This is a genomic window from Ralstonia sp. 25mfcol4.1, from assembly GCF_900104095.1.
Classification (GTDB): Bacteria; Pseudomonadota; Gammaproteobacteria; order Burkholderiales; family Burkholderiaceae; genus Cupriavidus.
In genome coordinates this window covers 114,105-171,775 of the sequence record NZ_FNJO01000005.1, presented here as the reverse complement: position 1 = coordinate 171,775, position 57,671 = coordinate 114,105, and the positions used below count along the sequence as shown (strand labels likewise).

General features: G+C 66.9%; 43 protein-coding genes (2 of these 43 cut by a window edge). 21 read left to right on the top strand and 22 right to left on the bottom strand.

Annotation, left to right across the window (positions count from 1 at the left end):
• The 4 genes from BLQ58_RS11105 to BLQ58_RS11090 form a co-directional block, all read left to right on the top strand.
• A protein-coding gene (locus BLQ58_RS11105) for an alpha/beta fold hydrolase (protein WP_092597700.1) crosses the window boundary here: on the top strand, positions 1–3 show its final stretch. 747 nt of this gene lie to the left of the window's left edge; only the last 3 of its 750 coding nucleotides appear in the window; the start codon falls outside the window, past its left edge; the stop codon is at positions 1–3.
• Between the two features lie 295 nt (positions 4–298).
• Positions 299–1,879, top strand: coding sequence for an isocitrate lyase (locus BLQ58_RS11100; RefSeq protein ID WP_092597697.1), 1,581 nt, complete (start codon positions 299–301; stop codon positions 1,877–1,879).
• Positions 1,880–2,054: 175 nt separating this feature from the next.
• Positions 2,055–2,717: a dihydrofolate reductase family protein gene (locus BLQ58_RS11095; protein ID WP_092597694.1), complete on the top strand. Its 663-nt coding sequence runs from the start codon at positions 2,055–2,057 to the stop codon at positions 2,715–2,717.
• 216 nt (positions 2,718–2,933) lie between these two features.
• A complete protein-coding gene (locus BLQ58_RS11090) occupies positions 2,934–3,866 on the top strand; it encodes an MBL fold metallo-hydrolase (RefSeq protein ID WP_092597691.1) in 933 nt (310 codons plus the stop codon).
• A 122-nt stretch (positions 3,867–3,988) separates the two neighbouring features.
• Here BLQ58_RS11090 and BLQ58_RS11085 read toward each other — a convergent pair whose 3' ends face one another.
• A complete protein-coding gene (locus BLQ58_RS11085) occupies positions 3,989–4,603 on the bottom strand; it encodes a TetR/AcrR family transcriptional regulator (RefSeq protein WP_092597688.1) in 615 nt (204 codons plus the stop codon).
• Positions 4,604–4,873: 270 nt separating this feature from the next.
• Entirely contained in the window at positions 4,874–5,377 is a 504-nt protein-coding gene (locus BLQ58_RS11080) for a copper resistance protein CopQ (RefSeq protein WP_092597685.1), read from the bottom strand.
• A 465-nt stretch (positions 5,378–5,842) separates the two neighbouring features.
• Between BLQ58_RS11080 and BLQ58_RS11075 the strand changes: the two genes are divergently transcribed.
• On the top strand, positions 5,843–6,727 hold the full coding sequence (locus BLQ58_RS11075) for an alpha/beta hydrolase (RefSeq protein ID WP_092597682.1): 885 nt from the start codon (positions 5,843–5,845) through the stop codon (positions 6,725–6,727).
• 25 nt (positions 6,728–6,752) lie between these two features.
• On the opposite strand, the gene BLQ58_RS11070 is transcribed toward BLQ58_RS11075, so the two are convergent.
• From BLQ58_RS11070 to BLQ58_RS11045, 6 genes are all read right to left on the bottom strand, one after another.
• Complete coding sequence (locus BLQ58_RS11070; protein WP_092597679.1) at positions 6,753–7,826, bottom strand: methyl-accepting chemotaxis protein; 1,074 nt, start codon at positions 7,824–7,826, stop codon at positions 6,753–6,755.
• A 99-nt stretch (positions 7,827–7,925) separates the two neighbouring features.
• Positions 7,926–8,459, bottom strand: coding sequence for a vWA domain-containing protein (locus BLQ58_RS11065; RefSeq protein WP_092597676.1), 534 nt, complete (start codon positions 8,457–8,459; stop codon positions 7,926–7,928).
• A gap of 146 nt (positions 8,460–8,605) precedes the next feature.
• A complete protein-coding gene (locus tag BLQ58_RS11060; protein WP_092597673.1) occupies positions 8,606–9,637 on the bottom strand; it encodes a magnesium chelatase ATPase subunit I in 1,032 nt (343 codons plus the stop codon).
• Positions 9,634–13,416, bottom strand: coding sequence for a cobaltochelatase subunit CobN (gene cobN, locus BLQ58_RS11055; protein ID WP_092597670.1), 3,783 nt, complete (start codon positions 13,414–13,416; stop codon positions 9,634–9,636). Before cobN ends, BLQ58_RS11060 begins: the two co-directional genes overlap by 4 nt.
• Positions 13,417–13,446: 30 nt before the next feature.
• Positions 13,447–14,511 (bottom strand): cobalamin biosynthesis protein CobW, encoded by a 1,065-nt coding sequence (gene cobW, locus BLQ58_RS11050; protein WP_092597667.1) that lies wholly within the window; start codon positions 14,509–14,511, stop codon positions 13,447–13,449.
• Between the two features lie 144 nt (positions 14,512–14,655).
• Positions 14,656–18,654, bottom strand: a complete 3,999-nt coding sequence (locus BLQ58_RS11045; RefSeq protein ID WP_092597663.1) for a cobaltochelatase subunit CobN — start codon at positions 18,652–18,654, stop codon at positions 14,656–14,658.
• Positions 18,655–19,148: 494 nt separating this feature from the next.
• Here BLQ58_RS11045 and BLQ58_RS11040 point away from each other — a divergent pair, with 494 nt between their 5' ends.
• The 4 genes from BLQ58_RS11040 (at position 19,149) to BLQ58_RS11025 (ending at position 21,928) form a co-directional block, all read left to right on the top strand.
• Positions 19,149–19,448, top strand: coding sequence for a hypothetical protein (locus BLQ58_RS11040; protein ID WP_092597660.1), 300 nt, complete (start codon positions 19,149–19,151; stop codon positions 19,446–19,448).
• An 87-nt stretch (positions 19,449–19,535) separates the two neighbouring features.
• Positions 19,536–20,207 (top strand): alpha/beta hydrolase, encoded by a 672-nt coding sequence (locus tag BLQ58_RS11035; protein WP_092597657.1) that lies wholly within the window; start codon positions 19,536–19,538, stop codon positions 20,205–20,207.
• A gap of 82 nt (positions 20,208–20,289) precedes the next feature.
• Positions 20,290–20,661: a hypothetical protein gene (locus tag BLQ58_RS11030; RefSeq protein WP_092597654.1), complete on the top strand. Its 372-nt coding sequence runs from the start codon at positions 20,290–20,292 to the stop codon at positions 20,659–20,661.
• Between the two features lie 100 nt (positions 20,662–20,761).
• A complete protein-coding gene (locus tag BLQ58_RS11025) occupies positions 20,762–21,928 on the top strand; it encodes an ATP-binding protein (protein WP_092597651.1) in 1,167 nt (388 codons plus the stop codon).
• A gap of 16 nt (positions 21,929–21,944) precedes the next feature.
• On the opposite strand, the gene mdtD is transcribed toward BLQ58_RS11025, so the two are convergent.
• Positions 21,945–23,357 carry a multidrug transporter subunit MdtD gene (gene mdtD, locus BLQ58_RS11020; protein ID WP_092597648.1) on the bottom strand — a complete coding sequence of 471 codons (1,413 nt, stop codon included), beginning with the start codon at positions 23,355–23,357 and terminating at the stop codon, positions 21,945–21,947.
• Between the two features lie 132 nt (positions 23,358–23,489).
• Here mdtD and BLQ58_RS11015 point away from each other — a divergent pair, with 132 nt between their 5' ends.
• Entirely contained in the window at positions 23,490–24,344 is an 855-nt protein-coding gene (locus tag BLQ58_RS11015; protein ID WP_092598093.1) for a LysR family transcriptional regulator, read from the top strand.
• Positions 24,345–24,380: 36 nt separating this feature from the next.
• Here the strand turns inward: BLQ58_RS11015 and BLQ58_RS11010 are convergent, their stop codons facing one another.
• Positions 24,381–25,502, bottom strand: a complete 1,122-nt coding sequence (locus BLQ58_RS11010; protein WP_092597645.1) for an AGE family epimerase/isomerase — start codon at positions 25,500–25,502, stop codon at positions 24,381–24,383.
• A 200-nt stretch (positions 25,503–25,702) separates the two neighbouring features.
• On the opposite strand from BLQ58_RS11010, the gene BLQ58_RS11005 reads away from it, so the two are divergent.
• From BLQ58_RS11005 to BLQ58_RS10990, 4 genes are all read left to right on the top strand, one after another.
• Positions 25,703–25,957 (top strand): hypothetical protein, encoded by a 255-nt coding sequence (locus tag BLQ58_RS11005; protein ID WP_092597642.1) that lies wholly within the window; start codon positions 25,703–25,705, stop codon positions 25,955–25,957.
• Positions 25,958–26,097: 140 nt separating this feature from the next.
• Positions 26,098–26,373 (top strand): hypothetical protein, encoded by a 276-nt coding sequence (locus tag BLQ58_RS11000; protein ID WP_092597639.1) that lies wholly within the window; start codon positions 26,098–26,100, stop codon positions 26,371–26,373.
• 337 nt (positions 26,374–26,710) lie between these two features.
• The gene (locus BLQ58_RS10995; RefSeq protein WP_175459894.1) at positions 26,711–27,571 is read left to right on the top strand and encodes a ferritin-like domain-containing protein; all 861 of its coding nucleotides are present in this window, start codon (positions 26,711–26,713) and stop codon (positions 27,569–27,571) included.
• Between the two features lie 5 nt (positions 27,572–27,576).
• Entirely contained in the window at positions 27,577–28,722 is a 1,146-nt protein-coding gene (locus BLQ58_RS10990) for a glycosyltransferase (RefSeq protein WP_175459885.1), read from the top strand.
• 36 nt (positions 28,723–28,758) lie between these two features.
• Here BLQ58_RS10990 and hpnA read toward each other — a convergent pair whose 3' ends face one another.
• On the bottom strand, positions 28,759–29,751 hold the full coding sequence (hpnA, locus tag BLQ58_RS10985; protein WP_092597633.1) for a hopanoid-associated sugar epimerase: 993 nt from the start codon (positions 29,749–29,751) through the stop codon (positions 28,759–28,761).
• Between the two features lie 226 nt (positions 29,752–29,977).
• Between hpnA and ispH the strand changes: the two genes are divergently transcribed.
• Both ispH and hpnH read left to right on the top strand, forming a co-directional pair.
• Positions 29,978–30,976: a 4-hydroxy-3-methylbut-2-enyl diphosphate reductase gene (gene ispH / locus BLQ58_RS10980; protein ID WP_092597630.1), complete on the top strand. Its 999-nt coding sequence runs from the start codon at positions 29,978–29,980 to the stop codon at positions 30,974–30,976.
• A 33-nt stretch (positions 30,977–31,009) separates the two neighbouring features.
• Positions 31,010–32,176, top strand: coding sequence for an adenosyl-hopene transferase HpnH (gene hpnH, locus BLQ58_RS10975; protein WP_092597627.1), 1,167 nt, complete (start codon positions 31,010–31,012; stop codon positions 32,174–32,176).
• A gap of 109 nt (positions 32,177–32,285) precedes the next feature.
• On the opposite strand, the gene BLQ58_RS10970 is transcribed toward hpnH, so the two are convergent.
• The gene (locus BLQ58_RS10970; protein WP_092597624.1) at positions 32,286–32,915 is read right to left on the bottom strand and encodes an MlaC/ttg2D family ABC transporter substrate-binding protein; all 630 of its coding nucleotides are present in this window, start codon (positions 32,913–32,915) and stop codon (positions 32,286–32,288) included.
• Between the two features lie 178 nt (positions 32,916–33,093).
• Here BLQ58_RS10970 and BLQ58_RS10965 point away from each other — a divergent pair, with 178 nt between their 5' ends.
• Together BLQ58_RS10965 and BLQ58_RS10960 are read left to right on the top strand one after the other, a co-directional pair.
• Positions 33,094–35,820, top strand: a complete 2,727-nt coding sequence (locus BLQ58_RS10965; protein WP_092597621.1) for a hopanoid transporter HpnN — start codon at positions 33,094–33,096, stop codon at positions 35,818–35,820.
• A 96-nt stretch (positions 35,821–35,916) separates the two neighbouring features.
• Entirely contained in the window at positions 35,917–36,795 is an 879-nt protein-coding gene (locus tag BLQ58_RS10960) for an MlaA family lipoprotein (RefSeq protein WP_092597618.1), read from the top strand.
• 189 nt (positions 36,796–36,984) lie between these two features.
• On the opposite strand, the gene BLQ58_RS10955 is transcribed toward BLQ58_RS10960, so the two are convergent.
• From BLQ58_RS10955 to BLQ58_RS10910, 10 genes are all read right to left on the bottom strand, one after another.
• Positions 36,985–39,414, bottom strand: a complete 2,430-nt coding sequence (locus BLQ58_RS10955; protein WP_254775897.1) for a CHASE2 and HATPase_c domain-containing protein — start codon at positions 39,412–39,414, stop codon at positions 36,985–36,987.
• Positions 39,404–41,077 carry a FecR family protein gene (locus BLQ58_RS10950; protein WP_092597612.1) on the bottom strand — a complete coding sequence of 558 codons (1,674 nt, stop codon included), beginning with the start codon at positions 41,075–41,077 and terminating at the stop codon, positions 39,404–39,406. Before BLQ58_RS10950 ends, BLQ58_RS10955 begins: the two co-directional genes overlap by 11 nt.
• The gene (locus tag BLQ58_RS10945) at positions 41,070–41,771 is read right to left on the bottom strand and encodes a response regulator transcription factor (protein WP_092597609.1); all 702 of its coding nucleotides are present in this window, start codon (positions 41,769–41,771) and stop codon (positions 41,070–41,072) included. The genes BLQ58_RS10950 and BLQ58_RS10945 overlap by 8 nt, the downstream gene beginning before the upstream one ends.
• A gap of 242 nt (positions 41,772–42,013) precedes the next feature.
• Positions 42,014–43,384, bottom strand: a complete 1,371-nt coding sequence (gene pelG, locus BLQ58_RS10940) for an exopolysaccharide Pel transporter PelG (protein ID WP_092597606.1) — start codon at positions 43,382–43,384, stop codon at positions 42,014–42,016.
• A 1-nt stretch (position 43,385) separates the two neighbouring features.
• On the bottom strand, positions 43,386–44,987 hold the full coding sequence (gene pelF / locus BLQ58_RS10935) for a GT4 family glycosyltransferase PelF (protein ID WP_092597603.1): 1,602 nt from the start codon (positions 44,985–44,987) through the stop codon (positions 43,386–43,388).
• On the bottom strand, positions 44,984–45,970 hold the full coding sequence (locus tag BLQ58_RS10930; protein ID WP_092597600.1) for a tetratricopeptide repeat protein: 987 nt from the start codon (positions 45,968–45,970) through the stop codon (positions 44,984–44,986). The genes pelF and BLQ58_RS10930 overlap by 4 nt, the downstream gene beginning before the upstream one ends.
• Before the next feature lie 3 nt (positions 45,971–45,973).
• The gene (locus BLQ58_RS10925; protein ID WP_092597597.1) at positions 45,974–47,467 is read right to left on the bottom strand and encodes a PelD GGDEF domain-containing protein; all 1,494 of its coding nucleotides are present in this window, start codon (positions 47,465–47,467) and stop codon (positions 45,974–45,976) included.
• Between the two features lie 26 nt (positions 47,468–47,493).
• On the bottom strand, positions 47,494–48,042 hold the full coding sequence (locus BLQ58_RS10920) for a penicillin-binding protein activator LpoB (RefSeq protein WP_092597594.1): 549 nt from the start codon (positions 48,040–48,042) through the stop codon (positions 47,494–47,496).
• 42 nt (positions 48,043–48,084) lie between these two features.
• The gene (locus BLQ58_RS10915; protein ID WP_092597591.1) at positions 48,085–52,269 is read right to left on the bottom strand and encodes a tetratricopeptide repeat protein; all 4,185 of its coding nucleotides are present in this window, start codon (positions 52,267–52,269) and stop codon (positions 48,085–48,087) included.
• Entirely contained in the window at positions 52,232–55,153 is a 2,922-nt protein-coding gene (locus BLQ58_RS10910; RefSeq protein WP_029051149.1) for a bifunctional glycoside hydrolase/polysaccharide deacetylase family protein, read from the bottom strand. The genes BLQ58_RS10915 and BLQ58_RS10910 overlap by 38 nt, the downstream gene beginning before the upstream one ends.
• 943 nt (positions 55,154–56,096) lie before the next feature.
• On the opposite strand from BLQ58_RS10910, the gene BLQ58_RS10905 reads away from it, so the two are divergent.
• From BLQ58_RS10905 to hpnD, 3 genes are all read left to right on the top strand, one after another.
• Positions 56,097–56,300, top strand: a complete 204-nt coding sequence (locus BLQ58_RS10905) for a cold-shock protein (protein WP_008650922.1) — start codon at positions 56,097–56,099, stop codon at positions 56,298–56,300.
• A gap of 134 nt (positions 56,301–56,434) precedes the next feature.
• Complete coding sequence (locus BLQ58_RS10900; protein ID WP_029051335.1) at positions 56,435–56,965, top strand: BON domain-containing protein; 531 nt, start codon at positions 56,435–56,437, stop codon at positions 56,963–56,965.
• Positions 56,966–57,051: 86 nt separating this feature from the next.
• On the top strand, positions 57,052–57,671 hold the 5' portion of the coding sequence (gene hpnD / locus BLQ58_RS10895; RefSeq protein ID WP_029051334.1) for a presqualene diphosphate synthase HpnD. The gene runs 229 nt beyond the window's last position; 620 of the gene's 849 nt are visible here — the first part of the coding sequence; it begins with the start codon at positions 57,052–57,054; its stop codon lies off the right edge, out of view.

The window sequence follows — 57,671 nt, the reverse complement described above, 5'->3', positions numbered from 1 at the left end:
TGAGTCAGCCGCCCGCCCCCGTCGAATCCGACACCTGAAAGCACCTTTCACATTGCGAAATTCGCACCGGGCCAGCCCCGACGTGGCGGTTTCGTTGTGAGAAAACGCTTCCCACATCCCGAAATTCGCACTCTATCTCATTGAAAAATAAGGATAAACAAAGTCTTATGTCTTATATAAGAGTTGGTTGCTGCGCAGCAAAACCGCCATACAATTATTTCCACGCTGCTCGGCTTCGAGACACCCGGCGGCACCCGCAACCCTTCACTCAAACACGCTTACTTCCCAGGAAATCGACATGGCCCAGTATCAAGACGACATCAAGGCAATTGCAGCGCTGAAGGCAAGCCACGGCAGCGCGTGGGACGCCATCAACCCCGAGTATGCCGCCCGCATGCGTGCCCAGAACAAGTTCAAGACGGGCCTGGACATTGCGCGATACACCGCAAAGATCATGCGCGCCGACATGGCCGCCTACGACGCCGACCCGGCCAAGTACACGCAGTCGCTGGGTTGCTGGCACGGCTTCATCGGCCAGCAGAAGATGATTTCCATCAAGAAGCACTTCAAGAGCACCGAGCGCCGCTACCTGTACCTGTCGGGCTGGATGGTCGCCGCGCTGCGCTCCGAGTTCGGCCCCCTGCCGGACCAGTCGATGCACGAGAAGACCTCTGTCAGCGCGCTGATCCGCGAGCTGTATACGTTCCTGCGCCAGGCCGATGCCCGTGAACTGGGCGGCCTGTTCCGCGAACTCGATGCCGCCACCGGCGCCGCCAAGGCTGCCATCCAGGAGAAGATCGACAATCACGTGACCCACGTGGTGCCCATCATCGCCGACATCGACGCCGGCTTCGGCAACGCAGAAGCCACGTACCTGCTGGCCAAGCAGTTCATCGAAGCGGGCGCCTGCTGCATCCAGATCGAAAACCAGGTGTCCGACGAGAAGCAATGCGGCCACCAGGACGGCAAGGTCACCGTGCCGCACGAAGACTTCCTGGCCAAGGTCCGCGCCATCCGCTACGCGTTCCTGGAACTCGGCGTGGACGACGGCATCATCGTGACCCGCACCGACTCGCTGGGCGCCGGCCTGACCAAGCAGATCGCCGTGACCCACACGCCGGGCGACTTGGGCGACCAATACAACTCGTTCCTGGATTGCGAGGAAATCTCGGCCGACTCGCTGGGCAACGGTGACGTGGTGATCAAGCAGAATGGCAAGCTGATGCGCCCCAAGCGCCTGCCGAGCAACCTGTTCCAGTTCCGCGCCGGCACGGGCGAAGCGCGCTGCGTGCTGGACAGCATCACGTCGCTGCAGAACGGCGCCGACCTGCTGTGGATCGAAACCGAAAAGCCGCATATCGAGCAGATCGCCGGCATGGTCCGCGAGATCCGCAAGGTCATCCCGAACGCCAAGCTGGTGTACAACAACAGCCCGTCGTTCAACTGGACGCTGAACTTCCGCCAGCAGGCCTACGACGCGATGAAGGCCGCGGGCAAGGACGTGTCGGCCTACGAGCGCGGCCAACTCATGAGCGCGGAGTACGACGATTCCGAACTGGCCCAGCTTGCCGACGAGAAGATCCGCACGTTCCAGGCCGATGCCTCGCGTGAAGCCGGCATCTTCCACCACCTGATCACGCTGCCGACGTACCACACCGCCGCGCTGTCGACCGACAACCTGGCCAAGGAATACTTCGGCGACCAGGGCATGCTGGGCTACGTGGCCGGCGTGCAGCGCAAGGAGATCCGCCAGGGTATCGCCTGCGTCAAGCACCAGAACATGTCGGGCTCGGACATCGGCGACGATCACAAGGAATACTTCAGCGGCGAAGCCGCCCTGAAGGCGGCCGGCAAGGACAACACCATGAACCAGTTCTGATTTTCTGGAGCCATGGCCGAAACGCCAACCCATCACGGGTTGGCGTTTTTCTTTGCTCCGCAGCGACACGTTATCCGAAAGGGTCGTGCGCGGCGCTCACTCGCTGCCTTCAGGTTGCCAATCCGCTTTCGGTATCCGGTACATTAGCCGTCGAGCACCAAAAACGGAGACAACCATGACACGCATTCGCGTTGAAGGCTTCACCATCTCGCTCGACGGTTACGGCGCAGGCCCGGACCAGGACATCGACAATCCGCTCGGCCTGGGCGGCACGGATCTTCACCAGTGGCTGCTTCCCACGCGCACGTTCCAGCAAACCCTGTTCGGCAAGGACGGCGGCACCACCGGTATTGACGATGATTTCGCGGCCCGGGGCTTTCAGAATGTCGGCGCCTGGATTCTCGGGCGAAACATGTTCGGACCCATTCGTGGCGAATGGCCGGACACAAGCTGGAAAGGCTGGTGGGGAGACAATCCGCCGTATCACGTTCCAGCCTTTGTCCTGACGCACCACCCGCGTCCCGCCATCGCAATGGAAGGCGGCACGACGTTCCATTTCGTCACAGGCGGCATTCAGGAAGCGCTCGACCGCGCACGCGAGGCGGCTGCCGGCAAGGACGTGCGGATCGGCGGGGGCGCGGATACCATCCGGCAATATCTCCGCCGGGGTCTCATCGACGAACTGCACATTGCCATCGCGCCGGTCCTGCTCGGCCGGGGAGAACCGCTGTTCGAAGGGATCGACCTGCGGGCCCTTGGATATGAATGCGTGGAATTCGTGGCGACGGAAAAAGCCACGCATACCGTCCTGCGCCGCCGGGGAACAGCCGCCAGTTGAGAACCTGCAGCACGGGCCTTGCCACAGATTGTTGTCGAGCGATCAACATACTGAAGGCTTTCGCGACCCTACTGCCATTCGTCCGCGCTACCTAGAATCCGTCGCAACGATGGTTGCACAAGCCGTGCGACGGTCGAGGAGGATGTCCGCCCGGTGAAGCGGATCGCGCGTGCCGCCCAGAGCGGCCTACCCACTCAATTGACAGGACGAATGAAAATGAGCGAAACAATCCGCAACGTGCAGCCGGTGATTGCCAACCTTGGCAGGGATGGTCCCGGCGAACTCGTGCCTTCGCGCTATGCCGTGCGCGTGGGGGATGTCGATGTGGTGCTGATCAGCGACGGCATTCTGCCGCTGCCGACTTCCACCATGTCCACCAATGTGAGCGCGGCGGACCGCAACGAATGGTTTGATGGCCGCTTTCTGCAGCGCGACATGTTCGACTGGGCGCTGAATATCGCGCTGGTTCGCAGCGGCGACCGCCTGATCCTGATCGACTCGGGCGTGGGCGATGGCTTCGAGTACTTCACGCGCGCCGGCCGGTCGGTCATGCGCCTGGAAACGGCCGGCATCGACCTGGCTGCGATCACCGACATCGTCATCACGCACATGCATATGGATCACGTGGGCGGCCTGAACGTCGATGGCGTAAAGGCCAGGCTGCGCCCGGACGTGCGCATCCACGTGGCCGCCGCCGAAGTCGAGTTCTGGAAGAACCCCGACTTCAGCAAGACCGTGATGCCGGAAACGGTACCTCCCGCGCTGCGCAAGGCGGCGGCCAGGTTCGTCGAGCTCTACAGCGAGCAAATCGTGCAGTTCGACCAGGCCGTTCACGTTGCGGCAGGCGTAACGGCGCGCGTTACGGGCGGGCACACACCGGGGCACTGCGTGGTGGACGTCGCATCTAATGGCGAAAAACTGACGTTCGTGGGCGACGCAATTTTCGAAGTCGGCTTCGATCATCCGGAATGGCAAAACGGCTTCGAGCACGAGCCTGAAGTGGCGACGAACGTGCGCATCGCGCTGCTCAACGAGGCCGCCGAAACGGGCGCCATGCTGGCCGCCGCGCATATCGCCTTCCCGTCCATCGGCCATATCGCGAAGAACGGCAACGGCTTCCGGTTCGTGCCGGTACAGTGGGACTACTGATGGATACCGATGCCGGCGCTGCCAGCCCTACCTGAAGGGCGGGTGTCGCCGGGCCATAAAAAAACCGCCCGGTGGCGTTATGCCATCGGGCGGTTTTCCATTCGGCAATCCAAGGCAGGCGCTTACAACGATCCGCAGGTCACCTGGGAGTCCAGCAAGGCCTTTGCCCGCTGGTTGCACAGGGCGCCCAGCAAGGTCTCGGCGGCGGCATCCAGACGTTCGTGGGTGCCAAACAGACGCGCGGCGATCAGGCCGCTTTGCAGTGAACCGTAGATCACCTGGGCGAGCATCGCGGGCGGCACCGGATACGGCGTCTCGCGCTCGCGCTGGCCGCGCTCCAGCAGCTTGGTCAGCCACCCTTCGTTGATGTGATAGAACTCCTTGAGCACATGGTGCACCGACTCGGGCAGGCTCAGGATTTCGGTCGACAGCATGCCGGCCAGGCAGATCTGCCCCGAGCCGCAGGTCTGGCGCAGCGGGTCCAGATACTGACGCGCCTGTTCCAGCACCGGCAGGCTCGAATCGATGCCGGCCAGCCGCTCGGAAATGCGCCGGCTGTACTCCTTCACCGCTTCCAGGACCAGATCGTCCTTCGACGGAAAGTAGTAGTGAATGCTGGAAGTCTTGACCCCCACCAGCTCGGCCAGGTCGCGATAGCTGAATCCATTGAAACCGCGGCTGCGGATCAGGACCAGCGTATGTTCGAGCAGTTGCTCGCGGACAGGTTGCGTTTTCATGGCTGGAACTTTATCTACACGAAGATAGATACTCAACCGGGATTTTCCCGGAGTCAACCGTCGGGCGGTTCAGGCCAGCGCCTGCACCACCACTGTGATGGCTGCACCACTGACGGCGCAGAGCGCCAGCCATCCGCCCAACACCAGGGCGTCGCGTCGGATCGCTTCCATGGTAGTTCGCCTGCAAAAAAGCAGACGGACACCCTTGTGGGGCGCCGTCTGCGTCGGGTTATCGCCAGATCATGGCGAGATTCGGGGTGTCAGCCTCGATCAGGCCAGGGCGCCGTCGGTATAGACGTCGGCCGCGCGGGCACCGTCGAAGTACGGGTTGCGCGGGCCATTGCCGCGGGCGCCGTCCAGGTACGGATCCACCTTGCGGGCCGGGCTGGCGGAAACGCCCTTTGTGTCCAGGCCGGCGACGAAGCGCGCACCGTCCAGGTACGGATCGGCCGTGCGGGCACCGTCGGTAAAGCCGTCGCGGTTTGTGATGCGGGCGCCATCGGTGTAGACATCGCGCTTGCCGATGCTGGCCACCAGGCCATCGCGGTTGGTTACGCGGGCACCGTCGGTAAAGGCGTCGCGGTTACCGATGCGGGCCCCATCGGTGAAGGCGTCCCGGTTACCGATGCGGGCACCGTCGGTGAAGGCGCTGCGTTGGTCGTTCACACGATACGTATAACCGTAGGCTTCGCCGCTCGGTTGCGCGGCCTGGGCGGCGCCCGTCACGAAAGCGGCTGCGAGGGTGGCGGCGGTCAGGATGGTCTTGGCGTTCATGGTGCTCTCCTTGCTATGCCCGGCGATCTGGTTCGTTGGTCGATCGCGCGGCAATGGGTCTGTGCTGCAATTTCAGCGGCCTTCTTTTTGGTCCTCACTGCATCTGCTATCTACTGCTAGATAGAGGACCAGGGCTAAAAAAAAGACCGCCTCCGGTTACTGAAACTGCCTGGTGTTGCTTGGACCGTTTCGCGTTGCCTTGCCGTCTTGCCTTTCGGTTTGGGCGCTGCGTCGCTGTCCATGGGCTGAATACTATCTACCTGTAGATAGATAAGCAAGAAGAAATTCGGAGTCAGGGTTAAAAACATTTCTATCGCCACGATTGAAGGCGTTAATTCAGCGGCTATCCCATTGAATTTTAACTATTTAGGTGGCATCCGAAGCCACCGATTCCACGACACCCGCTTCCCATTGGCATCACAAGTGCTAGGGTTATCACACCTGCCCGCCTTTTCTCATCGTCATATGCCGCCCGTCCCGACCGCGCAATCTGCTCCTCTCAACTACCGGCGATGGTTTGCGGGCGCACTTGGCCTGGCGAGCCTGGCCGTAATGGCGGGCGTCGGCCGCCTGCTGCTGTACCGCGCCATCGAACGCGAGGCGTTCGTGCCCGGCCAGGTCGGCACGCTGCAGCCCGATGACCTGGGCGTGACGTCGCGGCAATTCACGTTCGAGAGCGGCGATCGGACGCTGCATGCCTCCTGGGTGGCGGCCGCCAATCCGACCGCGCCGGCGTTGGCGGTCTTCCATGGCGACGAGGAATGCCTGGCCGACTGGGCGCCCGTGCAGGCGTTGCTGCACGCGGCAGACATCAGCTCATTCGTGTTCGATTACAGCGGATACGGCACCAGCACCGGCACGCCAAGCGTGAGCCACCTGCGCGAAGATGCACTGGCCGCCTTCGCACAGTTCCGCGCTGTCACCCCTCTCGCGGCGCGGCACTATGTCATCGGATATTCGCTAGGCAGCGGCGTGTTGCTCGATGTACTGAACGATCTGCGACCATTGCCCGACGGGCTGGTGATCGGCGCGGGCTTCTGCTCGGCCCGGGCGGCGGCCGTGGCCACCGGGCTGGTCCCACGCTGGCTGGCCTGGGCGCTGCCGAACCCGTGGGACAACATCGCCCGGCTGCGGGTGTCAAAACTGCCCGTGATGCTGATTCACAGCCGGCGCGACGAGACCATCCCGTTCCGCCAGGCCGAGCACCTGGCCCGCGCGGCACATGGCCCGAGCCGGCTGGTAGTCTTTGAAGACCTGCCGCACAACGCCGCCATCGAGACGCCCTTCATGAAGACGTTCTGGGCGCCCGTCATTGCGTGGCTCCAGGGCGGCCCGCTCCAGGACAATTGAGCCCGAGGCGCGGCCGGGCCGGCGGCTACAGCTTGAACTCGCCCACCACCTTCTGCAGTTCCTGCGCCTGTTCGGCCAGTGCCGCCGATGCGGCAGCGGCCTGCTCCACCAGCGCGGCGTTCTGCTGCGTCACGTCATCCATCTGCGTGACAGCCACATTCACCTGTTCGATGCCTTCGCTCTGATGCTCCGACGCCACGGCGATCTCGCCCAGGATCTGGGTCACACGCCGCACGGCCTGGACGATTTCCTCCATGGTCTGCCCGGCCTGGCCCACCAGCGCCGAGCCATTTTCCACCTGGCGCGCCGAATCGCTGATCAGCACATTGATTTCCTTGGCCGCCGCCGCGCTGCGCTGCGCCAGCGTGCGCACCTCGCCCGCCACCACGGCGAAGCCACGGCCCTGCTCGCCGGCGCGCGCCGCTTCCACCGCCGCGTTCAGCGCCAGGATGTTGGTCTGGAATGCAATGCCCTCGATCACGGCGATGATGTCGGTCACTTTGCGCGAACTGACGCTGATCGCGTCCATCGTCTGCACCACGTTGCTGACGATGGAGCCGCCGCGTTCGGCGATGCCCGACGCGGACGCCGCCAGACCGTTGGCCGTGCGCGCGCGTTCGGTGTTCTGCTTCACCATGGCGGTCAGTTCGCCCATGCTCGACGCGGTTTCCTCCAGCGTGGCCGCCTGCTCCTCGGTACGCTGCGACAGATCCGTATTGCCCGCCGCGATCTGCTGCGAGGCCGACGAGATCGAATCACTGGCACCCTTGATGCGCGTCACCAGCTCGGTGAGCATGTCCTCCATCTCGCCGAGGCCGCCCAGCAGCCGGCCGAAGTCGCCGCCGCGCTCGGTCTCGAAATCCTTGCTCAGGTCACCCGCGGCGACAGTTTCGGCGATGAATTCGGCTTCCCTGAGCGGCGCCTCGATCGCGCTGGCCAGCCGGAACCAGCAGATCACGCTGAAGACCAGCACGACAATGGCCAGCGTCCACAGCCAGCTGCGCGTGGTGCCATCGGCCACCTGGCCCAGCGCCAGCACCAGCATGGCCGCCACCAGCAGCACGATGACGCCAAATGCCGCACCCAACCGGGTGCGCATACTCAAGTTGTCCCAGGCCATGATCGGTTCCGCTCCTCGATGATTTCCCCAAGTTATCCGGGGCTATCGATGGACTAACGGCCGATCCGGGACAAAACTTTAGGGCCGCATCTGCAGCGAAGCGGCAGTCTGGAGATCGGCGCCCCAGGCTTGCGCCAGTTGCCGGCAGCGCCCCAGCGGCAGCGCCTGCCGCTCGACATCGACCACGACCACGTGGTCGGCCCAGGCCGGACGCGCCGGGGATTCGGTGCTGCGGCCATCGGTCAGCAGCCACAGCCACCGTTGCTGGACAGGCCGGCGGCGGGCCTGCCACGCCAGCAACTGGTCGGCCCGCGCCGTTCCCAGCGACAGTGGCGTGCCGCCACCGCCCGCAATCGGCCGGATCCAGTCGTCATTCCACGGACGGGCGCGTGCCGGCGCCAGCCGCACTTCCGCGTGCTGCCCCGCAAAGCAGACCAGCGCCACATCGGCGCGCGCCTGATAGGCCCGCTCGACCAGCCGCGCCAGCACGCCCTTGGCCACGGCCAGCGGCTCGCCGTGGGCCATCGAGCCGGAACAGTCGAGCACGAAACAGTGCAGCACCCCGGCGCGCGCATCGGTGCGCCGGAAGCGCAGGTGCGCGGCATCCAGCATCGCGCGGCGCTTGGCGGCCAGCGTGCGCGGCCAGTGAATACGCGCACCGGGCGTGCCACCGTGCGCGGTTTGCCCTGGCGATGACGGACGGATCGATTGCCACCGATGACCGCCGGTCCGGGCGGGGCCGGACGGCCGCCGGTGGCTCAGGCTTTTTTTGGCGGTAGCGTCCCGAACGGCTTCAACGGCTTGACCTCGGCCATGCCAGCGGCTTGCGGCGGCGGCAACGCGCCCCAGGGGTCGGCGGCCGCACCGGCCTGCGGCTCCGGAGTCGGGGCCGGCGCGCGGCCCGATTGCGGCGGGGCACCGGCATGGCGGCGGTGATGGAGCACCAGCTCGGCCACGGCGTCCACATGGGTGGTGCCGATGTCAGCCGCGCCCTGCCATGCGGCCAGTGCGCGAGCCGCCCGGAGCATCACCAGGTCCGCGCGCACGCCGTCCACGGCAGCCGCCAGGCACAGCGCGCTGACGCGGTCATGCACGGCGTCGCCGAATGGCAGCGCGCCAAGCGCCGCGCGGGCGCGCACGACCTGGCTGGCCAGCACCTGCTGGCGCTGCGCCACCCTGGCGCGGAAGGCATCGGGATCGGTATCGAACGCCAGCCGGGCGCGCACGATCGCCTGGCGCGCGGCCGGGTCCTCGTAGTTCGACAGGGCCAGCGCCAGCCCAAAGCGGTCCAGCAGTTGCGGCCGCAGTTCGCCCTCCTCGGGATTCATCGTGCCGACCAGCACGAAACGCGCCGGATGCTGGTGCGAGACGCCATCGCGCTCCACCACGTTGACGCCGCTGGCCGCCACGTCGAGCAACTGGTCCACCAGCGGATCGGGCAGCAGGTTCACCTCGTCGACGTACAGCACGCCGTCGTGCGCCCGTGCCAGCAGGCCGGGCTGGAACCGCACCTCGCCCTGCTGCAGCACGTGGCCCAGGTCCAGCGTGCCGGTCAGCTGCTCTTCGCTGGCGCCCAGCGGCAGCGTCACGAACTGGCCCGTGGGCAGCAATTCGGCCAGCGCCCGCGCCGCGGTGGACTTGGCGGTGCCGCGCGGACCCGTGACCAGCACGCCGCCGATGCCGGGGTCAACGGCGGCCAGCAGCAGTGCCTGTTGCAGGGCTTCCTGCCCCACCAGGGCGCTGAACGGAAAGATCGGGCGCAGGGTCGCGCCATGGGCGGTGTGGGTCATTGCATCCCTTCCAGACGCTGTTCGTTGCCGAGCAGATGATGGGCGATGCGCTCGCGCTGGTCGCCCGGTTCCTGCCAAAGTCCGCGCTCCATGGCTTCCAGCAGGCGCTCACATATGCCCTGCAGGGCGCGCGGATTGTGCCGCGCCAGGAAATCGCGCGTGGCATCGTCGTGCACGTAGGCATCGGCCACCAGCGCGTACTGGTGATCGCCCACCACGCGGGCCGTGGCATCGTAGCCGAACAGGTAGTCCACCGTGGCCGCCATTTCGAACGCACCCTTGTAGCCGTGCCGCTTTACGCCATCGATCCACTTCGGATTGACCACGCGCGTGCGGATCACGCGGGCGATCTCCTCGCCCAGCGTCCGCACGCGCGGGGCCGCCGGGTTGGCGTGGTCGCCGTGATAGATGGCCGGCTGCGCGCCGCCCAGGTGGCGCACGGCTGCCACCATGCCGCCCTGGAACTGGTAGTAATCGTTGGCGTCCAGGATGTCGTGCTCGCGGTTGTCCTGGTTCTGCAGCACCACGTCGATCTCTGCCAGCCGGGTGGCAAACGTGTCGCGGGCCTCGACGCCATCGGCCTGCTGGCCGTACGCGTAACCGCCGGCGTGCAGGTAGGCATGGGCCAGGTCGCCATCGGTCTGCCAGTGCCGCCCGTCGATCAGGGCCTGCAGGCCCGTGCCATAGTCGCCCGGCCGCGCGCCGAATACGCGCCAGCTGGCGCGTTCCAGCGCAGCGTCGGCGTCCATGCCCTGCTGCGCCAGCGCATGCTGTTCGGCCAGCACGCGGGCGCGGATCGGGTTGACGTCCTCGGGTTCGTCCAGCGCCGCCACCGCCCGCACGGCGGCATCGAAAATCGCCACCAGGTTGGCGAATGCATCGCGGAAGAAGCCGGACACCCGCAGCGTCACGTCCACGCGCGGGCGGTCGAAGATGGCCATCGGCAGGATCTCGAAATCGACCACGCGATGGCTGCCATGCGCCCATTTGGGCCGAACCCCCAGCAACGCCATGGCCTGCGCGATATCGTCGCCGCCCGTGCGCATGGTGGCCGTGCCCCAGACCGACAGCCCCACGGCACGCGGGTACTCGCCGTGCTCCTGCAGGTGCCGCTCGATCAGCTGGTCGGCCGCGCGCAGGCCCAGCGTCCAGGCCGTGCGCGTGGGCACGGCGCGCGTGTCGACCGAATAAAAGTTGCGCCCGGTGGGCAGCACGTCGGGGCGGCCGCGCGATGGCGCGCCGCTTGGCCCGGCGGGCACGAAGCATCCCCGCAGCCCGCGCTCCAGTTGCAGCAGCTCCTGCGGGCCGCAAGCATCCAGACGCGGCGCCACGTGTTCGCGCAGGCGTGCCAGCACGGCGGCCGACTGCGGCCCGGCCGGCGCGTCTTCATCCAGCAGGCGCAGTGCCAGCACTTCCAGCCGCTCGCGCGTATCACCATGATGGCGCCACGGCGCGTCATCCACGGCGGCCAGCGCCTCGGGGCGGGGTCCAGTCCAGGGCGCGGCCCAGTCCGCGTCGAGCGGATCGAAGCCATCGCCCAGCGACAGGTCTTGCGCCAGCGCACCCAGCAGGCTGCCCCGCCCGTCGAGCCCATCGCCCACCGGAAAGCGCGCCAGCGCGGCCAGCGTATCGCGGCGCTGGCGACCCTGCGGCGACTGGCCGAACACATGCAGGCCGTCCCGGATCTGGGACTCCTTCAGTTCGCACAGCCAGGCATCGGTACGGTTCAGCAGCGCGTCTTCCTCGTCGCCACTGGACGGGGCGTCGATACCCAGTTCGCGGTGCAACTGCTGGCCGACGATCGATTTCAGGATCTCGCGGCGCAGCAGCTTCGCGCGGCGCGGGTCCACGGTCAACGCCTCGTAGTATTCGTCCACCTGGCGCTCCAGGTCCTGCAGCGGCCCGTAGTTCTCCGCGCGCGTGAGCGGCGGCATCAGGTGATCGATGATCACGGCCTGGGCACGCCGTTTGGCCTGCGCGCCCTCGCCGGGGTCGTTGACGATAAACGGATACAGGTGCGGCAGCGGGCCCAGGATCGCGTCGGGCCAGCAGGCATCCGACAGCGCCACGCTCTTGCCCGGCAGCCATTCCAGGTTGCCATGCTTGCCGACATGCACCACGGCATCGATGCCGAAGGTGTGCCGCAGCCAGAAATAGAACGCCAGGTAGCCGTGCGGCGGCACCAGTTCGGCATCGTGATAGCTGGCGTAGTCGTCCACGCCATACGCTCGGGCGGGCTGGATACCGACGAACACATTGCCGGTGCGCACGCCGGCAATCATGAAGCGGCCATCGCGCACCATCGGATCGGCGTCCGGGCTGCCCCACCGGGCGGTGATGGCGTCCTGGTTGGCCTGCGGCAGTTGCGCGAGCCACTCGCAGTAGTCGGCCATCGCCACGCTCTGGAACGCGGGCCGCCACGCATGCTGCGCCAGATCGTTGGTCACGCCGCGCGTCAGGCCCTGCATCAACGCATCGCCATCGGCAGGCAGCGGTCCCACGGTATAGCCGGCGTCCTTCAGCATGGCCAGGATCCGCACCACCGACGCCGGCGTGTCGAGCCCGACACCATTGCCGATGCGCCCTTCGCTGGCCGGGTAGTTGGCAAGGATCAGCGCCAGGCGCTTTTTGGCGGCCGGCAGCGTGCGCAGCCGGCACCAGCGGCGCGCCAGTTCGGCCACGAAACCCACTCGCCCGGCGTCGGGCCGATAGCGCACCACATCGACCTCGGTATGCGGGCACCGATACGCCAGCCCCTTGAAGCTCACCGCGCGCGTGATGATGCGGCCGTCCACCTCGGGCATCGCCACGTGCATGGCCACGTCGCGCGTGCCCAGGCCCTGGCTGTCGGCCAGCCAGTCCTCGCGATTGCCGCCACTCAGGATCACCTGCAGCACCGGGGCGTCGTTGGCCAGCGGACTATCGGCTTCGCCCGCCGTGTCGAGCGACGCCACCGAGAACGCCGTGGTATTGAGCACCAGCGAGACGCCGTGGGCGTCGCACAGCCGCTGCAGCACCTCGCGGCAGATCGGCTCCTTGAGCGAACTGACGGCCAGCGGCAGCGGACACAGGCCTGCGTCGAGCAGCGCGTCGGCCATCGCGTCGAACACATCGGTATTGCCGGCCTGCAGGTGCGACCGGTAGAACAGCAGCGCCACCACGGGCGCGCCATCGAGCCCGCGCGCCGCCCATTCGCGCTGCCAGTCGTGCACCGTGGCCACGCCATGATCGCGATGGTAAAGCGCGGCCTGCGGCAGCACCTGCGCCGGAAGCACCGGCACCGTGTGGCCATAGGCATGCTGGCCCAGGCAGCGGAAGAACTGCTCGGCATTGGCCGCCCCGCCCTCGCGCAGATAGCGCCAGAGCTGGTGCGACAGCGCCGGTGGCGCGCTGCCAAGCCGCCCGATGTTGTCGTCTTCTTCCAGGTCGCCCGAGAACATCACCAGCAACTGCCCACGGGCGCGCGCCAGTTCGGGCAGCCGCTCCAGCCCGTAGGCCCAGTCACTGGCCCCGCCCAGGTGGTCCACCACCACCACCCGCGCGTACTGCAGGACGTCGTCGATATAGAGATCGAGCGACGCCGGCTGGCGCAGGTACATCTGGTTGGCCAGCCGCACGCTCGGGTAGTCGGCGCCCAGCCTGGGCACGGCGGCGGCCAGCAGCGATAGCGTGGTGTCGGCCGCGCTCAGGATGACGATGTCGCCCGGCGTCTGCGCAATGCGCAGCACCACGGCGCTGTCTTCGACAAAGCCGCCGGGCCGGGTGGACAGCAGATGCATCGCCTGGGTCGCTTTCGACTGTGTCAGCGGTCAGCGCGCCAGCGCGGCATCCAGCGATGCCTGCAACACGGCGCCGTCGAGTTCCTGGCCGATCAGCACCACGCGCGTGCCCTGGGGCTCGCCGGCACGCCACGCGCGATCGAAATAGCTGTCGAAACGCTGCCCCACGCCATGCAGCACCAGCCGCATGGCCTTGCCCGGCAGCGTGGCGAAGCCCTTCACGCGATAGATCGTGTGCTCGGCCACCAGCTTCTGCAGCGCAGCCACCAGCGCATCGCGGTCCACCGTGCCGGCCCGGACCACCACCGATTCGAACTCGTCGTGATGGTGATCGGCGTGCTCGGGGTCGTCGGCGCTGCCATGATGGTCGGGGCGCAGGTGAATCGTGTCTTCCGACGCACGCTGCAGGCCCAGCAGCATGCCCACGTCGAGCGTGCCTGCCTGCGCCGGCACGATCTTGACCTCGGCCGGGATCTCGGGCCGAACCAGGGCTTCCACGCTGGCGATCTGCGCGGCGTCCATCAGGTCGGTCTTGTTCAGGATCACCAGGTCCGCGCTAGCCAGCTGGTCTTCGAACAGTTCATGCAGCGGCGACTCATGGTCGAGGTTCGGATCGGCGCGGCGCTGCGCGTCCACCGCCACCGGATTGGCGGCGAACTGGCCGGCCGCCGCGGCGGGCCCATCGACCACGGTGACCACCGAATCTACCGTGAAGGCATTGCGGATGGTGGGCCAGTGGAAGGCCTGCACCAGCGGCTTGGGCAGCGCCAGGCCCGACGTTTCGATCAGCACGTGGTCGATCTGGTCGCGGCGCTCCAGCAGCTGCTCCATCACGGGGAAGAATTCCTCCTGCACCGTGCAGCACAGGCAGCCGTTGGCCAGTTCGTAAAGCTGGCCGGTGGGCTCGCCCGCGTCGTCGCAGCCGATACCGCACCCCTTGAGGATCTCGCCGTCGATGCCCAGTTCGCCAAATTCGTTGACGATCACCGCGATGCGGCGGCCGTTGGCGTTATCGAGAATATGGCGCAGCAGCGTGGTCTTGCCGCTGCCAAGGAAGCCCGTGACGATGGTGGCCGGAATCTTGGAGGTTTGCATGGAGGCTCGGGCGGAATTTGCGAAGGCGATCAGGATACGGAGATCGGCAGGGGCTGTCTATTTGCATGTGAGGACGGGATGTCCCGCTGCCGCGCGGGCGATGCAATCCACGACGGGTCGCGACTTGGTACGCATCGGCGGCCGCTAACGCCTGCCTCTGCGCCACGCGGCAATGGCACCGGCGCCGATCGTCAGCGCCGCCAGCATCAGCGCAAGCGCCAGGTGGCGCCCGCGTTCGGCGGGGGCGGCCGACGCCGGTACGGCCTGTGGCGCCAGCCGCTGGCCGGCCACGCGTTCCGTATCCGCCTGCGCGATGGCCGGCGCGGCAGGCACGGCAGCGGCCGCAGGCACCGGATGCACCGGCGCGGCCTTCGTCTGCGAGGGCGAAGGCCGCGCCTTTGCGCCCTGCCCCGCCGGCCCAACCACCGCATCGGCCAGTTCACGGCCCAGCGCCTTCATGTCGATACGCGCGGCCTTGCCCTGGCGTGCGACATGGGCCATCAGCACCGGGTTGCCGCAGGTATTGGCCGTGCATGACAGCCCGTCGCGTTGCACGCTTTCCGCGTACTGGCGCAGCAGTTCGCGGCGCTCGGCATCGGTGAAGCGGTAGCTGCCCTGGCGATCCACTTCCAGCAGGCGCGCCAGGATGCCCTGCCGCGCATGCGGATTGGCTGCGCGGAAGAACGCGTCCATGCCCATGCCGAGCTTGTCGGCCACATAGACGTCGTAGGTCTGCTGCCAGAATGCGCCCGGCATCTGCTCGGGCACCGTCGCCTGGAAGCCGTACAGGTGCTCCACTTCCTTGTACATCTCGCGAGCCCCCGCGTAGCCCGACCGCTGCATCGCGGCAATCCACTTCGGATTCCACTGGCGCGCGTTCAACTCGGTGGCCAGCCACGTGCGCGCATCGACGGTCCGGGTCTGCCCCTCCCGGCGCAGATTGTGCAGCCACAGCGGGGGTGCCGCGCCACTGACAGCCCGCGTGGCGGCCGTCAGCCCGCCCGCGTACTGGTAGGTATCGTCGTTGTCCAGCGCCCCGTATAGCGTGCTGGTGCGCGAGAACAGTACCGCCTGGTTCGATTTCAGATGGCTGGCCAGCGCAGCGGGCGCCGATTCGCCCCAGCCGTCGGCCGAATACGCAAAGTTCATATAGCGCAGGTACTGGCGGGCCAGGACATCGGGCGGCCCCTGGGCGTCGCGGCTTTGCTCCACCATCTGCTGCACGCCGATCGCGTAGTTGCCCGGCCTGGCCGCGAATACGCGGGCCCGCGCCAACCTGCCGGCCTGTTCCGGCCCCACGCCCTGCCGGGCCAACTCCGCGGCGACGTCCCGATCATGGCGGCTAATTGCATTATTTCCGGCAGCAGCGGCCAGCCGGGCGGCCTTGTCCAGCAGGGCGATCTTGTCGCCAAACCCGTCGCGGTAGATGCCGGACGTGGTCAGCAGCACGTTCACGCGCGGCCGGCCCAGATCGGCATCGGGAATCAGCCGCACGTCCTCGACATGGCCGCGCGCGTTCCACACCGGCTCCACGCCCATCAGGAACAGCGCCTCGGCTTCCATTGCGCCCTGATGGCGTTCGGTCTCGCCATACCAGAGCACCATCGACACCGTTTCGGGCCAATTGCCATGTTCGCGGCGGAAGCGTTCCAGCGTCTGCCCCGCCATCGCCTTGCCCAGCGCCCAGGCGGCGCGCGTGGGAATCCGGGCGCCGTCGAAAGCGTGCAGGTTGCGGCCCGTTGGCAGGCTGTCGGTCACGCGCACGGGATCGCCCAATGGCCCGCTGGGCAGATAGCGGCCCGCCAGCACCGTGATCAGCCCATCCAGCTCGGCCTGCGGCGATGCACGCAGATCCGCCAGCCATTGCCGGCCGGCCTCCAGTGCACGGCGCGCATCGTCGCCGACATCCTCGCCCAAGGCCGGTTGGCGGCCTGCCACCAGATCGGCGGCCCAGGCGTGCAAACGCGCCGGATCGGTCCCGGTGCGGGCGCCCAGCATCATCGCCAGCGCGTCGGCCTGATCGGCGGGCGCCGGCATCTGACCCAGCACGTGGATGCCCAGCGGCATCGGCTCGGCCTCCACCTTGTGCAGGAAGGCATGCACGACCGGCTCGATGGTGTCCCACGGCGCGCTCGCGTCCAGCGCCAGTTGCCGGTCCAGCTTCAGTGTCCGGATCTGTTCGAGCGCCTGCTGCCGGTACTGCGCCGACAGATCTGGCGCGCTGTCTCGCGTGGCATCGGCCTGTTCGATGGCTTCGTCCAGCGATGCCAGCACCGGCGGCTGTCCGGCCGCAGCCAGCAGCGGCGCCAGATGGCTCACCAGTACCGCCGCACTGCGGCGCCGGGCCTGGATGGCCTCGCCCCCGCCATCCTGGATATAGATATAGGCATTCGGCAGGTCGCCCAGCAGGACTTCGGACGCATCGTCGCCAGACTGTCCCACCTGCTTGCCGGGCAGCCATTCCAGCGTGCCATGACGCCCGACATGCACGACGGCGTCGGTGCCAAACGCATGGCGGTACCACAGGTAGGCCGCCACATACGAATGCGGCGGGGGCGTGATGGTGTCGTGCGCGGCGTCCATTGCCCTGTCGAAGGTGGAACGCAGCGGTTGCGGGCCGACGAACACATTGCCGAAGAACAGCCCTGGCACCACGAAGGCCGGCGCGCCGCTGGCATCTCGCGCGCGCATCAACGGATTGCGTTCGGGCGGTCCCCAGGCGCGCAGCACCGAATCACGGAACGTCGCCGGCAAGGCATCGAACCAGCGGCGGTATTGCGCCAGCGGCACCAGCTTGACGTGGCCGGCGCGCACCATGCGGTCCAGCTCGCCGGGCGACCAGGTCTCCACATTGCGGCCGTTGGCCTCCAGCAGTGCGGTCAGCGTGGCGGTGTCGGGCATGTCGCGACCGGTGTCGTAGCCGGCGGCATGCAACTGCCGCAGGATCTGCGCGAGCGTGGGCAGCGTCGCCAGATAGCTGGCGCCAATGTTGCCGCGTCCCGGTGGATTGTTGTAGTACAGCACTGCCACATGCTTGCGGGCCGCCGGCTTGTCCTGCAGCGCGATCCAGCGCCGCACCCGCGCGACCACCGCGTCCACGCGCTCGGGCACGGCGGCGCTCGCCTTCGCGCCGTCGCGGTCTTCCTGCGTGGCGAACAGCACCGGCTCGGTGGCGCCGCTGCGTTCGGGCGCGCCCAGCAGCAGCGGCAGCCGCTCGCCGGCAATGCCGCGCACGTCGCCATGCCAGGCCGCGGCGCTGTCGCGCGTGGCAATCAGGTTGATGGTATGCAGGCCGTGACGCGCCAGCCAGTCCTTGTCTTCGGCGCGCGGGATCGTCAGGTTCAGGGCCAGCAGCGCGCGCAACGGCGTCGTGCCGTCCTGCGTCAGCAAGGCATCGAGACTCGACACCGGCCACCCGAACACCGGCACGGCGCCGATGCCCTGCCGTTCCAGCGCATCGACCAATGTATCGACGTGCGCCAGGTCGCGCTGGCGGTAGTTCGTGGCATAGAACGAAATGCCGACCAGCGGTGCATCGTCGCGCACATGCCCCGTCGACCGATACCAGTGCAGGTATGCGGCCAGCGACGCGAACGGCTGCGGTGCGCGCGGGTGGTAGATGCCGGAGGCCGGCGCGGGCTTGACCGGCGGCACGGCGATCGGCGTCACACCGGCGGCGCGCTGGCGCGCAGCGACAGCTGCCGCAAGCGCCGCAGCCAGATTGTCGGCACCGCCCGCGTCCCAATAGGGTTGGACGGCCGCATTCAGCGTGGCATCGGTGTGGATGCGCCAGGCGGCTTCGGCCACGTCGCCTGGCGCGGCCGACACCAGCGCACCCCGCGCCTGCGCCCGCCGCACGCCGGGCGCCATCTGGCGCAGCACCGCCGCCGGCACGAACCACGTCTGGATGACGTCCGCCTGCGCGAGGGTGCCGGCATCAGGTGCGGTCGCCGTGAAGGTGAAGTCGGCGACGGCGTTGCCATGCACGGCACGGAAGGCCTCGGCGGCGGCCGGCAGCAGGTGCGTTTGCGAGGCCACCACCAGCACGCGCACCGGCGCGCCCCATGCCAGCACTGGCAGGATCAGGCACAGGCCAAGAAGGTATGGCAGCAGGCGCCGGCAGGCGGCAGGAATCGCGGACACGTCGGAATCGGACTGAGGCGTGGAGAGGGGCGTGAGGGAGCGGCGCAAAAAAGGGACGCCGGCGCGGCATTCTAACCGCCAGGCAGGCCTGCCCGTCATACTGCTGTGACGTATCCGACCTCGGCACTGCGTCGCTTCGCCCCGCGCTGTTGCAGGCGATTAACGGTATGTGGTTTTTTTACCGACGACAGATTTTAGCCATGCCGGGCGCCGATAACGCTTTCAAACGGCAGCTTTCGCCACAATCGGCAAGTTCGCTGCAAGGTCCGATGTAAAAAAGACAAAGCCGGGACGTGCCCCAAGGCTGTTCCCGGCTGATGGGCGGTAAATCTACCCCACCATCGGGGTGACGGCAATCATTCTTGTGGGGGAGCCCACATGGTCCATGGTGACCCATCGTGTACCTTGCGCCGGATCGTCTATATTTGACCGCATGGCGCGCACACAACCGAAACGACTCACCAGCCGTACGACAGCCCCGGGAGGTAACTGCCATGCGTTCGCTTGCAAACTTGTTCAGTCCGCCGACGCCAGAGAAAATCGCCGAGAAGGAACTGCAAGACATGAGGCTGACGCTTTTCCAGGCAGAACGTCGCCTGCTTGAAGCGCAGATGCAAGTCGATTACTACCGCAACATGATCGCCTTCCTCGAAGAGGTACACGCCACTGGCGTGGAAGGCGTGGCTGACCGGCGCTTTGCGTCGGCTCCGCCTGAAGCACCCCAACTGCAGGCCGCCCCGGCACGCAGCACCCCTGGCCTGGCCACGATCCCGATCGTTCCCACGGCCGCCTGACCCCGCCTGGAAGCCTGACAAGCCGTCGCACGGACGCCCCGGCGCCCGTGCGATACTGGCCGCTTTCCCGCATCCACAGGAACGGCCATGAGCTTGCTGCCCGCCATTGAAATCGACACCGCACCGAATCCGACCCACGCCGTGATCTGGATGCATGGGCTTGGCGCGGACGGCAGCGACTTCGTGCCCGTGGTGCCCGAGCTGGGCCTGCCCGATACGCTGGCCGTGCGCTTTGTCTTTCCGCATGCCCCGGCCATTCCGGTCACCTGCAATGGCGGCTACGTCATGCCCGCGTGGTACGACATCTATTCGCTCGACGAAGCCGGCCGCAAGGCCGACGTGGCAGGCATCGAACAGTCGCGCGACGCCATCCGTGCCCTGATCGACCGCGAAAACGGGCGCGGCATTCCGGCCGCGAACATCGTGCTGGCCGGATTCTCGCAAGGCGGCGCCATCGCCTACACCACGGCCCTGACCCACCCGCAGGCACTGGCCGGCGTGATCGCGCTGTCCACCTACATTCCGTCGCCCGAACTGATCGCCGCCGAAGCCACGCCGGCCAACGCCAACACGCCGATCTTCGCCGCCCATGGCACCGCCGACGATGTGGTGCCCCTGACCCTGGGCACCCGCGCCCGCGATTTCCTCACCGAACGCGGCCAGCCGGTGACGTGGCATGCGTACGGCAACATGCCCCATTCGGTCTGCCTGGAAGAAATCGCCGATATCGGCACATGGCTGCAGGCGCGCTTGGGCTGACAAGCCAGTCTGGAGACTGCGCGGCCGGATGCGTGACCGGTTGCGTTACCATCACGCGCCCCGCCATTCAGAATCTTCGCCAATGATCCCTGCCTCGCCGCCGCCCCGCATCGATTTCAACACCCGCAAGGCGCTGATGTTTGCGCTGATGGCCGAACGGCTATCCGCGTTTTACGAACACGGCCAATGGATGACCGAGGCCCAGGGCGCCACGCTGGCCGGCAACTGGCTGTCGCGCTCGAAGCTGCAGCTGGCGCTGTCCGAGCGGCGCCTGTTGTCTGACCTGAGCGACCAGCTGGCCCGCCAACTGGCCGCCACGCTGTCCCGCGAAGCCGGGCTGTACGCATCGCACGAGATGATGGAAGCCCTGGACCCGAACTACCAGTCAGCCTTCGCCCACGACATGCTGGACGAATGCGAACGGATGCTGCGGGAGCATGGCGTGGCGGATTGATGTCGATTTAACATCACTTTCGATGCGGTCGAGGCGTGATTATTGACTTTTATCCCCGCCTCAATAAATTATCCAACTCTGGATAATTCAAGATAAACGGATGCGCTACTTCAGCAGACCGGAGCTTGCCTCGGAGCTCGCCGCCCAGTTGCAGGGCCTTGCGGTATTTGGCGACGCGCAGAACGGGCTGTTTCTCGCGGCACCCCGACGCACCGGAAAATCGATGTTCTTGCAGTACGACTTGCGCCCGGCTCTTGAAAAGGCAGACGTACTGGTGATCTACGTCGATCTCTGGTCAGACCAGCGGAAGGACCCCGGCGAGCTGATTGCGGAAGGGATCGCGCACGCACTGGCCGAGAATCAGGGCGTGGTGGCCCGCACTGCCCGCAAGGCGCGCCTGGAAAGCGTCACCATCGCGGGCGCGCTGAAGATAGACACCTCCCGGGTGGGCAGTATCGACGGCGCGACGTTGCCGCAGACCCTCCAGGGGCTGCACAAAAAAACGGGCAAGCCCATCGCGTTGCTGATCGACGAAGCCCAGCATGCACTGACCAGCGAATCTGGCGAAACCGCCATGGCCGCGCTGAAGTCCGCGCGCGATCAGATGAACACGCCCGAGGCTATCGCGCTAATGCTTGTCATGTCCGGCTCGGACCGCGACAAACTGTTACGGCTGGTCAACTCCACCAGCGCCCCCTTCTACGGCTCGTCCATCCACGAGATGCCCACCTTGGGCAAAAGCTATGTGGCGCACGTCGCGGCACTGATCGAGCAGCAACGCAGCGAGCTGCGGCCAGTCGATCAGCCAGCGCTGCTCGAAGCGTTTCAGCTTTTCGGATATCGGCCACAGTTCTTCCATGCTGCCATCGGCGAATCGTTGAACCCGCTCGAAGCCGACAACGGCGAGCGGTTCGAACTGCGCGTACTTGCCGCCGCCCGCAGACGGCAGGCACAGGACACGGCACAGATGAAGTCCGACTACCTGGGCCTCAAGCCGCTTGAGCAGGCAGTGCTGGCGCGGATGCTGTCGATCGGCAGCAAGTTTCGGCCTTACGACGCAGAATCGCTGGCGTTCTACCGCCAGCACTGCCCCGGCATGACCGTTTCGCCGCAAAAAGTCCAGGCGGCGCTGGAAAGCCTGCGTGACCGATCGCCGGCTCTGGTATGGAAATCGGCCCGCGGCGAATATTCCGTGCAGGATTCCACCATGCACGAATGGTTCCAGGAACTCAGCCAGCGTGACGGCTGGCCGCCGTCCGAAGGCTGAGGCCCCGTCCAGTTGTCTACGGCGCCTGTACCGCCGCCCGTTTCACGCTTTTGGGATTCAGCCGTTCGGCATCGAGCCGGCGGAACACCAGGGCGGAGAACAGCGTGATGATGCCCACCGACAGGAAGGCCAGCCGGTAGGCCGGCGCCGCGACACCGAGTTTCACCGAGAACAGGCTGACGAGGCCGCCGCCGATGGTGACGCCCAGGCCGATGGCCAGCATCTGGACCATCGAGAACAGGCTGTTGCCGCTACCGGCGTCCTCGCGGGTCAGGCCCTTCAGCGTCACGCTGTTCATCGCCGCAAACTGCATCGAATTGGCAGCGCCGAACGTGGCCAGCTGCACGATCGACATGGCCAGCGGCCAGCCCGGCGAGATGGCCGAGAACGACGCGATGGATGCGCCGACGATCACGGTATTGACCAGCAGGAACGTGTCGTAGCCAAAGCGGTTCACCAGCGGCACGATCCAGCGTTTCGAGATCGTGCCGGCAATGGCCACCGGCAGCAGCATCATGCCGGAGTGCAGCGGCGAATAGCCCAGCTGCAGCTGGAACAGCAGCGGCAGCAGGAACGGCACCGCGCCCGAACCGATCCGGCAGACCAGGTTGCCGATCAGGCCCACGCTGAAGTTGGGCTCGCGGAACAGCGCCAGCCGGAACAGCGGCGTGGCATGCCGGCGCGCATGCGGAATATAGAGCAGCGCGCTGCTGATGCTGATGGCAGCCAGCAAGGCACTCCACGGGCTATGCGCGCCGTTTTCGAGCGCCAGCGAGAACGTGACCATGCATAGCGACAACAGGCCGCAGCCAATCCAGTCGAACGGCGGCGCCACACCGGCTTCGCCCGCCGGCAGGTAGCGGCGCACCGCGAAAAGGCCTACCAGCCCGACCGGCACGTTGATCAGGAAGATCCAGTGCCACGACGCGCTCTGGACCAGCCAGCCGCCCAGCACCGGCCCGAAGATCGGCCCGACCTGCCCGGCAATCGACACGAACGCCAGCGCGGCGATGTACTGCTCGCCCGGGATATTGCGCAGCACGGCCAGCCGGCCGACGGGCAGCAGCATCGAGCCGCCCACGCCCTGCAGCACCCGCGCAACGACCAGTTGCGTGAGCGTATGCGCCGTGGCGCAGAACACCGAACCCAGCACGAAGATCAGGATGGCGCTGAAGTAGACGCGGCGCGTGCCGAACTTGTCGGCCAGCCAGCCCGATGCCGGGGTCAACATCGCCATGGTCAGCGTATAGGCCACCACCACGGGTTTCAGGTCCAGCGGCTTTTCGCCCAGGCTGTGCGCCATCGAGGGCAGCGCGGTATTGACGATCGTGGTGTCCAGCGTCTGCATGAAAAAGCCGGCGAAGACGATCCACAGCATGGCCTTCTGGGAAAAGGCCTGGGGGGCGGCGGGGGCGGAGGCGGTATTCATTCGGGGAAATCCAGCTGTATTGCCGGTCCGGGGAAACCCGGACTCGTGCAAGCATGGTACGCACCCGGCACCCCATCGGGAACCCCTTTGACTTTATTGACTGCCATCGGCAAATCCGATGACAATGCGCCGATGCTCAATCCCGTCTGGATCCGTACCTTCGCCACGGTGGCCACCGCCCACAGCTTTACCGATGCCGGCCGCCAGCTTGGCCTGTCGCAATCGTCGGTCAGCGACCACATCCGCCGGCTGGAACAGAGCGTCAACCGGCGCCTGTTCGTGCGCGATACCCATTCGCTGGCGCTGACGCCCGATGGCGAAGCCCTGCTGGTACATGCCCGCCTGATCCTGGAATCGCTGGCCCGCGCCGAGCAGCAGTTCAGCGCGCCGCGCCTGCAGGGTCGCGTCCGGCTCGGTTGTTCCGAAGACCTGGCGCAAGGGCCGCTGCCCAACGTGCTGGCGGCCTTCCGCGCCACGCATCCCGACGTGGAACTGGAAATCACGATCGGCATGACCAGCAAGCTCTATGAATGGATCGAGGCCGGCACGCTGGACCTGATCATCGGCAAACGGCGGGAAGGAGAGCGGCGCGGCGTGCCGCTGTTTCGGGGCCAGCTCGAATGGCTGGCGCGGCCGGGCACCGTGGTCGATGTAGGCCAGCCGCTGCCGCTGATCCTGGTCAACGAGCCGAGCGTCACACGATCGGTGGTGCTCGACACCCTGGCCACGGCGGGCTGGCGCTGGCGCGTGGTCTGTACCAGCAGCAGTCACTCGGGCTGCATTGCCGCGGCGCGCGGTGGCCTTGGCATCACGGTACGGGCGCAGAACCTGACCGGCGGCGGGCTGGTGCCGCCCGTCAATGTCGATGCCCTGCCGGCGTTGCCCGACGTCGAATTCATCACGCTGGCCGCGCGGCGCCTGTCGCGCCCCGCCGACACCCTGCTGCAGCTGATCCGCAAGAGCGACCTGCGGGCACGCATGGACTGACCCGGCGGCCGGCCAGCCGGGCCAAACGCCGGTCGGTCAGGCCGGCGGCAGCAGCGTGCGCAGCGCCTGCCAGGCCGTCAGCAGGTGGTACGGCGTGGTTGACGGCATTTCGGCCCGGATGACGGCGCCGTCCGGCGCCAGGCACTCGTGCCAGCCGCGCGCATGAAGGAAGCGTGCACGGAACCGGTCGATCCAGGTTTCCAGTTCGGTCAGCGCCGCCGCGTCCCGTTCGACCGATGCCTTGACCATCAACGCCCGGGCGAATTCGGTCTGCGCCCAGATCCGCTCGGTGGGGTCCTGCAACGCGCCGCGGCCGTCCAGCGCGGCGCACACGCCCAACGTGCCATCCGCCACGCCATGGCGGCGGGCGAACGCAAACGCCCGCGGCAGCGATGCGGCCAGCGGCCCATCGGCAAACAGCGCCGGGGCCGTCATGACCAGCGAATACCACTCGAATTGATGACCCGGCTCGATGCGGTTGCCCGGCGTGCCCTGCGGCAGTTCGGCAACGCAACCGTCTGCCGGGTCGACAAACCTGCCGTGGACGGCATCGGCCAGCGTCTTCAGCCGCTGTGCCATCCAGGCATCGCCGGTGATATCCAGCGCCGCCAGGTAGGCCTCGGTCAGGTGCATGATCGGGTTCTGCTGCACACCGCTTTCGTTGGGCCCGAAGTTCTGCGCCAATGCCGCGTGATAGAGCCCGTTGCCGTCGGCAAAGCGCGCCTCGATCACGGCGATGGTGCGCTGCATGGTCTCCAGCGCCGCTGCATCGCCACTGGCCCGGTAGTAATGCGCGCAGGCGAACACCACGAACGCGTAGGTATACAGATCGCGCGTGGCATCCAGCGGCGCACCCTGCGCGTCGATGCTGTAGATCCAGCCCCCGGCACCATCGCCAAAATGGCGAACCAGCGAGTTGAACAGCGTGGCGGCGTGCGTCAGGTTGCCCATCGTCGCAAAGACATAGAGTTGGCGCGCGCAGGCCATGGCGCGATAACGCTTGTCGGGCAAAGGCTGGCCGGACACAGCGTCCAGCGCCTCGTGCGCGAGCGCCATCGACGGATTCCAGCCCGGCCCGGTCCAGGACGGCAGGACGGCGGTATCGAAATGCGCCAGCAGCGCGGCAATGCGGTCGGTAAGGGTCGTGGAAACAGGCATGGTAGAGGTCCGGTCTTCCGTCCCCGGGCGCGGCATGGCCCCCAGGAACCCAAGGCCGCACACGATATCAGGACCGATGTCCCCAGCATAGGCCGCGGACGCCGCACCGCGTCATTTCCTGCTGGAAATGCCGCCCTGCGGTGCTATGTTGAAAGTCCACCGGGGCCACCTGCCCGGTGGAGAATCAAGGGAGTACCGTTATGCAGACCCATCCGATGTCCCTGTCCGACCAGCGCCGCACCCTGGTCATGCATGTCATGGAAGACCCGCCAGGACGCTACACCTGGCGCATCGTCGTCGAGGAAAAATGTGGCGGCGCCGACTGCGACAGCACCATTGAGGCACAAACCGACTATCCCTCGCACGCTGAAGCCGAAGCCGCCTGCTGGGTCGCCGGTAATGGCATGCTCGACGGCCTCCGCACGACGGACGAAGTCACCGGCCTGCGGCACTAGCCGGCCAGAAGGTCGTTGCAATGATCGAATATGCGTGACATTACGTGACGATGCGACCCAATAGGCGCTTAAAGCACCGCTGAACCCCTTGAACACGGCCGGTGCCCGCCATAGGCTGGAAACCCGTAGGGAGAAAAGCGATGGACAAGCCGACCGTTAGCCCCAACCGCTTTGTCGAAATCCTGAACGAGCGGCTGACGCAGCATCCCCTGTATCGAGAGGGAATGCACGTGTACGCCATTCCGGCCCATTCGGACACCCCGCGCAGCCTGGTCTGCGTGGGGCCACGCGGCACCGAGGGGATTTGCGCCACGATCGAGAACATCGTTCGCGGCGAGTGCGACGTCTTCCCCGACATCGCACAGGAATGGCATCGCCAACCACCGGGGCCGCACCGCGCGCACCACGCACGCTGAGCGGCACTGTCATGCAATGACTGGCCATGGCCGGCGTATTGACGCGTATTGCGCCGGCCCGCCACGCACCGTTTGCTGCCCCACACCGACCACGCCAGCTGGCTGGCCGGCTCGACTGTCTTTTTCGACACAATCCTGCACCAACCGCTCCGGCTGGATACAATGACTGCCGCTATCCCTGCCCGGAGCGCCGATGAAGAAAGCATTCGAAATCGAAGGCGAGGTAGACGGCTTGCCCGTTACCCGCGCCACGTCGATCCCGGAAACCAGTGAGGCCCGCGCCGCTGCCGTGGCCGCCACCGTGGCCCGCGCGGCCATCGACCAGGCGGACCACGCCATGCGCAACTGGACCGACCCGCTGAACGGGCCGGTGCGTATCGGCTCGGCCGAACACCTGCGCATGTTCTGCAACATGTTGCTGCAGACCCACAACCCGTATAAGCCGTCGGTCATCGACTGGCCGAAACTGCCGCCCGACGCGCTCAGGCGCGTGACCTCGCTGCCGATCTGGGATATCGCCGTACAGACCGAAGGGCGCGCCTCGGTACGCGTGCACAGCTTTGCCGCCCGCCAGAAGGATGCCCTGCTGCGCAGCGCGCTGGAAATGGATGCCGACGAGGAGGCCCGGCACAAGGTCGTGCTCTCGAAACTGGTACAGGCATACGGCATCACGCTGGCACCCGAACCCGAATACCTGCCGCCCGCCGACGCCGAATGGGGCTGGCTGGTCACCGGCTACAGCGAGTGCATCGACAGCTTCGCCGCGTTCGGCCTGTTTGCGGCAGCCAAGGATTCGGGCTTCTTTCCGGCCGAGCTGGTGGAGACTTTCGAGCCGGTGATCCAGGAAGAAGGCCGCCATATCCTGTTTTTTGCGAACTGGGTGGCGTGGTATCGCGCGAGTCTGCCGTGGTGGCGCCGCCCGGCCTTCGCGTTCAAGGTCGCACGGGTCTGGTTGTTCCTGATCCGCGAGCGCATTGGCCTGGCCAAGGGCATCGACGTCAAGGCGGACGGCACGGCGCAGGATGCCAACTTTCCGATGAACGCCGCCGGATCGCTGGGGCAGACGCTGTCGGCCGGCGCCATGATCGATCTGTGCCTGGCCGAGAACGAGCGGCGCATGGCGGGGTATGATGCGCGCCTTGTCCGGCCAACCACCGTGCCCAGGCTGGCCCGCCTGGCGCGGCGATTCATCAAATAAGACCCATGCTGCTGTTTGGATTGTCCCTGCTGACCCTGGTGGTCTGGTGCGTACTGGTATTCGCCCGCGCCGGATTCTGGCGCGTGCGCAAACCCGCCCCCTCCCCTCAACCAGCCGACTGGCCGCCCGTGATCGGCGTGATTCCGGCCCGCAACGAAGCCGACGTGATTGCCCGCGCTGTAACCGGGGTCCTGAGCCAGCAATATCCTGGCCGGCTGCAACTGGTGGTGGTAGACGACCACAGCACCGACGGCACGGCCGATATCGCCCGGGCCGCGGCCGTTTCCATCGGCAAGGGCGACGCGCTGGCCGTGATCGCCGCCCGAGACCTGCCGGCCGGCTGGAGCGGCAAGGTCTGGGCGCAGTCCGAAGGGCTGGCGGCTGCCGACCTGCGCATGCCCGATGCCGGGTTCGTGTTTCTGACCGATGCCGATATCTGGCACGGCCCCCAAACCGTCCGCGAACTTGTTGCCCGTGCCGAGCACGAGCAGCGGGATCTCACATCGCTGATGGTCCGGCTGCGCTGCGAATCGTGGTGGGAACGCATGATCGTGCCGGCTTTTGTCTTCTACTTCGCCAAACTTTACCCGTTCAAGAGCGTGGCCGACCCGCGCAGCAAGGTGGCCGGCGCGGCCGGCGGCTGCATGCTGGCGCGCCGGTCGGCGCTGGCTCGTATCGGCGGGTTCGCGGCGATTCGGGGTGAGCTGATCGACGACTGCAGCCTCGCGGCGAAGATCAAGGCCGGCGGTTCCATTCGGCTCGACCTCGCCGACGACAGCGTGTCGCTGCGCCCGTATGACGACTGGCAAAGCCTCTGGAACATGATTGCGCGCAGTGCCTATACGCAGCTGCACTATTCGCCGCTGCTGCTGGCGGGTGCCACGCTGGGCATGATCCTGACCTACCTGGCGCCGCCCGCGCTGGCGCTTGCCGGCGGCGCGTCGGCCTGGCCGGCCTGGCTGGCCTGGATCCTGATGTCGGTCAGCTACCGGCCAATGCTGCGCGAGTACCGGCAGCCCGCATGGCTGGCACCGCTGCTGCCGCTGACGGCGCTGTTCTATCTGGGTGCCACGCTCGATTCGGCACGGCGTTTCTACCTGCGCCGGGGCGGCCAGTGGAAGGGCCGCAACCAGGCGCCCGTCCGTTCCTGAGCACTCTCGCCTTCGGGCCGCGTTGGGCCCGTCCGGTTACTTCAGGTAGCCGTTATCGCGGAACCAGTTCAGCGCATCGCGTAGCGCCTCCTGGTACGGGCGCGCCGTGTACCCCAGCTCGCGCTCGGCCTTGGCCGAAGTGAAGAACATCCGGTATTGCGACATCTTCAGGCCGTCAACGGTCACGAACGGCTCCTTTTTCGTGAACTGGGCAATGGCTTCGGCCACCCGGGCAATGGGGTACAGCGGCCAGCGCGGCAGTTCGACGGTCGGCGGCTTGCGCCCGGCCATGCCGGCGATGTCCGCCAGCATCTGGCGCAGCAGCACGTCCTGGCCGCCAAGAATGTAGCGTTCGCCGATGCGGCCTTTGTCCAGCGCCAGGAAATGACCGTTCGCCACGTCGTCGACGTGGGCCAGGTTCAGGCCGGTATCGACGAATGCCGGGATTTTTCCGGTGGCTGCCTCGACGATGATCCGGCCAGTCGGTGTGGGGCGTACGTCACGTGGGCCGATCGGGGTGGACGGATTGACGATCACGGCGGGCAGCCCTTCGGCCACCAGCCGCTCGACCTCCCGCTCGGCCAGCACCTTGCTGCGCTTGTAGGCGCCAATGGCCTCGTGGCCCGCCATGGCGGCGGTCTCGTCCACCGGCCCCGTGGCACCGGCCACCCGCAGCGTGGCCACGCTGCTCGTATAGACAATGCGCTCGACGCCGGCATCGCGGGCCGCGTTCATCGTGGTGACCGTGCCGTCTACGTTGGAACGGACGATTTCCTCGGGATCGGGCGCCCACAGGCGGTAGTCGGCCGCCACATGGAACAGGTAGCGGACGCCGGCCATGGCGCGCGCCATGGACGCGGGATCGCGCATGTCGCCTTCCACGATCTCGACCGGAAGCCCGGCCAGGTTCGCACGCGGGCTGGTGGCACGGACCAGCACCCGCACCTGGAAGCCGCGCTCCAGCGCCTGGCGCATGACCGAAGAACCCAGGAAGCCCGAAGCCCCTGTCACGAGAATGCAATTGTGAATTTCAAATCCCCTATGGGCGTTGCGGACGCGTTGAACGAGAATCCGCCGTTATACCAAGACGCAGGGCCGCATTTTCACCGGAATGACCCTGTTGGCAACAGCCAACGCGGCGGCATGAAAATCCGACCCGGTATATAGTACCTACCGTGAACCGGAAAAGTGATGCCGGAATACCAAAATAACTGATGTCTTCGAATCTTCACAAGAGGGTCGGGGGGCCGTCTCCATGCAGGTGATCCTTGCCCAACCTAGAGGTTTCTGTGCTGGCGTAGTCCGCGCAATCGAGATCGTCGACCGTGCCCTGATCAAGCACGGCGCCCCCGTATATGTCCGCCACGAGATCGTCCACAACAAGCATGTCGTGGAATCGTTGCGAAAAAAGGGCGCGCGCTTTGTCGAGGAACTCGATGAGGTGCCGGGTGATGCGGTCACCATATTCAGTGCCCACGGCGTGTCGCGCAGTGTGATCGCCGAGGCACAGCGCCGCGAGCTACACGCGATCGACGCCACGTGCCCGCTGGTGATCAAGGTCCATAACCAGGGCCGCCAGTACGCCGCCGCCGGTCGTCATGTGATCCTGATCGGCCACGCTGGCCACCCCGAGGTGGAAGGCACGATGGGCCAGATCCCGGGCAAGGTGCTGCTGGTCCAGGACGAGGCCGAAGTGGCGCAGCTCGACCTGCCGGCCGACGCACCTGTGGCATATATCACCCAGACCACGTTGTCCGTGGACGACACCCGTAATATCATTGCGGCGCTCCACCGGCGTTTTTCCAATCTGGTGGGGCCCAGCACGCGCGATATCTGCTATGCCACGCAAAATCGGCAAAGTGCGGTAAGGGAATTATCCGGGCGCGTGGATGTCATTCTCGTGATCGGGGCCACCAACAGTTCGAATTCGAACCGGCTGCGCGAAATCGGCACGGAAAGTGGCGTGCCGAGTTACCTGATTGCCGACGGCAGCGAACTGGACCCGGCCTGGGTCCGCAACGCAGACGTGGTTGGCATTACCGCGGGTGCTTCGGCACCCGAAGACATGGTGGAAGACGTCATTGCCGCCCTGCGACGCCTTGGTCCGGTCAACGTATCGGTCATGGAAGGCATCGAGGAACATGCCGAATTCCGCCTGCCGGCTGAACTAGCCGATGCAACGCTGGCCCCAGGGGCCAGAAGAACAACTGATATCAGTGACGCCCAGCTTGCCGGCCAGACGGCGGCCGGCTGAACCGACACACTGAACCTGACAGGAAGCACCCCCTTGGCCATTCCGTTTCTCCAGGTCGCCCGCGTAGGCGCCTACATCGCACGCAAGCATCTGTCCGGGCAAAAGCGTTATCCGCTGGCCCTGATGCTCGAACCCCTGTTCCGCTGCAACCTGGCCTGCTCGGGCTGCGGCAAGATCGACTATCCGGACCCCATCCTGAACCAGCGCCTGTCGGTGCAGGAATGCCTGGAAGCGGTCGACGAATGCGGCGCGCCCGTGGTGTCGATCGCCGGCGGCGAGCCGCTGCTCCACAAGGACATGCCGGAAATCGTGCGTGGCATCATCGCCCGCAAGCGTTTCGTCTACCTGTGCACCAACGCCCTGCTGCTGGAAAAGAAGATTGACCAGTACCAGCCGAGCCCGTATTTCGTGTGGTCGATCCACTTGGACGGCGACCGCGAGATGCACGACCACTCGGTGAACCAGGAAGGCGTGTACGACCGCTGCGTCGAAGCCATCCGCATGGCCAAGGAACGTGGCTTCCGCGTGAACATCAACTGCACGCTGTTCAACGATGCCAAGCCGGACCGCGTGGCCCAGTTCTTCGACTCGGTCAAGGCGATGGGCGTGGACGGCATCACGGTGTCGCCGGGCTATGCCTACGAGCGCGCGCCGGACCAGCAGCACTTCCTGCACCGCGGCAAGACCAAGCAACTGTTCCGCGACATCCTGGCGCGCGGCAACGCCGGCAAGAAGTGGGCGTTCAGCCAGTCGACGATGTTCCTGGACTTCCTGGCCGGCAACCAGACCTACAAGTGCACGCCGTGGGGCAACCCGGCACGCACCGTGTTCGGCTGGCAGCGTCCGTGCTACCTGGTCGGCGAAGGTTATGTGAAGACCTTCAAGGAACTGATGGAAGGCACCGACTGGGACGCCTACGGCGTTGGCAACTACGAAAAGTGCGCCAACTGCATGGTGCACAGCGGTTTCGAGGCGACGGCCGTGGCCGACACGTTCTCGCACCCGCTCAAGGCGCTGGGCGTGAGCCTTCGCGGCGTGAAGACCGACGGCCCGATGGCCCCGGACATCCCGCTGGACAAGCAGCGTCCCGCCGAATACGTGTTCTCGCGCCACGTGGAGATCAAGCTGGCCGAGATCGGCAACCTGAAGAAGGCGCAGGGCAGCCGCGCCGAGGCCGTGCAGGCCGCGCAGGTTCACTGAGCACCATGAAAAACGGCCGCTCGATCTCGATCGACGGCCGTTTGAAGAACAACCGGGACTGGGCGACCAGACCCGGTTTTTTTATGGCTGGCGCCCCAGCGCCTGCCAGTTACGCACGTGCGTTGTGACTGTTCAGGTACTTGATCAGCCCGTCGATGCCGTCGCGCGCCACGATATCCGCGAACTGCTTGCGATACACCTCGATCAGCCACGCGCCCATCATGTTGATGTCGTAGATCTTCCAGCCGTCGGCACCCTTCTGCAGACGGTAGTCGATCAGCATTTCGTCGCCGTTGTTCATCACACGCGTCGCGACGACCGCGTCATTGGCGTTATTGCCAGACTTGGCGGGCTTGTACGAAAACTTCGGGCTCTGCTCGCGCAGTTGCGACAGCGACACCGCATAGCTGCGCACCAGCAGTGCCGTGAACTGTTCCTGGAGCGTTTTTTGCTGCTCCGGAGTGGCCTGCTTCCAGGCATTGCCGACTGCCAGCCGCGTGGTGCGGCCAAAATCGGTGTAGGGCAGGAATTCGCGCTGGACGACGGCGGTAATTTTTGCAAGATCGCCGGCGCGGGTTTCAGGATCGGACTTGATCTTCGTGATCACGCCTTCGACGGCGGACTGCACGAGCTTGTCCGGCGCAGCGCTGGTATTGACCTGTGCCTGCGCGGTAGACACGACAACCACCGCGGCGATCGGCGCGATGACGGCGGCGGGAAGGATTCCGTAACGGTTCATGACTCATCGAAGCAATACGGCCGGGTTGGCCAGTCGGGCCAGTATATAGCGGATCGGGATGTTGCCTCGCTGCCAGGCACGCGTGGCGCGGCGGGTGCGGAATGCCCCGCTTCAACCGCTATACTCCGGGTGCCGCCCATGCGCCCCCGCCGCTTCGGGCGCTGAAGATACAGGACTCATGATCAGACCGCTGCTGGTTCGCACCGTCAAATTCGCCACCGTTCACGCCTGGCTCGTGATCGGCATTACCCTGCTGCTCACCGTTGGCAGCGGTGTCTATGTTGCCCGCAATTTCGCCATCAACACCGATATCAGCCGCCTGCTGGAATCGGACGCCCCGTGGGCGAAGAACGACGCCGCCATCAGCGAAGCGTTTCCGCAGCGCGACAAGATGATCCTGGCCGTCGTGCAGGCCCCGGCCAAGGAACTGGCCGACGCCGCCGCCAACGAACTGGCCGACGCGCTGCGCCAGCAGCCCAACCGCTTCAAGGCCGTCGGCCAGCCCGGCTCGGGCCCGTTCTTTGAACGCAACGGCCTGCTGTTTGCCGATACCGCCAGCGTCCAGGACATGGCCGGCAAGCTTGGCCAGGCACGGCCGCTGCTGAACAACCTGGCGCACGACCCCACGTTGCGCGGCCTGTCCGATCTGCTCACCACCACGCTGAACCTGCCGCTGCAGCTTGGGCAGATCAAGCTGTCCGACATGGACCGGCTGCTGGGCGAAAGCGCCCGCACTATCGACGGCGTGCTGGCTGACAAGCCTGTGGCGCTGTCCTGGGCAGGGCTGGTCGACGACAGCCTGAAACCCAATGCCGACGGCCGCGCGTTCAGCTTCGTCACGCTGTCGCCGGTGCTGGACTTCAGCGACCTCAAGGCCGGCTCGGGCGCCAGCGATGCCATCCGCGCCGCCGCCACGCAGCTGAAGCTGACCGAACGCTACAACGCCGTGGTGCGGCTGACGGGCCCGCAGCCGCTGGCCGACGATGAATTCGCCTCGGTCAGCGAAGGCGCCGTGCTCAACGGCGTGCTGACGCTGATCGTGGTGATCGGCATCCTGTGGATGGCACTGCGCTCCGCCCGCCTGATCACGGCCGTGCTGGTGAGCCTGATCTCGGGCCTGGTCATGACCGCCGCCCTGGGCCTGATGATGGTGGGCGCGCTGAACATGATCTCGGTGGCTTTCGCGGTGCTGTTCGTGGGCCTGGGCGTGGACTTCGGCATCCAGTTCGGTGTGCGCTATCGTGCCGAACGGCACGACCACGGCGACCTGGACCAGGCCCTGACGCTGGCCGCCCGGGATGTGGCCGGCCCCTTGACGCTGGCCGCAGCCGCCACGGCGGCCGCCTTCTTCTGCTTCCTGCCCACCGATTACCGCGGCGTGGCAGAACTGGGGAAGATTGCCGGCGTCGGTATGTTCATCGCGTTCGCCACCACGTTCACGATGCTGCCGGCGCTGATCCGCGTGCTGGCCCCTCGGGCCGAGGAAGAGATGCCGGGCTTCGGCTGGCTGGCCCCGGCCGACGCCTTTTTCGAGCGCCATCGCAAGGGCACGCTGGTCGGCGTGCTGGCCGTGCTGATTGGCGGCGCCCCGCTGCTGCCGCACCTGCGCTTCGACTTCGACCCGCTGCACCTCAAGGATCCGCATTCGGAATCGATGTCGACGCTGCTGGCGCTGAAGGACGCACCGCAGGCCGGTACCGACGACATCAAGGTGCTGGCGCCCACGCTGAAGGACGCCGAAGCCACCGCTACTAAGCTCAAGGCGCTGCCCGAGGTGGCGCGCGTGGTCACGCTGAAAACCTTCATTCCCGACGATCAGGCGCCCAAGCTGGCCATCATCGCCGGCATGGCCAAGAGCCTGATGCCGGTGCTGACGCAGCCGACCGCCACGCCGGCCACCGATGCGCTGCGCGTGGCGTCGCTGCGCAATGCGTCGCGCCAGTTGTCGCTGGCCGCGCTCGATCATCCGGGCCCGGGCGCCGAATCGGCCGAACACCTGTCGCGCGCACTCAAGCAGTTGGCCGACGCGACGCCCGCCGTGCGCGACCGCGCCGAGCTGGCCGTGGCGCTGCCGCTGCGCCTGGCACTGGGCTCGCTGAAGAACGCGCTGCAGCCCGAACCGGTGTCGCAACAGACGCTGCCGCCCGAACTGACGCGCGACTGGCTCGCACCGAATGGCCAGGCGCTGGTCAATGTGAGCCCGAAACTGCCGCCGCCCGGCGCGAAGAACGAAGCCGCCCGCGAGGCGGCGCTCAGCAGGTTCATCGCCGTGATGGCCCGCGTGCAGCCCGACGCCACGGGCGGCCCGATCGCCATCAAGGGATCGGCCGATACCATCATGACCGCCTTCATCCACGCCGGCATCTGGGCGGTGCTGTCGATCACGGTGCTGCTCTGGATCACCTTGCGACGCGTCGGCGACGTGCTGCGGACGCTGATCCCGCTGCTGGTGTCGGGGCTGGTCACGCTGGAGCTGTGCGTGGTATTCGGCATCTCGCTGAACTTCGCCAACATCATCGCGCTGCCGCTGCTGCTGGGCATCGGCGTGGCGTTCAAGATCTACTACGTGATCGCCTGGCGCCACGGCAAGACCAAGCTGCTGCAGTCCAGCCTCACGCACGCGGTGCTGTACAGCGCCGGCACCACGGCCACCGCCTTCGGCAGCCTCTGGCTGTCGCATCACCCCGGCACGGCCAGCATGGGCAAGCTGCTGGCGCTGGCGCTGATCTGCACGCTGGCCGGCGCCGTGTTCTTCCAGCCGATCCTGATGGGCCGCCCGCGCCGCGAACTGAACGGCCGTGCGGAACCGCTCGGGCCGTCGCTACCCCCTCTCACGGTGGCTACGACCATGGCACAATCTGCCGATAAATCAGCAGGGTCGGATTCTGGCCAGTCCCGGCGGTAGCCCGGGGCGCCCACCGGCGCAGTTCGGACGGACGTGTCCCGGCGCTGCCGGGTGCGCCGTCCCCACATCACAAGAAACGAAAAAGACTGTCTCGACATGCTCTCCCGTCTTTCGCTCCTGCGCGCCGCGGCGCCTGAATCGCCCCGGCTTGCCACCGCCCTGGCCGCCGCATCGCTGACCCTGCTGGCCACCGGCTGCGCCACGGGCCCCAATGCCAACCCGGCGGATCCGCTGGAGCCGATGAACCGGGTCGTCTTCACCGTCAACGACAAGGCCGACACCTACGTGGCCCAGCCGCTGGCCAAGGGCTACAAGGCCGTCACGCCGGAACCGGCACGCCTGGCCGTCACCAACTTCTTCAACAACTTCTCGGACGTCGGCAACTTCGCCAACAACGTGCTCCAGGGCAGGCCCGTGGAAGCGGTGGAAACGATGATGCGCGTGGCGGTCAACACGGTGCTGGGTATCGGCGGCCTGATCGACGTCGCCACGGCGGCCGGCATGCCGCGCCATTCCACGGATTTCGGTCTGACGCTGGGCACCTGGGGCGTACCGGCCGGCCCGTACCTGGTGCTGCCGCTGTTCGGGCCCAGTTCGATCCGTGATGGCGTGGGCGTGGCGGGCAGCATCTTCCTGGACCCGGCACACTATTTCGATACGGCCTGGCGCTATTCGATGTTCGGCATCAACGTCGTGAACACCCGCACCAACATGCTGGGCGCCACCGACCTGCTGTCGCAGGCCGCGCTGGACAAGTACGCCTTCGTGCGCGACGCCTACACGCAGCGCCGCCAGTACCTGCTGACCGGCGGCGGCGACACGCTGCCGACGTATGACGAGGACGAGGAATCGTCGCCGTCCGCACCGGGGGGCAAGGCAGCGCCCAAGACGCCGGAAGGCGAAGCCAGGCCCGACACATCGCCCAAGCCCGAGACCCCGGCCACGCCGGCCCCGGCACCGGGCATGGCCAAGTAGCCAAAAAAACGCCCACGCCGGGGCCCGGCGTGGGCAGCAAGACCACGGATGCGGTGTCCGTGGCCCGACAGATCGTAGGCAATTTTTTCCAAAGGGATTGCCAACAATTGTGTCGGCAAGCAATCCTGACGTCCGCGTCCGGACGATCGTTGCCCGACGGCTGCGCGACAGATCCCGGACGTTCCAGCGTCAGCCGGCGCGCGAGCGCAGCGGCAGCCAGATCGAGAACGTGGCACCCTCCCCCGCCGCGCTGCGCAGCATCACCCGTCCGCCGTGGCGTTCCGCCACTGTTTTCACGAAGACCAGACCCAGGCCGCTGCCCGACGGGGCATCGCTGGCCGGCGCATGCACACGGCTGAACGGCCGGAACAGGCGCGCCTGGGCTTCGGGCGCGATGCCGGGGCCCAGATCGGTCACCTCGATGGCCATGTAAGGCCCAAGCCGTCGCAGACCCACCGTCACCGGCGCGCCGTCGGGGCTGAACTTGATGGCATTGCTGACCAGATTGGCGATGGCGCGCACCAGCAGCGCCGGCGCCGCGCGCAACGTTACGCCGTCGCCGTCCAGGTCGAGCCGCAGCTCGATGCCGCGCGTCTTGGCCAGCGCCCATAGCTCGTCGGTGGCGTCCAGCACCAGCGCCGTCAGCTCCACCTCGGCAAACGCCAGGCTTTGCGATTCGGCCTGCGCCAGCCGGATGAAATCGTCCGCCAGCGCCAGCGTGCGGTGGGCATGTTCGCCGATGCGGCCCAGCAACTCTGCCTGCGTCAGCGCCCGCTCGGGGCGCGACTGAAGGTCGATCAGCGCCAGGATCGACGCCTGCGGCGAGCGCATGTCGTGCGAAAGGAAATGCAGGGTCTGCTCGCGCTGGCGTTCGGCGCGGCGTACGGTCGTGATGTCGATCAGGCTGACGATAACGCCCGCCGGCCGCCCCGCCTCGCCGTGCAGCGGCGCGCCATGCAGCAGGTAGCGGCGGTCGTCCTCGGTAGCCAGTTCCACGCCATGCGAATCGGATGAGGACATCACGGGCGCGTCGGCATCCAGCGCGCCGCACAGGGCATCCCAGTACGCCAGGCCGGGGCCGGGCACCGGAAACAGCGTCTCGATGACATCCGGCAGCCCCGGGCGGTCAAGCCCCCCGTAGGCATCGGCATAAGCGTCGGCATAGGCATCCGGCGTCGGCAAGTCACCCAGCCCCGCGGGCTGCGGCAGGTCGTTGATGCCCTGCAGCACCACCGGCACCAGCGCCACCGCACGGCGATTGGCCACCAGGATGCCACCGTCCAGGTTGCAGATGACGGTGGCCTCGGGCAAGCTTTCCAGCCCGTCAGACAGAAAGCGCCGCATGTCCCGCAGCCGGGCGGTCATGTCGTAGACGGCCTGCATGCGGCCATCGAGCGAATGGTCGACGCGGGCCGGCGCGCCCAGCAGGCCGGGCTCGCGCATCAGGCGCGCCAGCTCCTCGGACAGGAACCGCAGCGCGGCCTCCTGGCGCCGCCAGCTCCAGAGCGGATAGACGAGCAGGCAGCCGAACACGGCCGCCGCCGGGGCAAACCAGAGCTGCATGCTGCCCACGAGCATGATGCTGCCGCCGATCAGGGCGGCCACCAGCACGGCCTCTGCGATCAACGCGTCGCGCGGGGTCAGCATCCAGGCCGCCAGCGCGGCCAGCAGCACGGGCAGCAATGTGGCGAACCATCGGGCCAGATCAGGCACGCGCACGATGCCCGTGCCGTCGCGCAGCGCCTGCAGCGTGTTGGCCAGGATCTCCACCCCGCTCATGCCGCGTCCGTCGCGCGACACCGGCGTGGCGAACACGTCGCCAATGCCGGTGGCCATCGCGCCCACGATCACGTACTTGCCCCGGAAGAAGCCTGCGCCCAACTGGCCCGACAGCACGTCCAGCACCGACACGCGCTCGAAGGTGCCGGGCGGCCCCACGAATGGAATCCGCAGGCGGTCCTGGCTGACCCAGCCGGCGCTGTCGACACGCCGCGCGCGCTCGTGGCGGAACGACTCCGGCGATGGCGGCGACGGCTGCCCGTACGCTGCCATCGCCGCCGCGAAATGCCAGACCGGCGGCGAATCGCCATCGCCCTCGCGCAGATAGACGGAACGGGCCACGCCATCGGCATCGACGCTCATGTTGATATGGCCGTCGGTGGCGGCGAACGCTTCGAGCGGATGACGCATGACGGGGCCGGCCACACTGGCTTCCGCCACTACCGGCAGGATCACGTTGCGCGCATGGGCGATGGCCTGGGCCAGTTCCATATCGTCAGCCGGATAGCGGATGTCGGGCTCGGACAGGATCACGTCCAGGCCGATCACGCGCGGCTTGTCGGCCGCAATATGGTCGATGAGTGACGCCAGCACGGTGCGGCGCCACGGCCAGCGGCCGATGGCCCCGATGCTGGCGTCGTCGATGGCCACCAGCACGATGTCGTTGCGCGCGGCATGGGGCTGGCTGGCGATGGAAAAGTCGAGCAGCGCCAGGTCGGCACGCTCGAACCAGTTGAAACGCGCCACCACCGCCGTGACCACCACCACGGCGGCCAGCAGCAGCACCCACTCCACGCGGGTGCGACGATGAAAGAAGGCGGCGGCCCGGCTAGCGGACACCCGTCTCGACGCCACGGTCGGTGCCTCCCAACACCACCACGCCGCCGCGCCCATCGCGCAGCATGGCCGGCAACACGATGTGCTGCGGCGCCGAGAACGCGGCGGCCGGCGGCACGTCGGCACCCTCGGCGCCCTCGGCGCCCTCGGCACGCGCCACCCTGACGTAGTACGTACCTGCGTCGGGACGCGGCAGGGCCACCTCATTGCGCGTGGCACGCAGCGTCTGCAGACCCTGACCGAAACCCTCGTCGCCGGCAATCTGCACGACATAGCCATACCGGGCGGACGCTTCGGCAGGCCAGCGCACCAGCAGTTCGGCGCCGCTGTCGCGGGCGGCGGGCAGTGGCGGCGCGGCCTCCACGCGCAGGCGCTGCGCATCGCTCCACGGTCCGGGCTGGCCGCGCGCGTCCAGCGAACGCAGGCGCCACCACCACTGGCCGCTCGGCAGCGTCAGACGGGTTTCCACGCCGGTTTCGCGCCGGACATCGGCCTGCCGCGTAAAGCCGGCATCGGCTGCCACGGCGATCTCGTAGCCCGAGGCTTCGGGCACGGCGGCCCAGCGGAATTGCGCGTCACCGCCATAGGCCACGTCATCGGGGCGCGGGCCCAGCGAAAACGGCGCGGGCGGATGGCGCCTGACCGTGATCGGCAGGACGCCGGCGTGGCCGGTCATCCCGTCCGCGGCCAGCGCATTGACGACGACATACAGTTCGCCATCGGGCAAATCGTCCAGCGTCGCGGCAGGACCGGCCACCTCTGCCGCCGACACCCATTCGGTCAGCGCGGCATCGCGTGCCACGGCAATGCGATAGCTGGCGGTGCCGGCCACGGCCTGCCACTGCACGGCCAGCGACCGCGACATCACAGGCTGGGCCACGGCTGCCACCTCGGGCGCCGGCAGCAGCGCCACCGGCTTGCCTAGTTGCCCCCGCGCCGACACGCCCACGCCGAACCCGGCGGCCACGTCCCGTGACATGGAAAGGGCCCCTACACCGACCAGGCCTTCCGCCACCTCGCTGCGGCTGCCGGTGAGGTCCACGGCCACGCGGTAACGGGTGCCGCGCACGCCGGTCACCATCACCGGGGTGCGGATTTCGTAACGGCCCACGCCGCCGCCCCGGGGCGCGACGCGTGAATCGACTGCGCCGCGATCGATGCCGATGACGGTGTCCGTGAGTCCGCTGCGCGCGAACGACCGCATCCGGCGCACGGCCATCGACGTATCGGCCGGCAGCGCCACGCGTGTGGTGTCCGGCAGTTCCAGCGTGATCGCGCCATCGGCGCCGGTATCGACACGGGATGACTCTGCCAGCGCCTGGCCCACCTGCACGGGTCGGCCATCGGCCCGCACCTGGCCGCGCACGAAGACCACCCGCGCCGTGGCTGGCGCCACCGGAATCCGCGACAGCGGCATGCGGATGCGCGACCCCGGCACCAGACGGTACGGATCGGCCACGCGATTGCGCGTCTGCAGCAGGCGCCAGTCGTCGGGGCGCTGCATATACCGGGCGGCCAGGCCGATCAATGTGTCGCCCGGCTCCACGTCGTAAAGGAAATCGCCGCCCTGACTGCCGGCCGGGCCCGCCAAGGTACTGTCAGGCAGAATCAGGCACGCCATGCCGCTGCACAGCACCGCACGGCCAAGCCAGCGCCAGCTACGCATCGGCGGCCCCTGCGGCCTCGAAGCGATAGCCGTGCGAATAGACCGACGTCAGCCGTACCCCGTGCTCGGGGCGAAGCGCCAGCTTGATGCGCAGGCGCGAGACATGGGTATCCAGCGTGCGGGAGCCGGCATCCATGGCGCGGCCCCAGACCGCCTGCTCGATCACCTCGCGCGACAGCAGCCGGCCGATATTGCGGAACAGGAACAGCGCCAGGTCGAATTCGCGCGGCGAGAGGTCGGCAATCTGCCCGGCCACCGCAATGCTGCGGCGGCGCGCGTCCACCACGTAGTCGCCCTGTCGGATCAGTTCGTCGTCGTGCACGGCGTCAGGGTAGGCACGGCGCAGCAGCGCACGTACGCGCGCCACGAACTCTGCCGGGCGCAGCGGCTTGGCCAGATAGTCGTCGGCGCCTGCGCCGAGGCCCGCCACGATATCGGCCTCGTCGATGCGGCTGGTCAGGAACAGGATGGGCGGCAGGCGGCCCGAGTGCTGGCGCACCCAGATGACCAGTTCGTATCCGCTGGTATCGGGCAACTGCCAGTCCATCAGGATCAGGTCGAACGCCTGGTCGCGCAGCGCGCGCAGGAAGGCGGAGCCAGTCGGAAAGCTGGTGCAGCTGAAGCCCGCCTCTTCCAGCAGTTGCCGGATCTGTTCGGCCTGGGCGGCATCGTCCTCTACTGAGGCAATTCTCATTACATCCCTCTGATGACTGCGGCCTGTGTGTCTGGCACGGCGGCGTCATGTTACCGAAACGCGCCATGGCGCGTCGAGGCTACATTAGAGGGGAGGCGCCGCCGGGGGTGTTGCAGGCGCGCCGCAAGTCGTCGTCCTGCCTTGCGGGCGTAATGAAAACGTGGCCGACCGCCGGGCCGTTGCGAATGGAAGCAGCCGGGGCACGCCCACGCTGCACGCGGTGTCCCCCGGCACCAGCCGGCTTACTGCAGCATATAGGTTTCGTACTCGAGCCGGTCGAGCTTGCGGTCCAGCAGATACAGCGACAGCGCCACGACGATCAGCAGCGACACCGCGAAACCATAGCCGTACCAGGCCGGCCCCAGCGACAGCGTCAGCCGCGTCAGCACGAAGTTCAGCACCACGAACGTGCCGGTCAGCATCAGCACCTCGCGGCGGCGGTCCAGGTAGAAGTAGATGTTCAGCACGCCCAGCAGCACCACCTGCAGGCTGGCGCCGATCACGTCCACGTAGAGCAGCGGCAGGTACAGCTCCGAGATGCCCAGCAGCCGCAGCAGCCAGCCGCCCACCACGAACAGCAGCAGCGACGCGATGGCCTGCACCTTGACGATCTCGTACAGACCAAGGCGGATGGTCTGCACCATCGTATTGCGCATGTCCTCGATGTGCTCCAGCGAACTGCCGCCTCGCACCGCGTTGTAGAACGCGTCGTAGTACTCCACGAAGTCGGTCTCGATCCGCACCAGGAACACGGCCATGCCCGGGATGATGGCCAGGTAGGCCAGGAACACCGGGATGTCATAGATGATCGACGCATGCAGCGGGCCGATCACGGGCTGGCCCGTGGACGGCGCGTACCAGAACATGAACTTGTCGATCCAGATGCCCAGGTTGTAGAACAGGCCGATGGCGATCAGGCTCGGGTAGGCAAAGCGGCGCTGGAAGACCTCGAACGACATGAACCGGTGGCTCGTGTAGTTGCGGTAGATCAGCGTGATCATGCCCACCAGCAGGCACAGCTGGCCGAACACGAAGCCGCCCAGCAGGCCCTCCAGCCCGTGCGAACGCAGCGCCAGCGCCGCCAGCACGGTGATCGTGTAACCGACGAAAAACGTCCAGACAATGGCCTTGTACTGCTTCATCCCCGACAGGAAGATGGCAGCGATCCAGATATTGCTCATGATCACGAAGCCGGCCATCATCTGCAGCCGGTACAGCACCGACTGTTCCGGAAACGCCCAGACGGCACAGGCCAGGCCGATGGCACCGGCCAGCGCCGTGCAGAGCAGCGCCACGGCGTGATAGTTCGACAGTACCAGGTCGGCGCGCTTCTCGAACAGGCGGTCCGACGTGAAGCGGGTGAACGACAGCTGCATCGGCCCGGTCAGTATCAGGCTGCACGCTATCAGGTACGTCACCGACACCTGGAACTGCGTGATCAGCGCCCCCGGAATCACCCAGCCGATCGACAGCAGGCCGATCAGCAGGATGCCCAGGATCGACAGCACCCACGGGCCCGAGCTGATCACGCCCGCATACGCGTACGCGCTGAGCATGCCGGACAGGCTGTCCCGCCGGAGCATCTTGCGAAGTTCGAATCCAATACCGGCCATCTCAGCGTCCTCCTGCCCGCGCGCCGTGGTGCACCGGGCACTTCGCGGGGCTGGCGCCACCCTGCTCGCGGCGCGTGTTGTCCGGCATTGCCATCAACTCGGTGTAGAGCGTGCGATAGCTGCCCACCATCTGTTCCTGCGTGTAGTACTTTTCCACGCGCGCGATGCCCGAGGCCTGCGCCGCGTGCCAGCGGTCCGGATGCTGAAGCAGGCCCAGCGCGGCGCCGGCCAGCGCGGCCGGGTCGGCAATGCGCACCACGTCGCCCGCGGCGCCCAGCGCAGCGTCGTCGCCGGGCAGGCCGAACACCAGTTCGCTGCACGATCCCACGTCGGTGGTCACGCACGGCACGCCGGCGGCGAACCCTTCCAGCACCACCAGCGGCAGCGCCTCGGAGATCGAGCTCAGCACCAGCACGCCCACCTTCGGCAGCAGTTCGTCGATCTTCTGGAAGCCGAGGAACCTGACTTTCTCGCCCAGGCCCAGGCTTTCAGCCAGGCTGCGGCATTCGCGCGCGTATTCGGCGTCCTCGTCCTCGGGGCCGGCAATCCAGCCTTCGGCCTCGGGGTACTCGCGCACCACGGTCAGCATCGCCCGGATAAAGGTCTTGATGTCCTTGATCGGCACCACGCGGCCGATCAGGCACAGCACCGGCGGCACGCCCGGCGCGCGCTTCTCGCGCAGCGCGGAAAGGCGCGGCAGGTTGATGCCGTTCGGGATATTGCGCGTGCGCCCGGCCATCGCGCCATCCAGCACCTGGCGGCGGCGGTTGCCCTCGTAGAGCGCCGTGATCTCGTCGCCGGCTTCGTAGCAGACACGCCCCAGCGTTTCGAAGAAGCGCACCCAGAGTTCGCGGAAATAGCTGATCTGGGAAATGTCGCGTTCGAAGATGTTGCGGTTGTCGCGGATCCACTGGCTCTGGAACAGGTCGATCTTGCGTTCCTTGGTGTAGATCCCGTGCTCCGATACCAGCAGCGGACGGCCATTGCGGTGGCGCAGCATCGCGCCCAGGAAGCCCGCGTAGCCGGTGGACACCGTGTGGTAGACCCTGGCCGGTATCAGGCCGTCGGCAATCCGCACCAGTTGCCACAGCGGCTTGTGCATGATGCGGATAGTCCAGAAGTAGTCCGTGAACGACGGGTCCGTACAGAACTGGCGGTACTGGCTCGTGATCGTGTCCCAGGCCCGCTTGCTGTACAGGAACGCATCCTCGGACAGCGCCCCGCCCTCGCGGAGCTGCGGCATCAGATCGCGGATCAGCTCCCCAGCCTCGGCTTCCTTGCCCGGCTCGCGCAGCAGTTCGTGCAGCGTGTCCGACTTGTCGAACGCGCTCGCGTCGCCAGGCGTGCCATGCACCAGCGGAGGCGGCGGAAAGTCGTACAGGAAGTGGGTTTCCAGATGCACGACGTTCGCGGGCAGCGGGTAGGCCATGTCGCCATAGTCCTCGCGGCGGCTGCCGATGAAGACGATGCCGAACCGGATATCGGGAAACGCGCGGATCATCTGGTTGACCCAGCTCGACACGCCCCCGCTTACATACGGGAACGTGCCTTCCAGCAGCAGCATGACGTCGGCGGACGTTCCCTTGACCAGAATTTCGCTCATGATTGCCAGTACCGCAGCAGGGGCCGCACCAGCGGGAGCGGCGAAGGACTGTCGAAAGCCGCCATCAGGCGGCGCACTGCGGCGTAGTCGCGTTCCTGGTAGGCCGCTTCCGCCAGCAGCGGCAGCACGCGCTCGCGCGCAAAGCCCAGCGCCTCGGCGCGGCCCAGGAAGTCGCGCGCCTCGCCGGGCGCGTTACGTGTCAGCGCCAGGCGGCCACGCATGTACCACAGGGCCGCATTGCTGTCGTCGATCTGCAGCGCGGCGCTGGCGTAGCGTTCCACCTGGCTGGCCGTGTAGCGGTACACGTCGCCCTGCACCAGGTTCTGGTAGATCAGTTCCCAATACAGGTCGGCCAGCCGCTTGTTGATTTCCAGCCGTGCCTGCGGCGTGTCGGCCGACTCCAGGCGCGGCAGCTCGGCCAGGATCTTCTGCGTCAACTGCTTCTCTGCGCCGTCCAGCATGCCGTAGGCCAGCAGGCGGATGTCGTCGGTGCTGTCGGCCAGCAGTTCGCGCAGCACGGGGCTGGCCGTGCGCGTGGGCATCGATTGCATCGCCACCAGCGCCGTCATGCGTTCGGGCAGCGGCGCACGCGTGTTACCCAGCTGGGCGCGCAGCCGCGCACCGCCACCATGCGTCACACGCTGGATCAGGTGCGTCACGAATTCGGGCAGCGCCACCGAGGCAATGCCGGCGCTGTCGCGCCGATGCGGGAACAGCTTCGAGAACAGCAGGCTGCCCAGGCAAACCAGCGTGCCGCCGAGCGGCACGAAGAAGCAGAACGCCGCCATGTAGGCGTAGCTCCACCCGAATGGCGTACGAAAGCGCCGCGGCAGCAGACGCCACACCGCCAGGCCCAGCAGCCCGGCGGCGACCGCCTGCAGCCCCAGGAACGACAGCAGCAACGGCAGCCCGGTGCCGCCGTGAAACAGCAGGTACAGTGCCGCGATCTGCGAGGCGGTGCCGCCGATGGTCAGCTTGCCCATGCGTCAGCCCGCCTGCGTCTGTCCGGCGGACGGGGCCGCGCCCGGTCCGGGGGTGACACCGGCGCTGACAGCCGGCGTGGCGGTGCCGTCCTTGCCGTCCAGATGGCAGCGGTGCAGCAGGCGCACCAGCGCCTCTTCCGCGCCGGCGGCCGGCACCGGCAGCGTGTACACGCCGATATGCGCACTGGCAAAATCGGTACCGAACTGCGCGCGCAGCATGTCTTCGATGCGCACCAGGTAGGCCGACACCGCCTGGCTGTCCGACAGCGGCATCAGCGTCAGCATGGCACGCTGATGTACACCGCGCGCCGGCCAGGCCACGTCCAGCGCCCGGCGGCTGCGCACCACCTGCTCGAACAGCGCGTCGCGCGCTTCGTCCAGGTCGAACACCAGCGCCACCACGGAACTCTGGATGCCGGTCTCGCGGCGCAGACGCGACAGGCGCGCATAGTCCAGCGCGAACGCGTACGGAATGGCCGGGGCCAGTTCCTGGATGCCGTGCGTGGCCTGGGCATGCTCCACGCCGTCGGCGTAGTAGCCCATCAGCACCATCAGCAGTTGCAGGTTTTCATACGTCAGCGACAGGAACGGCATGCGCTCCACAACCAGCACGCCGATCAGGCGGTCCGAACCGGCCAGCACGGGCGCCACGGCCACGTAGCGTGTTTCGGCGTCCTGCTGCAGGCCCGTGGTGCGCAGATGCGCGAGTTCGCGCGTCTCGAGGCAGTGGCGCACCAGCGGGTCGCTGACATCCAGTGCAAAGTCGGGACCGATGGCGGCAACCGCCCCGGGCACGACGTTTTCGCCCGCGCAAGCGAACAGCGCGGCACCTTCGATCTGGCAAGCCTGTGCCACCACCTGCAGCATCGGCTGCGCGCCGGCCAGCAGTTCGACCTTGCTGCCGCGCGCGGCGTCCTGCATGGTCACGGCGCGCAGCTGCGACAGCGTGTCGCGCAGCGTGGTCGGTCGGGCCAGCAGGTCGTTCTCCAGCCGGGCGTGCGAAATGCGCAGCAGGTAGTGGTTCTTGGTCAGCGCGGAGAGCCGCTCGTCCAGGTAGCGGTTCACGGCGCGGGCGCGCGCCAGGCGTGTGTTCCACACGTCGCCGAACTGGCCGGCCACCAGCACCAGCAGCAGGCCGCCCAGGAAGAACATGCGCGGGAACGCTTCGCCGTGGTTGCCCATGGCGTCAAAGAAGAACCAGCCGCCCAGCAGCATCAGCACGGCGCCTACGCCCACCAGCGTGCCATAGCGCAGCGCCAGGATCACCGGCAGCAGCCATGCCCACGGAAAGCCCAGACCCAGCAGCAGCGGGTTTTGCGGGAGGATCGCCCAGGTGATGGCCATGGCCACCGCCATCACGACGATCATCTCCAGCACGGCGGCCGCCCCGCCTCCCGCGGGCGCCAGCCAGCGCGCATAGCGCCCGCCCAGGCCGATGCCCTGGCTCTGGCGGGTCGCCTGACGCTTGTTATCGGCGGTGTTAGCCACGCTTGTCACCCGTCCTTTTGTCTACCAGGTTCCACTCAACCCTGCATCAGCGGCGCCAGCAGGCGGCGCAGCAGCTTCTGGGCCACGCCCGACAGCGATTCGCGACTCCAGCCGGCGTTGCTGCCCGTGGCCGACCACACCACCTGGCCGCTCGACACGTCGATCAGTTGCAGCGAGATGCCCACGGCCGGTTCGCCATCGACACCCACCTTGTAGCGCCATTCCTGCACGGCGCCCGTCAGCGCGTAGCGCGCCCGTTCGCCGCGCGCCCATTCCAGCGCCTTGTTCACCGACTCGCGCTCGGCCGGCTCGAACAGCGTTTCGGGGTTCAGCGCGGCCGGATAACGCTTCAGGTTGGCCACGCCGCCCGTCTTCAGCAGCGACTCCGCGATGGCTTCGGCGCGCAGGCCGGCCTGCGGCGTTTCGGTGTAGTTCACGATCGGCAGGACGGCCACGGTGTCGCCAGCGGCCATCTGTGGCGCGCGGCCCACGTCGGTCACGGCGCAGCCGGCCAGCCACAGTGCGGCACCGATGGCCGCGGCCCATGCCATCAGGCGACCCGTGCGGGTATTGGTCTTGTTCATCTTCGATCCCCCTCGTTACCTTGAAATCCAGTCAAATGTTCATCAATAGAGCCAGCGATAACGCAGGCCAACTTCGGTCAGCGGCGTCCCCGTGGTACGGGCCGCGGTGTCGTGCGAGACATACAGCGACAGATGGTCGTTGCCGAACACCGATCCGGCCACACCCACCTGCCCGCGGAAGTTGTGCCCCGCGCGCGTGTCATACAGCGCACCGGCTTCCATGAACGGCCGCCACTTGCGCGTGTAGTCGTCGATCAGGTCGGTGCCGAAGCCGAACAGCACGCCGGCCTGCGTGAAGCTTTGCGGCATGTAGAACGCCGGCGTGGCCTCGTCGTCACCGGCCGGCAGCAGCCGCTGCATGGTCGGCGACAGCGTGCCGCCATTGGCGCTGTAGATGCCCCGCGTGCCGACGATACGCACCGTATAGTCCGGATACTGCGTGCGGATGCGATAGCCGGCCTCGACGTCGAAGACCATGCCATGGCCCAGCGCCGTACGGTCCTGGCCGTAGAAGTGGTTGTACTGGGCCCGGCCGCTGATGAATTCGCGCAGGCCCAGGCGCCACGTGGCACCCAGTTCCACCACGTCCTTCATGCCTCCCACGCGCAGCTGTGCCGATTCGTCGGCCTGCTGGTTGTAGCCCACCGTGCCCGTGTACTGGATGCGCCCTTCCTGGTTCCAGTTGCCGGTCAGGCGGGCCGTGGTGAAGCTCTCCAGGCCGTCGCGGCGGCCGATCCCGAGCAGCCAGTTCTTCTGGCTGTCGCGATAGCTCAACGCCAGTTCGGCACGGCGGTCAGATGCCGGCACGTTGTCCAGCTGCGTGCGGTCGGCGCTGCGCTGGTCGCGGAACACGCCGCGCAGGTTCACCGCATAGCCATCCCACAGGCGCGCGCCGCCCGCCAGGCTGTACTCGTAGTATTCGAGCGGCTTCTGGCGCTGGAACGTGACGCGCGGCTCGATGGCCTGGGCGTTGAACAGCAGCGCATCTTCCAGCGTCTGCTGCAGCGTGTCGTCGGTACGGGCCAGTTCCTGCGTCTCGAACGCCTGGGTCTGCGCGGTCGACAGCCGGTCCAGCTGGCGGTTGGCCTCGATCTGGTTCGCCACCGGCACGCGGCCGGCCTGGCGCTCCATGATCCGGTCGAGCTGGTCCATGTCGTTGCTGTCCAGCGCGATGGAAATCTCGGCATACGCGGGCCGCTGCATCCGGTCGGCATACTGCCGGGCCAGCCACGCCCGCGCCAGATCGTTCGATTCGGACGACATCGCCCAGGCCAGCGCCACCTCGCGGCTGGCCGCCGAGATCTGGCCCTGGCGACGGCGCTGCGCCTCGGTCAGCGCGGCCGGCGGCACCGCGTCCAGCGCCGGCAGGCCCGGCACATTGCCCAGCTGCGACGGCGACTTCGCATCGCCCGGCGCGGCGCGGCGCGCGGCCACTTCGGCACGGTCGCGGCGCAGCATCTCGATGACGAGGCTGCGCGACACATCGCCGGAAGCGAAGATCTGCCCGAGCGCCACCGTCTGGCGGCGCAGGTCGCCCCGTGCCGGACCATCCTGTGCGTCGTCTTCCGCGTCGCCGTCTTCATCGTCGCTTGCCGATGCGTTGGCCCAGTGCTGGCCGCCCGCCGCCCACGCGTGGTGCAGGTCGATCCACGCCTGCCTGCGGATACGCCAGGCCGTCGATGTCTGGCCGATGGCTTCGTACGCGTCAGCGGTCAGGCCCAGCCAGAGCGGATCGGCGTTCTTGCCCTGCTGCATCTTGCGCAGGTAGTGCAGCGCGGTATAGCCGTCCTGGAAGCGCATGGCGCCGGCGGCATACGCGCCCCACAGGCCCGGGTCCTGCTCGGCACTGGGCTTCAGTCGCTGCATCACGGCGCGCACTTCGCTGTCGGTGCCGCTGTCGACGAGCGCCCACAGCAGCGCGCCGAAAGTCTCGCTGTCCGCGTCGGGCTGCCCGGCGGCACGGCGCAGGTCCGCCAGCGCACGGTCGCGGTTGCCGGTCAGGCGCCAGTATTCGGCGCGGCGCATCAGGAACACGGCCGACGATTCGGCTTCGCTGCGCTGCTCGGGCGTCAGGTCGGCAAGCAGTTGGTCGATACGGCGCCAGGCGTGCGCGCGGGTGTAGTAGTACACCGCGAGCTGGAACTGGTCGAACTTGCCGTTCTTGCGCCAGCTGGCTTCGGCGATCCGGCCCGCGTCGATGGGCGAGCGGTCGTAGTACGCAATCAGGTTCGAATAGTCCGCTTCCACCGTGTCGCGCACTTCGGCAATGCAGTCGTTGCGGGCGGCACCCGGCGGAAACTGCATGCAGTGGTCGTCACGGGTCTCGGCCATGGCGAACATCATCTGGCGATAGCCGTCCTTGAGCAGATCGTCGCGTTGCGTCAGACGGGCCAGCTCGGTGTATGTGCGCCAGTAAAGCAGGTCCTGCGGACCCGCCTGCCTGCGCGCCGGCAGCAGCGCATCCATCGCCTCGTTCAGGCGGCCCCGCACAAAGAGGATGTTGGCGCGCTTGACCGCGTATCGCGGCCGGGCGCCAAAGCGTTTTTCGAGCTGGCCATAGAGTTCGAAGGCGCGATCGTCCTTGCCCGCGCGCTCGGCCAGATCTGCATTGCGCTCCATCGCCTGGCGACCGTTCGGGCCGTTTGCCAGCGTGTCCAGGAAGGCCATGCCGGCTTCCGGCTCGCCCAGCCGCTCGTAGGCAGCCACCACCTCGTCGATGGTCTTCAGGTCGCCGCCCGTGGCACGGTGACGCAGCGCAGCCAGGTAGGCGCGATCGTCGTTGAGGCCCGGCGCCAGGCGCATCACGTTGTTCCAGGCGCGCTCGTCGTTGGTCGCCTGCGCGTATTCGAGCCAGCTCTGCAGCGCGATCGTCGGCTGGCGGTTCCATTCGGATACCAGCGCCAGCCGCTCGCGCCAGACCGGCTCGTCCGGCAGCTTGCGCACCGCCGTCTGGGCGACGTCCTGGGCCTGGTCGAGCTTGCCTGCCGCCAGGAACACGCGGTAGGCCAGATCGTAGTCGTCGGCGTTGAAAGCCTTGCCGGCCGCCACGGCTGCGGCCACTTCGCCCTTGGCTGCGGCCTGGGCCTCGGCCTGCGTCGGATTGCCCGGACCCGGCTTCGGCATGGCCTGGGCCAGCATCGGTGCCGACGCAGCCTGCGCGTGAACGCGGCGCACGCTGAAATCGCCCATCCGGTCGCGCATGGCGACGCCGCGCGGGCCGTCCAGGAAGACATGGCCACGGGCCAGCCACGGCTCGGTGTCGGACACGCGACGGACTTCAGCATGTGCGGCATCGCTGCGCAGCGCCGCCAGCGCGAATTGCGCGGCGCCCGATGGCTTGTTGGCCGTCAGCTTCAGCAGCCGCTCGACGTACTTCGCGGCCACGTCCGGCTTGTTGGCGGCCAGCGCCAGCTTCGTCAGGTAGCGCAGTACGTCGGGGTCTTCGAGCAGCTTGCCGCCGCGCCGCTCGGCTTCCGCCAGCGCCTCGTCCAGCAGGTTGCCTGCCTGCAGCGTCTGCAGCGCCTGCAGGAACAGCGTGCGCTGCTCGTACAGGTTCTTGCTGCGCGCCTGCGCGTCGAACAACGCCTGCGCGGAATCGCGATAGTTGCCGCCGGCCAGCGCGATGCTGGCCAGTTGCCGGTTGTAGAAATCGAGATTGGCCGGATCGCGCTTGCCCAGCGTGCGGAACAGCACGCTGGCGGCGTCGGCATCGCCGATCTGGCGCGATTGCGTGGCCAGCGTCTGCAGGTCGGCCAGCGACCAGCGGCGCATCGCGCCGTCGGCGGTGGCCTGCTTGAGCAGGTCCTTCATCAGCGCCAGGCGCTCGGCACGCTCGGGCGATTCGGGCTGCGCCGCATAGGCGCGCTGCTGCGTGATCTCGATACGCGTGCGCAGGATATGCCCGGTCATGTCCTGACCCTGAACCGCCATCATGCGTTCGAGCATCTTCTCGGCGTCGTCCAGGCGGCCGCTGCGCGCGTACTGTTCGGCCAGCACGCTCATGAAGCTCGTGTCGTTGGGGGCCACGCGCGACCACGCTTCGAGATAGGCCACGGTCAGGCCGTCCACCGTACGGCCCTGGCCTAGCAGGCGCTCGCGCAGCGTCTCGCGCGGAAACATCAGCGCCAGGCCCACCCCCACCATCGCGGTAAAGGTCAGAACCAGCGCCGGCGGCAACAGCCGCTCGCGCTCAGGCGCCGCAGCGGACTTCGACTTGTTGCTGGACATGGATCGGATCATTCACCGCAGGGGTATCGAAACGCAGCGTGTTGCTCTCGCGCACGCCGCGAGCGGGCTTGCCATCGATGGTGACGCTGCACTGGCCGGCATTGGCAAGCCGGAAGAACGGCTTGTAGTAGCCGGAGAAAGCAAAGCGGGTGGCACCGCCGTCGCGGTGCCAGTCACGCACCAGGCCGTTGGCCTCGGGCAGTTCGGGCACCGCATGCGTGGCGGCCGGCACAAAGCTGAAGCGCGCGTTGCCGCCATCCAGGTGCACATACACGCCGCCGCCCGGCGCGGGCGACGAGCCGGTCACGCCCTGAGCCGTGGCCACGTCGGGCACGCCGTCGCCGACCCAGCGCAGGTTGCGCAGGTTGCCGTCGCCACGCACCACCCACGCGCCGCCGGCCGGGGCGCCATCGGCGCCGTCACCGAGTTCGCGTGCCACCGCCATGTCCTGCCAGTCGAGCACCTTGAGCACGTAGTCCGTCGAGTGCATCGGCAACAGGTTCTGCGTCAGCACGTAGTCGTACACCGTGCGCAGCGCCTTCAGCGATGCCACCTTGGTGCCCGCGTAGCTGTGGTAGTAGATGTTCACGGCCTTGAAGCGATACGGCTTCTCGGTCATCTCGTAAGTCTCGATCACACGCTCGAAGCCGTAGTACGGGCCGCGCCACAGGTTCGTGTAGACGTTCTCGTTCTGGTTGGTCGCGAATACCTGGAACGTGTTGTCGGCCTTGTGGATGCCCAGCGGCGCGATGGCGGTCCAGGTGGGGTTGCTGCGCGTGATCAGCGTGTCGCCGCCGTTCATGTTCAGCACGCCGGCGGCATCGGTCAGCTTGATGGCTTCCGGCGGCGCCTGGCAGTCGCCGGGCCACAGCAGCATCTTCACCGGCTTGTTCGGCGACAGCACCTTGTTGATGTAGTCGATGGAGCCGCCGATCTCGCGGTTCAGGTCCATCTTGTAGCCGGGGATGGCCAGGTGGAATTCCTCGTCGCCCTCGGTGACACGCGCGTCGCTCTGCTGACCGGGCACCGTGCGGCCCCACTCGAACGGGTGCGAATAGGTGTGGCTGGCCACCTCGACATACGGCTGCGCGAAGATCTTGCGCGCGATTGGTTCCAGCTCGGCGGTCAGCTTCGGGTACATGCCCGACTTGCCGACCTCGCCCTCGATCACCGACATCGTCATCGGCAGGCGATAGCGGTCGAAGATTTCCCGGAACAATACCTCGCCGGAGAAACCGCCGCCAGGGATCTCGGCCTTCGAGGCGAACCCGTCGCCATCGATATGGATGGTCAGCAGGCGACGCCCGCTCTCGGTGGTGGTGTCGGGCACCGGCATCGGACGCAGGCGAAGGGCCTCGCGCAGGAAATCCAGCGGCTGCACGATCCAGCGATCCTGGTCGCTGGAGGAGTTCTGGCGGATCGCGTAGTTCTGGCGGACGGCATAGGGACCGGTCACATAGCCGCCCCACTTCGTGATGGCCGCGGCATCGTAGGTCAGCGAACCGGCGCGCAGGCGCAGCAGCGAGCGCGTGCTGGCGGCGCCGTCCTGCACCTGCACGGCAACCGCCTCGGTGGCATCGGGCGCCACGGGCTGTTCGAAGCCCATCATCTTGTCCTGCGACACGATCTGCACCGGACTCGATACGCGCCCCTTCACCGCCTTCAATCCCAGGCTGCGCAGCAGCGGGCTGTTTGCGGGCATGCCGAAGCCGTTCATGAATGCCACCGGCACGCCCTGCGCGCTCAGCTTTTCAAGCCACGCCTGATAGCGGGCCGCGTTGCGCGTGAAGTAGCCGTTGGACCAGACGACCACACCGGCATAGCGGTCGGGGGTGATCTCCGGCAGCGCATCGCGCGTCTCGGCAAACTCGACGCGATAGCCGAGGTAGTTCAGCGGCATCGACACGAAGCGCACGCCTTCGCTGTTGTCGATCGACACGCCCGGCTGGCTTTCCTGCAGCACCAGCACGCGGCGCGGCAGCACCTCGATCTGCCCCACGCCCACCGTCTGCAGGCCGGAATCGGTCACGTACGGCGTGATGCCGAGCGCGCGGATACGGCGCGCGGCATCGCGCTGGCAGGTGCGGTCGGCCGGGGCGCAATAGTCGATCGAGATGACCGGCAGCTTGTACTGGTCACGAATGATGCGGGCCTGGTTCAGCAGCCAGTCGCGGTCCTGCTGGCTGACCTCGGTATAGGCACCCTGCGCCTGGTTCCAGCCCCGGAACAGCGATTCGAACACTACGCCATAGGCCAGCGCATGCACCTGCGGCAGGATTTCGAAGCCGCGGTTGAACAGCAGCTTCGCATCCGGATAGCGGGCCTTGATGGCCTGGATCACGCGCACCATGCCCGCTTCCTGCCTGGCGCGCTCGGCGTCGGTCCGGGCCACCAGGTGATACGAGTCCATCGTGTCGATGAAGAAGCCGCGGTAGCCGCGATCCCACAGCGGGGTGATTACCTTGTCGACGTAAAAGGCGGGCCAGCCATCGGCGGCCTGGTCAACCACCCGGGCATTCCAGGCGTCATTGCTGCCGGTGAGCCATGACTTGGGGATGTCCTTGAAGTAGGCGCGGCTGGGCAGCACCTCGCCCAGGCTCACGTAGGAAAACCATGCGGTGTTCGGGGTCTTGGCCTGGCGCGGATCGAAACCGCTGTCGGGCTCGACCACGGCCACGTCGAATGCCTGCAGCAGATCGACGGGCGGCTTGCTGCCGTAGTGGAAGGCAACGTTCGGCGCGGCGGCCGTGCTGGCTGCCCGGGCGCCCTGGGGCGCCACGGGGGCCTGGGCCGGCCCGGCCACCTGGGCCAGCGCATCGGCCGATGGCGTCAGCGCGCCCAGCATCACGGCACCGGCCGATGCCACGACGGCCACGGCCAGCATCGCATGCCGGCAAACGCGCCCCACGGCGCGGCGTGGCGCATCGCTGCCAACTTCATGGAAAAGTCCCCGGATTAAACGCTGCAATGGCTTCACTCGTTGTTGTCCGCTTTTTCTTTGTTGGTATGGCGCGTGGTCGTCGCCGCGCGTCCGCCCCATCCGCATTCTGGCCGCGCGCGCCCCGCATTATGCCGGTCGCCGGTCTGAACTAGTGTTTTTACTAATTCACGGGCAGGTCGGATGCTAGGCCATTCGCCGGACCGAGATTGTCAAAAATTGTGCCGAAGCCGCCGTGACATATGGTGGTCACAGGCGCGTGTCACCCTGCCCGGTTCTGGCATGGCATGAACCTGCATGGACGAAATACGCGGCAGGAAAATGCGGCAGGAAGACGGCCGGCATCATGCCGGCGGCGGGCGCTGAAACGCCCGTGTGCCAAGGACCCTGGCTAGCTATGTGGTGACATCTGATTCCCCGTTCACGGATCCGGCGCCTGGTGCGCCGCGATTTCTCCGGCTCGCGCGCATCGTTGCGGCTGCCGGTTTTTGGTATGACGCGCATTGTCGCGGCATCATCCATTGGTAGCCATAGTCCATATGGAGTAGCGTTGGCGGAACGGTTTTGTGGCATATATGGCAGCGTGGTGCCGCCGGGGTTACGGCTGCGTACGAACTGTCGGTACCACAGATACGGAAATGCGTGTCATACCGCCAGGCGATTCAGTCTGATGTCAGACAAACCCCCAAATGATCTAGAAATCTCTAATATCTGCTGTTCGCATGCCGAAATACCGTTAGGGGCATAGTCTGATTGACACGCGAAAAAAAACCGTCAGAATGGCTGCTCGCATGTGCACCGGCCTGTAGCGTTATTGCTCCGGTTCGTTGTGGGCAACATGCTTGGTCGGGCAATCACGCTCATTTGAAATTCAAGGTTGGATAGATATATGGAAACCGGTACCGTTAAGTGGTTCAACGACGCCAAGGGCTTTGGCTTCATCACCCCGGACGCAGGCGGCAACGACCTGTTCGCGCATTTCTCGGCGATTGAAGGCAATGGCTTCAAGTCGCTGAAGGAAGGCCAGAAGGTCCGCTACGTGAAGGCCATGGGCCAGAAGGGCGAGCAGGCCACGAAGATCCAGGCCATCTAAGTCTGAATCGCCGGGCCAATTATCTGGCCTGGGAAGCCCCGCTTCGGCGGGGCTTTCTGCTTTTATGCCGACCGATAATGTATTGCCTTGCTGACGTTTCGACCGGCTGGTCGATTAATAAACGAATGGCATGGATGGTCGCGATTTGGTTTGTCGTCCTATTTATAGTCGCGACAAAAATCGTGCATGCTCAAACGCTGCGCAACTATGGCAATGATCCGTTCGTACGCGTTTCAAGTGCCGTTTCGGGTTGTCCCGAACCAACCGGGCCACGGGTTTCCGAGGACGAATGGAAACGCGAGGCACACCACCGCATCGAGGAAGGCAACCACTGCTATGCGGAAGGCCGCTGCCGGCTGGCCAACGCGTACCAGTACGACGCCGAAATCGCCGAAACGCTGCAACGGCGGCTGCAGGACCTGCGCCGCACGCTGCCCGCCTGGCAAAACAGCTCGCTCTGGATCATGGTGCGCGGCCGTTGGCTGACCGTGCAGGGCTGCGTGGGAAAGGATTTCAACGGCGCGGCGTTCGTGGCCGCAATGCGTGAAATTCCCGACGTGGAGAAGGTGATCGACCAGACGACAGCCACGCCGTCACGTGGCGTGCCATACGCCCGATACCCCGCCAAAAGCGACCCAAGCACCACAAATACCCCCAATCGGTGATGTTGCTATAATCGCCCGACCCTGAAAACCCCGAAACCGGGCGGCTTCCCATAGACCGCCTGATATTTAGCGTGCCGAGGAAACCTGTGGCCGGTACTGAAATCGCAACGCCTGGCGCTCCGCTCGCCGGACCCGCCGTGTCTTCCGGTAGCTCGTTCCATACCGCCATGCGGATCCTGCCGCCCTCGCAGCGGCAGGCCATGTTCGAGATCTACGCGTTCTGCCGCGCCGTGGACGACATCGCCGATGGCGATACCCAGCACGCCGACCGCCTGGCAGCACTGGAAGACTGGCGCGCGGACATCGCGGCCTGCTACGCGGGCAACGCGCCCGCCGCGCTGCGCTCGCTCGACGAGCAGATCAAGGAATTCAACCTGCAGCAGCAGGACTTCCACGCCGTCATCGACGGCATGATCATGGATGTCGTCAGCACGATCGTGGCGCCCGACGCGGCCACGCTGGACCTGTATTGCGACCGCGTCGCCAGCGCGGTTGGCCGCCTGGCGGTACGCGTGTTCGGCCTGGACGAACAACCGGGCATCGAGCTGGCCCATCACCTGGGCCGCGCGCTGCAACTGACCAACATCCTGCGCGACCTGGACGAAGACGCCGAAATCGGCCGGCTCTACCTGCCTGCCGAGGCGCTGGCCGCCGCCGGCATTCCGGCCGGCACGCCACGCGCGGTGATCGATCATCCGTCGATCGA

Coding starts and splice junctions, on each gene's coding strand:
- BLQ58_RS10910 (WP_029051149.1), bottom strand. CDS start 55,153: ATGCTGGCCGTGGCCGTCGTGGCATCGGCCGGTGCCGTGATGCTGGGC.
- BLQ58_RS11090 (WP_092597691.1), top strand. CDS start 2,934: ATGAGCGAAACAATCCGCAACGTGCAGCCGGTGATTGCCAACCTTGGC.
- BLQ58_RS10900 (WP_029051335.1), top strand. CDS start 56,435: ATGGTCGCGATTTGGTTTGTCGTCCTATTTATAGTCGCGACAAAAATC.
- BLQ58_RS10970 (WP_092597624.1), bottom strand. CDS start 32,915: ATGAACCGTTACGGAATCCTTCCCGCCGCCGTCATCGCGCCGATCGCC.
- pelF (WP_092597603.1), bottom strand. CDS start 44,987: ATGAGCGAAATTCTGGTCAAGGGAACGTCCGCCGACGTCATGCTGCTG.
- BLQ58_RS10945 (WP_092597609.1), bottom strand. CDS start 41,771: ATGAGAATTGCCTCAGTAGAGGACGATGCCGCCCAGGCCGAACAGATC.
- BLQ58_RS11025 (WP_092597651.1), top strand. CDS start 20,762: ATGCGCTACTTCAGCAGACCGGAGCTTGCCTCGGAGCTCGCCGCCCAG.
- BLQ58_RS11015 (WP_092598093.1), top strand. CDS start 23,490: ATGCTCAATCCCGTCTGGATCCGTACCTTCGCCACGGTGGCCACCGCC.
- BLQ58_RS11075 (WP_092597682.1), top strand. CDS start 5,843: ATGCCGCCCGTCCCGACCGCGCAATCTGCTCCTCTCAACTACCGGCGA.
- ispH (WP_092597630.1), top strand. CDS start 29,978: ATGCAGGTGATCCTTGCCCAACCTAGAGGTTTCTGTGCTGGCGTAGTC.
- BLQ58_RS10915 (WP_092597591.1), bottom strand. CDS start 52,269: ATGTCCAGCAACAAGTCGAAGTCCGCTGCGGCGCCTGAGCGCGAGCGG.
- BLQ58_RS10960 (WP_092597618.1), top strand. CDS start 35,917: ATGCTCTCCCGTCTTTCGCTCCTGCGCGCCGCGGCGCCTGAATCGCCC.
- BLQ58_RS10920 (WP_092597594.1), bottom strand. CDS start 48,042: ATGAACAAGACCAATACCCGCACGGGTCGCCTGATGGCATGGGCCGCG.
- BLQ58_RS11010 (WP_092597645.1), bottom strand. CDS start 25,502: ATGCCTGTTTCCACGACCCTTACCGACCGCATTGCCGCGCTGCTGGCG.
- mdtD (WP_092597648.1), bottom strand. CDS start 23,357: ATGAATACCGCCTCCGCCCCCGCCGCCCCCCAGGCCTTTTCCCAGAAG.
- cobW (WP_092597667.1), bottom strand. CDS start 14,511: ATGCAAACCTCCAAGATTCCGGCCACCATCGTCACGGGCTTCCTTGGC.
- BLQ58_RS10950 (WP_092597612.1), bottom strand. CDS start 41,077: ATGCGTAGCTGGCGCTGGCTTGGCCGTGCGGTGCTGTGCAGCGGCATG.
- BLQ58_RS10995 (WP_175459894.1), top strand. CDS start 26,711: ATGCGCAACTGGACCGACCCGCTGAACGGGCCGGTGCGTATCGGCTCG.
- BLQ58_RS11065 (WP_092597676.1), bottom strand. CDS start 8,459: ATGCTGGATGCCGCGCACCTGCGCTTCCGGCGCACCGATGCGCGCGCC.
- BLQ58_RS10930 (WP_092597600.1), bottom strand. CDS start 45,970: ATGGGCAAGCTGACCATCGGCGGCACCGCCTCGCAGATCGCGGCACTG.
- BLQ58_RS11100 (WP_092597697.1), top strand. CDS start 299: ATGGCCCAGTATCAAGACGACATCAAGGCAATTGCAGCGCTGAAGGCA.
- BLQ58_RS11085 (WP_092597688.1), bottom strand. CDS start 4,603: ATGAAAACGCAACCTGTCCGCGAGCAACTGCTCGAACATACGCTGGTC.
- BLQ58_RS10905 (WP_008650922.1), top strand. CDS start 56,097: ATGGAAACCGGTACCGTTAAGTGGTTCAACGACGCCAAGGGCTTTGGC.
- pelG (WP_092597606.1), bottom strand. CDS start 43,384: ATGGCCGGTATTGGATTCGAACTTCGCAAGATGCTCCGGCGGGACAGC.
- BLQ58_RS11070 (WP_092597679.1), bottom strand. CDS start 7,826: ATGCGCACCCGGTTGGGTGCGGCATTTGGCGTCATCGTGCTGCTGGTG.
- BLQ58_RS10965 (WP_092597621.1), top strand. CDS start 33,094: ATGATCAGACCGCTGCTGGTTCGCACCGTCAAATTCGCCACCGTTCAC.
- BLQ58_RS11060 (WP_092597673.1), bottom strand. CDS start 9,637: ATGACCCACACCGCCCATGGCGCGACCCTGCGCCCGATCTTTCCGTTC.
- BLQ58_RS11035 (WP_092597657.1), top strand. CDS start 19,536: ATGAGCTTGCTGCCCGCCATTGAAATCGACACCGCACCGAATCCGACC.
- BLQ58_RS11005 (WP_092597642.1), top strand. CDS start 25,703: ATGCAGACCCATCCGATGTCCCTGTCCGACCAGCGCCGCACCCTGGTC.
- BLQ58_RS10990 (WP_175459885.1), top strand. CDS start 27,577: ATGCTGCTGTTTGGATTGTCCCTGCTGACCCTGGTGGTCTGGTGCGTA.
- BLQ58_RS11080 (WP_092597685.1), bottom strand. CDS start 5,377: ATGAACGCCAAGACCATCCTGACCGCCGCCACCCTCGCAGCCGCTTTC.
- BLQ58_RS11030 (WP_092597654.1), top strand. CDS start 20,290: ATGATCCCTGCCTCGCCGCCGCCCCGCATCGATTTCAACACCCGCAAG.
- BLQ58_RS11000 (WP_092597639.1), top strand. CDS start 26,098: ATGGACAAGCCGACCGTTAGCCCCAACCGCTTTGTCGAAATCCTGAAC.
- BLQ58_RS11095 (WP_092597694.1), top strand. CDS start 2,055: ATGACACGCATTCGCGTTGAAGGCTTCACCATCTCGCTCGACGGTTAC.
- BLQ58_RS11040 (WP_092597660.1), top strand. CDS start 19,149: ATGCGTTCGCTTGCAAACTTGTTCAGTCCGCCGACGCCAGAGAAAATC.
- cobN (WP_092597670.1), bottom strand. CDS start 13,416: ATGCATCTGCTGTCCACCCGGCCCGGCGGCTTTGTCGAAGACAGCGCC.